This is a genomic window from Stenotrophomonas sp. B1-1 (assembly GCF_010894375.1).
Lineage (GTDB): Bacteria > Pseudomonadota > Gammaproteobacteria > Xanthomonadales > Xanthomonadaceae > Stenotrophomonas.
This window is the reverse complement of sequence record NZ_JAAIUZ010000031.1, coordinates 1-57,671: the sequence shown is the minus strand read 5'-3', so window position 1 is coordinate 57,671 and position 57,671 is coordinate 1. Positions and strand designations below refer to the sequence as shown.

Here is a 57,671-nt window from a genome sequence, read left to right as displayed (position 1 = left end):
GCCGCTGCACCTTCTTCGCGCACGATCTCCGCACCGCACACCGGGCAGTGCGTGGGCATCTGCCAGGGCGCGGTTTTGGGCGGGCGACGGTCCAGGATGACGCTGACCACTTCGGGAATGACATCGCCGGCACGGCGCACGATCACGCTGTCGCCAACGCGCACGTCCAGCCGCGCGATCTGGTCGGCGTTGTGCAGGGTGGCGTTGGACACGATTACCCCGGCCACCGCCACCGGCGCCAGGCGCGCAACTGGCGTGGCCGCACCGGTACGGCCGATCTGGATCTCGATCGCCTCCACCGTGGTGCTCTGTTCCTGCGCCGGGAATTTGTGTGCGATGGCCCAGCGCGGTGCGCGCGAAACGAAGCCCATCGTCTGCTGGCCGGCGCGATCGTCCAGCTTGTAGACCACGCCGTCGATATCGAACGGCAGGCCGTCACGGCGCTCGCCGATCATGCGGTAGTAGCCCAGCAGCCCGTCGCTGCCTTCCACCACCTGGCACAACTCGCTGACCGGGAAACCCCAGGCCCCGAGCTGCGCCAGCGTGCCCGAATGGGTGTCCGGCAGCTCGCCGCCCTGCACTTGGCCGGTGCCGTAGGCAAAGAAGCTGAGCCGACGCTGGGCACTGATTTTCGCGTCGAGCTGGCGCAATGATCCCGCCGCTGCGTTGCGCGGGTTGGCCAGCACCTTGCCGCCGTGCAGGCGCGCACGTTCGTTGTAGGCCTCGAAATCGGCGCGGGCCATGTACACCTCGCCGCGCACTTCCAGCACATCGGGCCAACCACTGCCCTGCAGGCGCTTGGGAATATCGGCGATCTGCCGCAGGTTGGCGGTCACGTCCTCGCCGGTGCTGCCATCGCCGCGGGTCGCGCCCAGCACGAACTGGCCGTCTTCGTAGCGCAGGCTGATCGCCAGGCCGTCCATTTTCGGCTCGGCGGAAAAGCGCAGCGCGCCACGGCGCAGGCGCTCGTCGATACGGCGCACGAAGTCCGCCACTTCCTCATCGCTGAACGCATTGGACAGCGACAGCATCGGGACCGCGTGGGCGACTTCGGCGAAGCGGCCGGACGGGCGCGCGCCCACCTGCTGCGTCGGACTGTCGGCGCGGGCCAGCTCGGGATGCTCGCGCTCCAGTGCCTCCAGCGCGCGGACCAGGCGGTCGTAGTCGGCATCGGGAATTTCCGGCGCATCCAGCTCGTGATAGGCACGGTTGGCCTGGGCGATCTGCCGGCGGAGATCCTCGGCGCGTTCGGCGGGGCTGGGGCTCATCGGAATCCGGTGGTTCTGGGATGGCCGGGAATTCTACCGCGCCCGACCGTCAGGCCCCGTATTGCCGTATTTGTAGAGTCGAGCTTGCTCGACTGCTTTTCCAGCCCAGTCGAGCAAGCTCGACTCTACCGAAGCAAGGCAGTCGAGCAAGCTCGACTCTACCGGGCGGTGGGCTTGCCGCCCTGCCCCACCAGCGCTAGCGTGCGGCAACCGCCCCTTGGAATCCTGCCCGTGACCCTGCCCACATCGCGCCGCCATTTCCTGCACCTGGCCGGCGTCGGCCTGGCTGTTGCCGGCACGGGTCTGCCCCGCGCTGCTGCAGCGCAACCGGCGCCCGTGGCAGCTGTCCCAGTGCTGTTGAACTTCAATGAGTGCCCCTACGGCCCTGCGCCCGCCGCCCAACAGGCCGCTCGCGACAGCATCGCCGGCAGCGGCCGCTATCAGTTTGCGCTGGCCGGGCAGGTGCGCGATGTCTTCGCCACCCAGAACGCCGTGCCGGCCGACCATGTGCGCCTGTACCCGGGTTCCAGCGAACCCCTGAACCGCGCCGCCACGCTTTGGACCGGGCCGCAGTCTGCGCTGGTGGTGGCCGACCCCACCTTCGAGGCGCTGGGTGACCTGGCTGCTGCGCGCGGCGCGCAGGTAACAAAGGTGCCACTGCGCGAGGACGGCGCGCACGACCTGCGCGCGATGGTGGCAGCGGCGCACGCACGGCCCAGCGGCCTGATCTACGTCTGCAACCCGAACAACCCGACCGGATCGATCAGCGCGCCGGCCGAACTGGCCTGGCTGCTGGCCAACAAGCCGGCGTCCACCCGTGTGCTGGTGGACGAGGCCTACCTGCAGTACAGCGACCAGCCCAGCCTGATCGGCCAGGTCGCCCAGCGCGATGACCTGATCGTGCTGCGCACGTTTTCCAAGCTGTATGGCATGGCCGGCCTGCGCCTGGGCGTGGCCGCCGCCCATCCCGAGCGCCTGCGCGAACTGTCCAGCCTGGGCGAGAACCCCCTGCCCGTACCTGCCCTGGCCGCAGCGCTGGCCAGCCTGGGCGACGCGCAGCTGGTGCCGCAGCGGCGCCAGCAGAACGCGCAGGTACGCCAGGCCACGATCGCCTGGCTGGGCAAGCGCGGTTTCAGCTGCGTGCCGTCGGAAGCGAACTGCTTCGTGGTGGATGTGCAGCGCGACGGCAGTGCCTTTGCCAAGGACATGGCCGACAACGGCGTGGTGATCGGCCGCAGCTGGCCGATCTGGCCGCAGCGCGTGCGCATCACCGTGGGGACCGAAGCGGAGATGGCAGCATTCCGCCGCGCGTTTGCAAAGGTGGCCGGCGTACCGGCATGACGCCGAGGGCGACCCATCTGTAGAGTCGAGCCATGCTCGACTGCGCGTGACAGGGCCGGTTTGTAGAGTCGAGCCATGCTCGACTGGGGCCTTTCCTACAAACCTGACCGCATTCAAGCGATACCCAAGCTACCTTGCCCAGCCAATGCTGAGGCATGCCCAGTCCACTTCTCCTGAAAGGCCGTTGGTCGCAGGTGCGGAATGTCTATGCGATCACGACGGTCACCCATCAACGCCGTCGCTACTTTGACGATCCAGAACGCGCCGCCGTCATCGTTGCGGGACTGCAATGGATCCAGCAGGAGGGCCGATGCATCAATCTTGCCTGAGCGGTCATGCCCGACCACGTGCACTGGTTGATGCAACTGCGCTCAGGAACTCTTGCTGCGTCGGTGCAGATGATGAAGTCGCGCTGCAGCCGTCTGGTTGGGACCGACGGCCCTCTCTGGCAGCGTGGCTACTATGACCACGCAGTACGGTGCGACGAATCCTTGAAAAGCCAGGCGCTGTACATCGCCGCCAATCCCGTACGCGCGGGCCTTTCGGCGCAGCTTGGCGATCATCCGTTTGCGTGGTGCCGTTGGTTTGATCGGTCGCCGTAGTATTTTGAGTCGAGCATGGCTCGACTCTACAAAGTTGCGCCGATATGTAGAGTCGAGCCATGCTCGACTGGCGCTGTTACCAGCGCGGGGTCTTGGTCAGCGGCGGGGCCTGGTGCTGGCGGTCGTAGGCGCGCAGTTCGTCACGGATATGGGCGATGCGCTGGCGGCCCAGGGCGTTGCGGCTGTCATCCAGCACCACGCCATCGAGCAGTTCGGCCATGCGCTGCACGGTGGGCAGCATCTTTTCCCAGGCATCGAGCGCGGTCAGCGGCGCCGGCAGGGTCAGGAAGAAGGCGATGGCCGGGGTTTCCATGGCGCGGATGTTGGCCATGTCGAAGCTGCCCGGCTTCATGATGCTGGCCATGGAGAAGATCGGGCCGCGCTCGGGGTGGCCTTCCACCAGCCGGTGGAACACGTTCATGTGGCCGAATACCAGGCCGGTCTTTTCCGCCGCCACCACGATGTCTTCGCCGCGCAGCTGTTCGCCCGCGCGGGCGGCCACGAACAGCGAAACGATCTTGTCAAAATCCTGGGTGGCGCGCTTGCCAAGGTCGTTGGCCGCGCCGTCTGCATCGGCCAGGCCCAGCTCGGCCTGCTGGCCCTCTTCGCCCAGGCCGGGTTCGCTGCGGGTCTCGGCCAGCGGTACGCCGTCCTCGCCCAGTACCGGTTCGCGGCGCTCGCCCGCAGCCGGCTCGGGGCCGTCCACGCGGCGCCCCTGCGGCTTCTTCTTGGGGCGACCAAACAGGAAGATCGCAGCCACCAGCAGCAGGCCGGCGGCCAGGATGCCGATGCGCAACAGTGCCGTGTCGGACATTCGATGGGTTCTCCGGCTAGTTCATTCAGGTAACTAGAATGGCACGTCAGGCCGCGCCCGCCAATCGCGCGGCTTCTTCCAGGTCCACGCTGACCAGGCGGCTGACGCCCGGTTCGCGCATGGTCACGCCGGAAAGCTGGTGCGCCGCTTCCATCGTCGCCTTGTTATGGCTGACGAACAGGAACTGCACCTTCTCGCTCATTTCCTTGACCATGTTGGCCAGGCGACCGACGTTGGCCTCGTCCAGTGGCGCGTCCACTTCGTCCAGCAGGCAGAACGGCGCGGGGTTGAGCTGGAAGATGGCAAACACCAGGGCCACCGCGGTCATCGCCTTTTCGCCGCCGGACAGCAGCGAAATGCTGGACACGCGCTTGCCCGGTGGGCGCGCCATGATGGTCACGCCGGTGTCGAGCAGGTCTTCGCCGGTCAGTTCCAGGTAGGCATGGCCGCCACCGAACAGGCGCGGATACAGCGCCTGCACGCCGGCGTTGACCCGGTCGAAGGTGTCCTTGAAGCGCCCGCGGGTTTCGCGGTCGATCTTGCGGATCGCATCTTCCAGGGTTTCCAGCGCGGTGGTCAGGTCGGTGTGCTGCGCATCCAGGTAGTCCGAGCGCTGCGAGGCCTCGCCGTACTCATGGATGGCGGCCAGGTTCACCGGCTCCAGCCGGCGCATGCGCGCGTCGATCTGGTGCACGGCCTGCTCCCACTCGCCCAGGCGCGCATCGTCCGGCAGCGCCTCCAGCACCTCGGCCATCACGAAACCGGCCTTTTCCACGGCGGCCTGCAGGGTCTCGGCGCTCAGCACCAGCGCCTGCTGGTCCAGCCGGCGCTGCGAAATACGCTCACGCTGCGCCAACGCCTGCTCGTCACGCTGGTGGCGGGTCTGTTCATAGGTGCGCAGGTCGGCATCGATGCCGTCCAGCAGGGTGCGCGCCTCGGTCAGCACGCGATCGGCGCGTACGCGTTCTTCCAGCGCACGCTGGTGCTCGGCCTGCAGCGATTCCACCGGTGAATCGCCATCGTCCAGCTGCGAGTGCAGTTCGCCCAGGCGCGAATCCAGCTGGCCACGCTGGGTGCTCATGCGCTCCAGCGCCTGCCCCAGCGACGCCAGCTGCGCACGCTGCGATTCCAGGGTCAGTGCCAGCGCATGCGAACGCTCGCGCACCGCACGTGCAGCATCACGGGCCAGATCGCGCGCTTCGGTCAGCTGGCGGCGCTCGCCTTCCAGGCCCTGCCGGGTCGATTCCAGGTCGCCCATGCTGCTGACCGCGTTTTCCAGCCGCGAACGCGCTTCGCGCGCCTGTTCGTTGTTGGCGTCCAGCGTCTCCAGCAACTGCTTCAGCTCACCTTCGATGCGGTCAATGCGGGCACGCGCGGCCTCCACCTTGCCCTGCTGGCCCTGCAGCTGGCCGGCCAGTTCGGATACGCCGCGATGGGCCTGGTACAACGTGCGCTGCGCGTCCTCGCGCTGCTGCTCGGCGGCCAGCAACTGCTCGCGCAGGCCGGCCAAGCGCTCTTCCAGCTCGGCCTCGCGATCCTGCAGCTGTTCGATCTGTTCGCGCAGCTCATTGATCTCACGTTCGCGCAGCAAGGCGCCCTGCTGCGCGGCGCCGGAGCGCGACACGCGCAGCCAGCCCTGGCCCAGGCGCTCGCCGTGCTGGGTGATGATGGAATCGCCTTCGGGCAGACCGGCCTGCAGCGTCTTGGCCTCGGCCAGGTCGCGGGCACCATGCAGGTGCGCCAGCAGGCGACGGATCGCCACCGGGCCACGCACGCGCGCGGCCAGCGAGGTCGGCGCCACATCCAGCGCGGCGTCATCGCTGGCGACCAGCGCAATGCGGCCTTCGCCCAGCTCGCCGAGCGCATCGACCAGACCGGACGGGTCATCGACCAGCACGCCTTCGATCAGTTCGCCCAGCGCACTTTCAACGGCATTTTCCCAGCCGGCATCGACGTCCAGACGCTCGCCGACACGCGCCGCCGAATCCAGGCCGTGCGACTGCAACCAGGCCACCGCAGCACCCTGCTCCTGGCCCAGTGCGGCCTGCTGCAGGGTTTCCAGCGAGGCCAGGCGCCCGCGCAGGCCATTGACCTGCTTGTGCAGCTCGGCCAGTTCGTTCTGGCCCGCGCGCTGCTGTTCCTGCACGGCGGCCACGCCTTCCTTGCGGTGCTCGACCGCTTCGGTCAGCTCGTCCAGCGCGGTCTTCTGCGTGTCGTGCTGCAGGTGCAGCTGTTCGAACGCCTCTTCCAGCGCCTGGACATCCAGGCCGGCACGCTCGGCCACCAGCGCCTCGCGGCGGCGGTCGGCATCCAGGATCTGCTTGTCCAGGTAGTCCACGCGGGTGCGCTCGACATCGCCGGCGCGCGAGGCCTCCGAGCTCTGCGAGGTGTGGTGTTCCCAGCGCTGCTGCCAGCTGGCCAGGCGGTCCTCGGCCTCGCGCAGGCTTTCCTGCTTGATCTCGTTCTCTTCCTGCAGCGCTTCCAGCTGCGGGGTCGCGTCTTCGACGGCCTCGCGCAGCACGCCCAGGCGCGCCTCGTCGCCGCTGATGTGCTGGCCCAGCTCGGCCAGCGCCTGCTGGGTTTCGTCGCGCGCCTTGTGCAGACGCTGCGACAGCTCGCGCTGGTGCTGGATCTGCTGTTCCACCCGGGCGAGCGTGCTGCCCACCTGGTAGACCGCCGCCTGTGCGGTGTTCAGAGCGTCGGCCGCCTCTTCGCGGCGCACGCGCGAGGTTTCGATATGGGCTTCGGCTTCACGCTGCTCGGCAATCAGTTGCTGCAGGCGGGTCTCTTCCTGCAACAAGCCTTCGCGCAGCTTGGAAAGACGGCCATCCAGGCCGCGGAATTCCAGCGCCTTCCACTGCCCGTCCTTCACCCGGCGCTCTTCCTGCAGCGCCTGGTACTGCTCGGCCTGCTTGGCCTGGCGCTTCAGGTGTTCGAGCTGCTTGCCGATCTCATCGCGCAGGTCGCCCAGCCGGTCCAGGTTCTCGCGGGTATGGCGGATGCGGGTTTCGGTTTCCTTGCGGCGTTCCTTGTACTTGGAAATGCCGGCGGCCTCTTCCAGGTACACGCGCAGGTCTTCCGGGCGCGCCTCGATGATCTGGCTGATCATGCCCTGCTCGATGATCGAGTAGCTGCGCGGGCCCAGGCCGGTACCGAGGAACAGATCGGTGATGTCGCGGCGACGGCACTTGGTGCCGTTCAGATAATAGTTGCTGGTGCCGTCGCGGCTGACGGTGCGCTTGACCGAGATTTCGTTGAACGAGGCGTACTCGCCGGAAATCGTGTGGTCCGAATTATCGAAGATCAGCTCGACGGTGGCCTGCGAGACCGGCTTGCGGGCATTGGAACCGGAGAAGATCACGTCGGTCAGCGAGTCGCCGCGCAGGCGGCTGGCCGAACTTTCGCCCATGACCCAGCGCACGGCGTCGATGATGTTCGACTTGCCGCAGCCGTTGGGCCCCACTACGCCGGTCATATTGGTCGGCAGGTGCAGGGTGGTCGGATCGACGAACGACTTGAAGCCGGACAGCTTGATCGTGGAAAGACGCATGGCGTGATTGGGTTCCGGGCAAGGGCCTTACGGCCGCCACCATAGTGGATGTCAGGTCAGCCAGCACCTCAAGCCCTTGATTTCAAAAGAATTCAACAAGGCCAAGGGTGACGCAATGGAATGAGTATAGCGGGGCGAATGTTCCACGGGCGGGATGACGGGCGCGGAGAGCCCGTGGAGTGGACCCCGATGTCGCTTTACGCCCGGCGCGCGGGACTACCCAGGCAACGAGCAAAGTGCAAGTTATTGATATTTATTGGTTACTGAACCGAGTCGCAGCCCTGCACAACAGAAGCTGTGCAGGATGGACGGATGTACCGACCGCTTTCATTTACCCCCACCTACGACGCGGCGACTGTTCCCGTGCTCGGAGGAACCGCTTGGCTGGATGCCCGCGCCCCTTGGCCAACCAGCATCCATAGACACCCGTTGCTTCACCTGGCTAGCTTTCCGACCACATTCATTCGAAACCACGTCCCCGGACTCGACCTAGCGCCCGGGCTGATCATTTCGGTCTTCACGCCATACCTCACCTCGGGCGAGCAGAGATTCGAAGAAGCCATGAACCACGGCGGCCGTGTAATTGCTCACTGGCCCGGGCGTGAACCGACGCCTTCTCCCTGCGCTCCGATTGGACCACTCCACATTTGCGCCGGGACGGCGGTGGCTGAGGGCGAAGCACCTCACGGAGGTTCGAAGATTGGTGGGCGGCCTTACTGGCTGCAGGATGACGAATCGGAGGGCCAAGTGTTCGCCCTTCAATTCGACGAATTCGATCTTGATAAGGCAGCTCCGACGCATCGAGGAATCCTGGTCGGGGGGATGGGCTATCTGTTGCTTGATCGCAACATTCCCTCACCTTCGAAAAACTGCGGTCGATTCGTCATCCAGACGACTTGAGGGACGGGCCAAGTCAGTTGCCCGACATCGGCCGGCCATGACTTATCAGACCGGACAAGAACAGGTCATCGCTGGCTCGGCCCTCAACGCCATCGGACTCATCCATGTACAGAGAACTTGTATTCGAAAATTATGGCCAAGCTCCGGGCTGCGCTTTCTTGGGAGGCGCCCCATACCTGTCTCCCGATACTCCTTGGCCTTGCGACGCCAAGGGAAAGCCAATGCTTCATCTTGCGAGCCTGCCTGCGCCGTTCGTTCAAGCGCACGCTCCGAAGATCGCTATCAAAGCGAATCTCTGCGTTTCGATTTTCACACCCTATGACGTTCGTGATGATGCCTATATCGAGACCGCTATACAGGCTGGCGGACGTGTCATCGCCTATGTACCTCACGCGCTCGGTGCACGCAGCGCAGCACTCCCATTTGACCCGTGTCTGATCAACACTGGCGCAGCTTCCATCCCAGATGACGCCCAAAATGGAATCGCCAAAATCGGCGGAATTCCTACCTGGCTCCAGGATGATTGCAGTGAAGGACGGGAATTCATCCTCCAGATCAACAGTTCCCGCTTGAACCGGGCAGCGCCAACGCATCGAGGAATTCTTGTCGGCGGAATGGGATACCTGCTGCTTGAACGCAACATTCCCGCACCTTCAATGGACTGCGGTCGATTCGTCATCCAGACCACCTGAACAACCAGTCGAGCATGGCTCGACTCTACATACCCGACTATCGCCCGAAACAAAACGGGCACCCTTGCGGGCGCCCGTTCTGGTGATACCCGGCCTTTTGGCCCGGAATCAGGCCTTTTCGGCTTCGACCACAACCTTGACGGTGGTTTCCACGTCGGCGTGCAGGTGCACCAGGACGTCGTATTCACCGATGTTGCGGAAGGCGCCTTCGCCCAGGATGACTTCGCTCTTGCTCAGCTCCAGGCCGGCAGCGGTGAAGGCATCGGCGATTTCGCGGGCGCCGACCGAGCCGTACAGCTTGCCTTCGGTCGAAGCGTTGGCGGCGATGGTCACGCTCGCGCCTTCCAGCTTGGCCTTGCGGGCTTCAGCTTCGGCGTGGATGGACTGTGCCTTGGCTTCGTATTCGGCGCGCTTGGCTTCGAACTCGGCCTTGTTGCTCTCGGTGGCCGGCACGGCCTTGCCCTGCGGCACGAGGAAGTTACGGCCGTAGCCCGGCTTGACGGTGACCAGGTCACCCAGGTTGCCGAGGTTGGTGACCTTCTGCAGGAGGATCAGCTGCATGGTAGTGCTCCAGATAAGTTATTCGTTAGCGAGGCAGCGCCCCGCAACTGTGGCTGTCCGAATAGCTGGCACAGCGGGGCGGCACGGGGCCGCCCCGCCGGGCATCAGACGTCGTGGTTGTCGGTGTACGGGATCAGGGCCAGGAAGCGAGCGCGCTTGACGGCGGTCGCCAGCTGACGCTGGTACTTCGACTTGGTACCGGTGACGCGGCTCGGCACGATCTTGCCGTTCTCGGTCAGGTACTGGCGCAGGGTGTTGAGATCCTTGTAGTCGATCTCCTTCACACCTTCAGCCGTGAACTTGCAGAACTTGCGGCGACGGAAGAACTTGGACATGGGAAGGCTCCTTAGGCGGCGGAAGCGGCGTCGTCGCCGGCTTCGTTGTCAGCGGTGGTGGTGGACTCGCCTTCTTCGTCGTCACGACGACGGCGCTCACCGCGCTCCGGCTTGTCACCCTTCTCGTCCTTGCTCTTCATGATCAGCGACTGCTCGGTGTCAGCCTCGTCACGCTTGATGACCAGGTTGCGCAGCACGGCGTCGTTGAAGCGGAAGCTTTCGGTCAGCTCGTTCAGCACGGCCTGGTCGGCTTCGATGTTCAGCAGCACGTAGTGCGCCTTCACCAGGTTCTGGATCGGGTACGCCAGCTGGCGGCGGCCCCAGTCTTCCAGACGGTGGATGGTGCCGTTGCCGTTCTCGACCAGCGACTTGTAGCGCTCGATCATGGCCGGGACCTGCTCGCTCTGGTCCGGGTGGACCATGAACACGATTTCGTAATGACGACTCATGTTTTTTCTACCTTTCGGATGTGGCCTTGCGGCCGGACAGCCCCCCGCCGTGGATACCGCGGTGGGGCAAGGGTTCCCGCCCAGAGGGCAGGAAGCCGCGCATTATGGCGCAGATGGGGGTGGCGGGCAACCCGGCCCGTCGTGCCGTCGTGCCGTCGTGCCGACCAAGGTCGGCACCCGCCGGGCCTGGATCTCGTGCCGACCAAGGTCGGCACCTACCAAGCCTGAACGGTGACGGTGTCAGCCCAGATCGACGTGAAGGCGGTGCTGGCCGCACTGCAGGCACTGGAACAGGCAACCGACCATCTCGCCATCACGGGTCAGGCACTCCAATACCCCGTCGGCGTAGCGCGGATTGACCGCCGCCACGTCCGGCCGGACCTGGTCCAGGATCGGCAGCAGGTCTTCGCCGCTGGCGAATCCGAGGAACGCACACGGCCGTTCACAATGGCTCAGCCACACCGACTGCTGCCAGGACGGGTAGCCCGGGGTGCGCTCGCAGATCTCCAGCAGCATCTCACGCGGGATGGTCGGCAGCGGGTCGGCCGGGTCCGGCGACACCCCCTCGATATCGGTCCAGCCGGTGAATTCGCCCTCGAAACGTGCCGACGCACTGCCATCGGCAATGCACCACGGGCACAGGTAGTCGGGCTTCCGGGTGGTGTAGAACGGCCCGCGATAGCGCAGCGCGCGCGACTGGCCGCAGCCGTCACAGACCCCATCGACCGTTTCGAAGGCGGTCGCGTAGGCGTTGGGGTGGTAGGTGAAAACCGGGCGTTCCATCCGTGGGTCCTTTCGTGCCGACCAAGGTCGGCACCTACCAGGCGGGTTGCGGTGGGCACCTGCCAGGCGGGTTGGCCGGGCCTTTCGCCGGCGGGGTTGCGGCGGGCCATAGCGGGCGGGGTAGCGCCGGGCCATGCCCGGCGGGCGCCGGGACCGCGCGTCAGGCCTTGTCGGCGTCGGTGGTGAAGCTTTCACCGCACCCGCACTCGGCGGTGGCGTTCGGGTTGCTGAACGTGAACGTTTCGCTCAGGCCGTGCTTGCCGAAGTCGATCACGGTGCCGTCCACCAGGGCCAGGCTCTTGGCATCGACGTAGATCTTCACCCCGTCTTGGTCGAACACGGTGTCACCCTCGCGCTCGTCTCGGGCCAGGTCGGTCACATGGCCCCAGCCGGAGCAACCGGTCTTGGTCACGCCGAAGCGCAGGCCCAGGGCGCCGGGGGTCTGGGCTACGAAGCGCTGCACGCGCTCGAAGGCGATGGGGGTCAGGCTGACGGCCATGAGGCTCACTCCAGGGGTACGGGGACATTATAAGGAGCCCAGCGGCGCGAAAAATGCCTCGCAAGCAGAACGCTGCAACCGGTAAACTCCCGTGTTCACAGATCGAGTCGATCAGCAGAGGATTCAAGTCATGACGGTGGTCAGCGTTGAACATGCGCTTGCCGGGAAGATCCCGGAAGGCGGCGAAGTCACGGTACGCGGTTGGGTGCGCACGGTGCGCGGTTCAGCGAATCTGGCTTTCGTGAATGTGAGCGACGGCTCCTGCTTCGCCCCGATCCAGGTCGTGGCCAACGACACCTTGGGCAACTTCGACGAGATCAAGCGCCTGACCAGCGGCTGCTCGGTCATCGCCACCGGCACCCTGGTGAAGTCGCAGGGCAAGGGCCAGTCGTTCGAGATCCAGGCCAGTGCGCTGGAAGTGGTCGGCTGGGTCGAAGACCCGCTGACCTACCCGATCCAGCCCAAGCCGATGTCGCCGGAGTTCCTGCGTGAAGTGGCGCACCTGCGCCCGCGCACCAACCTGTTCGGCGCGGTCACCCGCATCCGCAACTGCCTCGCCCAGGCCGTGCACCGTTTCTTCCACGAGAACGGCTTCAACTGGATCAGCACCCCGATCATCACCACCTCCGACGCCGAAGGCGCCGGCCAGATGTTCCGCGTGTCCACCCTGGACATGGTGAACCTGCCGCGCGACGAGAAGGGCGCGATCGACTTCAGCCGCGACTTCTTCGGCAAGGAAACCTTCCTGACCGTGTCCGGCCAGCTGAACGTCGAGGCCTACTGCCTGGCGCTGAGCAAGGTGTACACCTTCGGCCCGACCTTCCGCGCCGAAAACAGCCACACCACCCGCCACCTGGCCGAGTTCTGGATGATCGAGCCGGAAATCGCCTTCGCCGACCTCGCCGAAGACGCGCGCCTGGCCGAAGAGTTCCTGAAGTACCTGTTCCGCGCCGTGCTGAACGAGCGCGGTGACGACCTGGCCTTCATCGCCGAGCGCGTGGACAAGAACGCGATCACCAAGCTGGAAGACTTCATCAACGCGCCGTTCGAGCGCATCGACTACACCGATGCGGTCAGCCTGCTGCAGAAGTCCGGCAAGAAGTTCGACTTCCCGGTCGAATGGGGCCTGGACCTGCAGACCGAGCACGAGCGCTGGCTGACCGAAGAACACGTCGGCCGCCCGGTGGTGGTGACCAACTACCCCGAGCACATCAAGGCCTTCTACATGCGCCTGAACGACGACGGCAAGACCGTGGCCGCGATGGACGTGCTGGCCCCGGGCATCGGCGAGATCATCGGCGGCAGCCAGCGCGAAGAGCGCCTGGACGTGCTGGACGCGCGCATGGCGCAGTTCGGCCTGGATCGCGAGCATTACAGCTGGTACCGCGATTTCCGCCGCTACGGCTCGGTGCCGCACGCCGGCTTCGGCCTGGGCTTCGAGCGCCTGGTGGTCTACGTCTGCGGCCTGTCCAACATCCGCGATGCCATTCCCTACCCGCGCGCCCCGGGCAGCGCGGACTTCTAAGCCCCACACGAGCACGGAGGTACTGCCCCCATGACCCTGTTCTTCGCCCTCTGTTTCGTCGGCGTTGCAGTGGCCGGGTTCAGTGCCTTCGTGATCTTCTGGCCGCTGACCCTGGTACACGTGCGCGACCGCCATCCGGCGCTCGCCGCGCGCTTTGGCAGTGGCGCCTTCCTCAAGCCCGACGCCCTGGCTTGGTTGCTGCGCCGCGACTATCGCCAGCAGCCGGACCGCTCGCTGTCCGGGCTGGCGACGCCGGCCTGGGTATCGCTGCTGACCCTGCTGGCCGGACTGGGCATGGCTGCCCTGCTCTGGCTGGCCTCGCTCTGGTAATACGCACATGAACGACAACAACGACGCCCGCGACAGCTGGTGGCTGGCCAGCCTTGGCAACACCCTGATCTGGGCCCGCCTGCGCGTGCGCCCGGCCGGCACCGCCGAAGTGCTGGACAGCGATGGCAACACGCTGAGCTACGACAGCGAAGATACTGCCCGTTCGCAGCTGTTCGATGCCGAATTCGTCGAGTACGACGGTCTGGACGAAGAAGACGCGTTGGTCCGCGGCTTCAGCCTGCATGAAGTACAGCCGCCGCAGGCCGGCAGCGATGAAGGCCTGCGCGGCCGCATGGTGCAGTCGCTGGGCGGGCGCGCCTGAGCCCAGGCCGATGTTCACCCCGCGCGCCTTCGCCGAAACCGACCTGCGCTGGCTGGACCGCCTGCTGGCCCGCGATGCGTTTGTCACCGTGCTGACCACCGGTGAGGACGGCCTGCCTGAACTGACCCGGATGCCGGTGCTGTACCAGCGCCAGGGCACCCGGATCGAACTGCGCGGGCACTGGGCCCGGGCCAACCCGCAGTCGCGCCGCGACGGCCCGGCCAAGGTGCTGGTGGATGGCCCGCACGGGTACGTGTCGGCCAGCTGGTACCCCGACAAGGAACCCGCCGCACGCGTTCCCACCTGGAACTACGCGGCCGCCGAACTGCGCGGGCAGCTGCAGCGGTTCGACGACCCGACCGAACTGGCCGACCTGGTCGGCGCCATCAGCGACCATTACGAAGCCAGTGTCGGCCAGCAGTGGCAGTTCGAGGCCGACCGCCCCGAACACGGCCCGGAACTGCGCGCCATCGTCGGCTTCCGTTTCCAGGTTGAACACGTGCAGGTGAAGCTGAAGCTGAGCCAGAACCATCCCGAAGCCAACCAGCTGGCCGTGATCGCTGCGCTGGATGAGCTGCACACCCCCGCATCCACCGAGCTGGCGCAGTGGATGCGCTGGCACCGCGACGAGGCCGCCGCCGGCGGCTGAGCGCCCGTTTCCCCACCACGACGCGGCCGGCTGGGCCGCCTCGTGCGCCCACCTGACGTCAGGGACACACGAACATGAAAGACATCCACAAGCTGCTGCAGAACAACCGCGAATGGGCCGACCGCATCGAAAAGGAAGACCCTGAGTTCTTCCACCAGCTGGCCAAGCAGCAGCATCCGGAATACCTGTGGATCGGCTGTTCCGATTCGCGCGTGCCGGCCAACCAGATCATCGGCATGGCCCCGGGCGAGGTGTTCGTGCACCGCAACGTGGCCAACGTGGTGGCCCACAGCGACCTGAACTGCCTGAGCGTGGTGCAGTACGCGGTGGACCAGCTGAAGGTGAAGCACATCCTGATCGTGGGCCACTACGGCTGCGGCGGCGTGCACGCCTGCCTGCACAACACCCGCGTCGGCCTGGCCGACAACTGGCTGCGCCACGTGGGCGATGTGGCACAGAAGCACGCGGCCATCCTCGATGCGATCGACGATGACGAGCTCAAGCACGCACGCCTGTGCGAACTGAACGTGATCGAACAGGTCGCCAACCTGTGCCGCTCCACCATCGTGGAAGACGCCTGGGCGCGTGGCCAGAAGCTGATGGTGCACGGCTGGGTGTACAGCCTGAAGGACGGCCGGGTGAGCGAGATGGGTATCGACGTCGGCGCCCAGGACGAGCTGAAGCCGGCATACGAAAAGGCCCTGGCCTTCGTGCCCCGCCACGGCAAGCGCGACTGACCGACCGGAGACTGCCATGCTCGCCTCGCCGATCAACCTGCTGGCCTGGATCGAAGAACACCGGCACCTGCTGAAGCCGCCGGTGGGCAACAAGATGATCGAGAACGGCGATTTCATCGTGATGGTGGTGGGCGGGCCGAACTCGCGCACCGACTACCACTACGACGAAGGCCCGGAGTGGTTCTACCAGCTGGAAGGCGAGATGGTGCTGAAGGTGCAGGAAGACGGCGCCGTGCGCGATATCCCGATCCGCGCCGGCGAGATCTTCCTGTTGCCGGGCAAGGTGCCGCATTCGCCGCGGCGCCCGCCCGGCGGCGTCGGCTTGGTGGTCGAGCGCAAGCGCCTGGCGCACGAGCGCGATGGCGTGATCTGGCATTGCGAGCAGTGCAACCACAAGCTGTACGAAGAGTACTTCACCCTGCAGAACATCGAGACCGACCTGCCCAAGGTCTTCGCGCGCTACCAGGCGAGCCTGGAACTGCGCACCTGCAGTGAATGCGGGCACGTGGACCCGTTGCCGGCGCCCGCGGCGGGCTGAGGCCCGCACCGGTAGGCGCCCACCTTGGTGGGCGCATGGATCTACCGGCGCCAAACAAGGTTGGCCACTACCAGAAAACGCGGCGCCCACACCGGTAGGCGCCCACCTTGGTGGGCGCATGGATCTACGCGCGCCAACCAAGGTTGGCCACTACCAGAAAACGCGACGCCCGAAGCGTGGCCGCGACGCCCCGGGCAGGCGCCAGGCGCTACACTGGCAATCCCGTTGCAGCCTGTTGCCCGCCCATGTCCGATCTGCTCAGCCGCACCCACGCCATTGCCCTGGACGCTGCCGATCCGCTGCGCCCGCTGCGCAACGAATTCCTGATTCCGCGCCATGGCGGCGGTGAGCAGACCTACTTCGTCGGCAACTCGCTGGGCCTGCAGCCGCGCGGCGCACAGGCGGCGGTGCGGGAAGTGATGAAGCAGTGGGGCGAACTGGCCGTGGAAGGTCATTTCACCGGCCCCACCCAGTGGCTGTCCTACCACCGCCTGGTGAGCGCGCAGCTGGCCCGCGTGGTCGGCGCCCTGCCCAGCGAAGTGGTGGCGATGAACACGCTGAGCGTGAACCTGCACCTGATGATGGTCAGCTTCTACCGCCCCACCGCGCAGCGCCCGGTCATCCTGATGGAAGCCGGCGCCTTCCCCACCGACCGCCACGCGGTGGAAGCGCAGATCCGCTTCCACGGCTTCGACCCGGCCGACTGCCTTGCGGAAGTGCAGCCGGATGAAGCCAACGGCACGATTTCGCTGGCCGCGATCGAGCGCGCCATCGCCGAACACGGCCCGCGCCTGGCGCTGGTGCTGTGGCCCGGCGTGCAGTACCGCAGCGGCCAGGTGTTCGACCTGGACGCGATCACCCGCGCCGCGCGCCTGCAGGGCGCACGCATCGGTTTCGACCTGGCCCATTCGGTCGGCAACGTGCCGCTGCACCTGCACGATGTGGCGCCGGACTTTGCCGTGTGGTGCCACTACAAGTACCTCAACAGCGGCCCGGGGGCCGTGGCCGGTGCCTTCGTGCACGAGCGCCACCACCGCGACACCACCCTGCCGCGTTTTGCCGGCTGGTGGGGCCATGAAGAGGCCACGCGCTTCCAGATGTCGCCACAGTTCACCCCGGCCGTGGGCGCCGAAGGCTGGCAGTTGAGCAATCCGCCGATCCTGGGCCTGGCCCCGCTGCGCGCCTCGCTGGACCTGTTCGAGCGCGCCGGCATGGACGCGCTGCGCAGCAAATCGCTGGCGCTGACCGGCCTGCTCGATGCGCTGGTGCGCGCGCGCCTGCCGCAGGTGCTGGACGTGGTCACTCCGTCCGAACCGGAACGCCGCGGCTGCCAGCTGTCGCTGCGGGTGATCGGCGGCCGCGAACGTGGCCGCGCGCTGTTCGAATACCTGCGTGGCGTCGGCGTGCTCGGCGACTGGCGCGAACCAGACGTCATCCGCATTTCGCCCACCCCGCTCTACAACCGCTACCTGGACGTGCACCATTTCGTCGAGGAAGTGGAAGCCTGGGCCGGTCTGTAAGCCGCGCCCTCCCCTATTGCTGGACAGTTCGTTGATCGCACACGCCTCCCGCTCCCTGAGCATCATCGGCGCCGGCCTGGCCGGTTCCCTGCTGGCCATCCTGCTGTCGCGGCAGGGCTGGCGCATCACCCTGTACGAACGCCGCGGCGACCCGCGCGTGGCCGATTATGAAAGTGGCCGTTCGATCAACCTGGCCCTGGCCGAGCGCGGCCGCAATGCGCTGCGCCAGGCCGGCGTGGAAGAGGAAGTGATGGCCCGCGCGGTGATGATGCGCGGGCGCATGGTCCACCCACGCGACGGCCAGCCGCAGCTGCAGCGCTATGGCCGCGACGACAGCGAAGTGATCTGGTCGATCCATCGCAGTGAACTGAACACCACGCTGCTGCAGCTGGCCGAAGAAGCCGGTGCCACCGTGCATTTCCACCGCCGCCTGCATACCGTGGATTTCGACGCCGGCTACGCGCGCTTCATCGATGACCGCGACGACAGCCCGCATGACATCCGCTTCGACAGCCTGATCGGCGCCGACGGTGCCGGTTCGGCACTGCGTGCGGCAATGAACCGGCGCGCGCCGCTGGGTGAGGACATCGCCTTCCTCGACCATTCCTACAAGGAACTGGAAATCCCACCGGCCGCCGATGGCAGCTTCCGCATCGAGCGCAATGCGCTGCACATCTGGCCGCGCGGCCACTACATGTGCATCGCCCTGCCCAATCACGAAGGCACCTTCACCGTCACCCTGTTCCTGCCCAACCAGGGCAACCCGAGCTTCGCCACGGTCAACAGCGGTACGCAGGCCGAGGCGCTGTTCGCCGCCGAATTCGCCGATGCGCTGCCGCTGATCCCGGACCTGCGCGCGGACTGGGAACAGCACCCGCCGGGCCTGCTGGGCACGCTGACCCTGGAGCGCTGGCACCAGGACGGCCGCGCCGTGCTGATCGGCGATGCCGCGCACGCGATGGTGCCCTTCCACGGCCAGGGCATGAACTGCGCGTTCGAAGATTGCGTGGCGCTGGCCCGTCACCTGATGGACGCCGACGACCTGCAGGGCGCCTTCGCCGCCTTCGAAGCCGAGCGCAAGCCCAATGCACAGGCGATCCAGCAGATGGCACTGGAAAACTACCTGGAAATGCGCGACCGCGTGGCCGATCCGGCCTTCCTGCTGCAGCGCGAGCTGGAACAGGAACTGCAGCGGCGCTGGCCGACCCGCTTCGTGCCGCACTACACCATGGTCACCTTCCTGCACACGCCGTATGCCGAAGCGCTGCGCCGCACCGAACTGCAGCGCGACATGCTGGTGGCAGCCACTGCCGGCCACACCACGCTGGACAACATCGACTGGGCCGCACTGGAAGCGCAGATCCACGCGCAGCTGCCGGTGCTGGAGGGCGCGCACTGATGGCTGACAGCTTCCTGTTCTATGACCTGGAAACCTTCGGCCAGGATCCGCGCCGCACCCGCATCGCGCAGTTCGCGGCCATGCGCACCGACGCCGATCTGAACGTGATCGACACGCCGGTCAGCTTCTTCGTGCGCCCGGCCGATGATCTGCTGCCCTCGCCCATGGCCACCCTGGTGACCGGCATCACCCCGCAGCAGGCCATGGCCGAGGGCGTGAGCGAGGCCGAGGCGTTCGACCGCATCAACGAACAGATGTCACGGCCCGGCACCTGTGCGCTGGGCTACAACACCCTGCGTTTCGACGACGAATTCATCCGCTACGGCCTGTTCCGCAACTTCCACGATCCCTACGAGCGCGAGTGGCGCAACGGCAATTCGCGCTGGGACCTGCTGGACATGCTGCGGCTGATGCGCGCACTGCGCCCGGACGGCATCCAGTGGCCGCAGCGCGAAGACGGCGCGACCTCGTTCAAGCTGGAACACCTGGCCGAGGCCAATGGCGTGCGCGAAGGCGATGCGCATGAAGCGCTTTCCGATGTGCGCGCCACGCTGGGCATGGCCCGCCTGTTCAAGCAGTCGCAGCCGCGCCTGTGGGACTACGCCCTGAAGCTGCGCGACAAGCGCTTCGTTGGCAGCCTGCTGGACGTGGCGGCGATGCAGCCGGTACTGCACATCTCCATGCGCTACCCGGCCAGCCGCCTGTGCGCCGCACCGGTGCTGCCGCTGGCCATGCACCCGACCATCGGCAACCGCGCCATCGTGTTCGATCTGGACGGTGAAGTGGACGACCTGCTGGCACTGCCGGCCGAGGTGATCGCCCAGCGCCTGTACCTGCGCGCCAGCGAACTGCCCGAGGGCGTGGCCCGCGTGCCGCTGAAGGAAGTGCATCTGAACAAGGTGCCGGCGCTGGTGGCCTGGAACCACCTGCGTGCCGATGACCATGCGCGGCTGGGACTGGACGTGGCCGCGATCGAAGCCAAGGCCGCGCGCCTGCGCGAGGTGGCGCCGCAGCTGGCCGAAAAAGCCCGCCAGGTGTTCAACCAGCCGCGCCCCCCGATGCTGACCGATGTGGACGCCTCGTTGTACGACGGTTTCCTCGGCGCCGGCGACAAGCCGTTGCTGGCCCTGGCCCGCACCAGCGCGCCGCAGCAACTGGCCGCGCTGGAAGAGCGCTTCCGCGACCCGCGATTGCCCGAACTGCTGTTCCGCTACCGCGCCCGCAACCATCCCGGCACCCTGTCGCCGGCCGAACAGGAACGATGGCAGGCGTACCGCCGCCAACGCCTGCTGGGCGAACAGGGCCTGGGCGAACTGAACCTGCCCCAGTACCTGCAGCAGATCGACGCGCTGGCCGCCGAAGCGCCCGACGACGTGCGCCGCGCTGAGCTGCTGCAGTCGCTGCGCGACTGGGGCCACCACCTGCAGGAGCAGCTGTGAGTACGTATTTTTCCGAGGCCAGTTTCAAGTTCCTGCGCAGCCTGGCGCGGCATAACGAAAAGGCCTGGTTCAACGACCATCGCCGGCAGTACGAAGACCACGTGCGGCAGCCGTTCCTGCGCCTGCTGGGCGACCTGCAGCCCGCACTGGGCGAAGTGAGCGAGCACTTCCGTGCCGATACCCGTGGCGTGGGCGGCTCGCTGTTCCGCATCCACCGTGACGCGCGCTTCTCCAACGACAAGTCGCCGTACAAGACCTGGCAAGGTGCGCGCCTGTTCCACGAGCGCCGCCGTGAAGTGGCCGCGCCCTCGTTCTACATCCACCTGCAGCCCGGCGAGAGCTTCGTCGGCGCCGGCCTGTGGCACCCGGAACCGGAGACCCAGCGGCGCGTGCGCCACTTCATCCTGGACAACCCGGGCAGCTGGAAGGCGGCCGCGCACGGCGCGCCCCTGCGCAAGCGCTTCGACTTCGAGCAGAGCGAAAAGCTGGTGCGGCCGCCGCGCGGCTTCCCGGCCGACTTCGAATTCATCGACGATCTGAAGCACCGCAACTGGGTCATGTGGCGTTCGCTGGACGATGACACCATGACCGGCCCGCGCCTGCTGTCCACCCTGGGCAAGGACCTGGCCACCCTGGCGCCGTTCGTGGACTACCTGTGCGCGGCACTGGACCTGGAGTTCTGATGGGCAACGCCCTGCCCCTGCCCCAGCAGCGCCGCATGCTGGGCCGCACCGGGCTGGCCGTCTCACCGGTCGGGCTGGGCTGTTCGGGCTTCTGGGGCCATCCGCGCTTCGCCGAGGACGCCGCTGCGGCGGTGGTCGAACACGCGCTGGCACAGGGCGTGAACCTGCTCGACACCGGCCACAACTACTCCGGCTTCTACGCCGAACCGCGCCTGGGCCGCATCCTGCGCCCGCTGCTGGCACGCTTCCCGCGCGAATCGCTGGTGATTTCCAGCAAGGGCGGCACGCTGACCGGGCAGGCCGGGATCAGCGGTGCCGAGCAGCGTGATTTCTCGCCGGCGGCGATCACCGCCAGTTGCGAGGCGTCGCTGCGCAACCTGGGCCTGGACTACCTGGACGTGTACCAGTTGCACGGCGCCAGCCAACACGACATCAACGACGATCTGCTGCACGCGCTGGCCCGCCTGCGCGAACGTGGGCTGATCCGGCACACCGGCATCAACACCCATTCGGCCGCCACGCTGGAATGGATGATCGACCACCCGCAGGCCTTCGACGTGGTGCTGCTGGATTTCAACGCGTTGCAGCAGGACCGTGCGCCGCTGATCGATCGGCTGCACGCGGCCGGTATCGGCGTGCTGGCCGGCACGGTGCTGGCACAGGGGCACCTGCTGCCGCCGCGCCCGCGCCTGCCCCGGCTGGCCGATGCCTGGTACCTGGCCCGTGCGTGGCTGAAACCGAGCAGCCGCCAGTTGATGCGCAGTGCCGGTGCGATACGCCGCGCGGTAGCGAGCATCCACAGCCAGCGCCCGGCGCAGACCGCCTTCGCCTACGTGCTGCAACACCCCGGTGTGGCCAGCGGCATCCTCGGCACTACCCGCCTGCGCAGCCTGGATGAGGTGCTGGCTACCCGCGTGGACGCACTCAGCGCCGCCGAGCGGCAGCGGCTGGTGGCCGCCTTCGGTGATGGCCGCGGCTCACCCAGTCACTGAGTCTTCACCTGCGCGGCCGGCGTTTGCGGCAGTCTGGGCGGCATGAAGAAGCTCATCGGCGTCCTGATCCTGGCGGTTGCGGCCGTGTGTGCGTGGTGGTTCGGCGGCCCCTACCTGACCGTCCACGGCCTGTCCAAGGCCATCGAGCAGCGCGACACCGCGCGGCTGGAGCGCTACGTGGACTTCCCGCGCGTGCGCAGCAGCCTGCGCGCGCAGCTCAATGATTACCTGGTGCGCCAGGCCGGGCCGGAAGTGGCCAGCAGCCCGTTCGGCGCGCTGCTGTATGGCCTGGGCGACCAGTTGGGCGGCGCGGCGGTGGACACGATGATCACGCCCACCGGCATCGGTGCCTTGCTGCAGGGCCACGTGTTGTGGAAGCGTGGCCGCAACGAACTACAGGGCGGCGATGCCTTCGGCCCGACCGAACCGGCGCAGCCGCTGAAACACGCCGAACACCATTTCGAGGCACTGGACCGTTTCGTGGTGGATGTGGACCGCGGGCCGGGCCAGCCCCCCTTGAAGGTGGTGCTGGAACCGCAGGGCCTGCGCTGGAAGGTGGTGGACCTGCAGCTGGGGATGTCGGGCAGCCCGTAGCCCCACTTTGGTAGATGCCCACCTTGGTGGGCATTGACGCACAACCGTGCCAACCAAGGTTGGCACCTACCGGGGCGATGACGTGCCAACCAACGGTTGGCACCCACCCATCATGGCATCACCCCTCGTTGGCGACGCCGTGCGGCACGTGGCCGGCGGCCACGTGTTCGCGGGCGCTATCGATGTTGTGCTGGGAATCGTCGAAGAAGATGTCCGCGCCGAAGGCCTGCAGGAACGGCCCCTTGTGCCGGCCGCCCAGGAACAGGGCTTCATCCAGGCGCACGCCCCATTCGCGCAGGGTGCGGATCACCCGCTCGTGCGCCGGCGCCGAACGCGCGGTGACCAGCGCGGTGCGGATCGGCGCACTCTCACCGGCCGGGAAGACTTCCTGCAGCGTGTGCAGCGCCGACAGGAAGCCGCGGAACGGGCCTCCGCTGAGCGGCTCGCGCGCCCGCTCGCGTTCGTGGCGGCCAAACGCTTCCACGCCCTGCTCGCGCGAAATGCGCTCGCTTTCATCACCGAAGATCACCGCGTCGCCATCGAAGGCGATGCGCAGCTGGCCGGCGTTGCGCTCGCTGTGTACCACCTGGTCCTCGGCGGCCGCGGCGGTTTCGCCGGGCGGCTTGGGCAGGATGGTGGCCGCGGCGATGCCATGGCGCAGCGCACTGCGCACCGATTCGGGGTTGGCCGACAGGAACAGATCGGTGCCGAACGGCTTCACGTACGGCCAGGTCGGCTCGCCGGCGGTGAAGGTGGCGCGGATGATGCCCAGCCCGTAGTGCTGGATGGAATTGAAGATGCGCAGGCCGGTGTCGGCCGAGTTACGCGACAGCAGGATCACTTCCACCCGCGGGTTTTCCGGGCTGGCGCCCTGGTTCAGTGCCAACAGCTTGCGCACCACCGGGAACGCCACACCCGGCCCCAGGATGTCATCCTCGTGCTGGCGCTGGTATTCGGCATAGGCCGCCACGCCATCGCTCTCGAACAGCGCGTGGCTCTCTTCCAGATCGAACAGCGCGCGCGAGGTTACCGCGACGGTCAGCAAACGGGGGGTGTTGTCGCCCATGGCGGGGGTTCCTTGCAGCGGACGGCGGGGGCCGGCGGCGTATTGTCCCTTAAAAAACGAACTGTTCGCTCAGGATGCGGTCTTCCAGGTTGTGCTCCGGGTCGAACAGCAGGGTCACCCGGCGGTCCTTGGATTCGCGGATGGTCACTTCCACCACGTCACGCGTCTCGTGCGAATCGGCGGTCACGCTCACCGGGCGCTTGTACGGGTCCAGCACGCGGAAGCGCACTTCGGTGTCGGCCTTGAGGATGGCGCCGCGCCAGCGGCGTGGCCGGTACGGGGCCAGCGGCGTCAGGGCGATGGTGTGGGAGCCCAGCGGCAGTACCGGGCCGTGCGCGGAATAGTTGTAGGCAGTGCTGCCGGCCGGGGTGGCCACCAGCACGCCATCGCCGATCAGCTCGGCCACGCGCTCCTGGCCGTTCAGATCGATGCCGATATGCGCGGCCTGGCGGGTCTGCCGCAGCAGCGACACATCGTTGTACGCCAGCGAGCCGGTACTGGTGCCCGATTCGGTCAGCGCGATCATTTCCAGCGGGCGCAGGTTGGCCGGCTCGGCACGGGCGATGCGGGCCTGCACGTCATCGTCGCCGCGGTACTGGTTCATCAGAAAGCCGACCGTGCCCAGCTTCATGCCGAACACCGGTTTGCCCAGGTGGCCATGGCGGTGCAGGGTCTGCAGCATGAAACCGTCGCCGCCCAGCGGGCACAGCACATCGGCCTGGTCGGGCGCATGGTCGCCATAGCGCGACACCATGGCCGCGCGGGCCATCTGCGCAGGTTCGGTGGTGCTGGCCAGGAACGCGATGCGGGGGGTGTCGCTCATGGGTGGATCCGGGGGAAGGCTGTTCAAGAGCATAACCGAGCGCCGCTGCGCTCGCCGGGCATGGCCCGTGCGTCGGTAGCGCCGGGCCATGCCCGGCGAATGCACGCAGAAACAGAACGGCCCCGCTTTCGCGGGGCCGTTCCTCCAACTGCTGCAGATCAGGAGCCCCCCTGAGTCAGGGGGGCGCGCCAACGGCGCGGGGGTCTGGGAGCATGGTTGGCATGGGGCCCACGGTTTGCAGAGCAAACCGTGGGGCGTCAGCGCGAATGCGCTTACGCACCATGTGCTGCCAGCTGGCCCAGGCGCTGCACCGCGACCGAAACGGTCGGGTAGTCCAGGGTCTTCTGCTCGGCCAGTTCGGCCAGCATCGACAGGGTGAAGCGCAGGCTGTTGTCGTCGCGGCCGATCCACGCCGATACCTTGGCCTCGGCACTGCCGCCCTTGGTCGCCAGCACCTGGCCTGCCAGGTTGCGGTGGTGGTGGGCCAGCTCGTCGCGCAGCACGCCACGGGCCACGGCATGCCAGCGGCCATTGACCTCCAGCGCGTCGATCTGCTCGAACAGCCACGGCAGCTGCAGGGCATCGCCCAGGCGGAAGTGGATCTTGGACACGTCCACCGGCTTCAGCTTGCGGGTACGGGCCAGTTCGATGATGTCGAACGCCGGCTCCAGGAAGTGCAGTTCCGCCAGCTGCTGTGCCAGTGCCGACGGCAGGCCCTTCTCCTTCCACTCGGCCACCAGGGCTTCGTAGGTCGGACGCTGCGAATCAGGCAGCACGCCCGAAGCGACGCGGATGTCGTTGAACGGACCCTGGTAGCGGTTCACCGCCTCGGTGATGCCCGGCATCGGGCCCGGACGCGACAGCAGCCAACGCACGAACGAACGCTGTAGCTTCCAGATCACTTCCAGTGCGTCGATCTGCACCGATTCGGGCAGCTTGCCGTCCAGCGCGTCGATCTGCGCCCACAGCGCGCGGGCATCCAGCGTTTCGCGGCTGATGGTGTAGGCCTTGGCAACCTCGGCAATGGAACGGCCGGTGTCTTCCTGCATGCGCATCAGGAAGGTGGCGCCCATGCGGTTGATGGTCTGGTTGGTCACGGCCGTGGCGATGATTTCGCGCTTCAGGCGGTGACGCTCCATCGCGTCGGCGTACTTCTTCTGCAGCGGGGTCGGGAAGTAGCGCTGCAGTTCCTTGGACAGGTACGGGTCTTCGGGAATGTCCGAATCCAGCAGCTGGGCGAACGCCACCAGCTTGGAATAGGACAGCAGCACCGACAGTTCCGGACGGGTCAGGCCCTGGCCACGCGCCTTGCGCTGGGACAGCTCGGCATCGGACGGCAGGAACTCGATCTGGCGATCCAGCAGGCCCTGCTGTTCCAGCGTGCGGATGAAGTGCTGCTTGGAACCCAGGCGCTTGACGGCCATCCGCTCCATCAGGCTCAGCGCCTGGTTCTGGCGGTAGTTGTCGTTCAGCACCAGGTCGGCCACTTCGTCGGTCATCGACGCCAGCAGCTTGTTGCGCTGTTCAACGGTCAGCTTCTTGGCCCGCACCACATCGTTGAGCAGGATCTTGATGTTGACTTCGTGGTCGGAGGTATCCACACCGGCCGAGTTGTCGATGAAGTCGGTGTTGAGCAGCACGCCGGCCTGGGCGGCTTCGATGCGGCCCAGCTGGGTCATGCCCAGGTTGCCGCCCTCGCCCACCACCTTGCAGCGCAGCTCGCCACCGTTCACGCGCAGCGCGTTGTTGGCGCGGTCGCCGACATCGCTGTGCTGTTCGCTGGCAGCCTTCACGTAGGTACCGATGCCGCCGTTCCACAGCAGGTCCACCGGTGCCTTCAGGATCGCGCTCATCAGATCGTTCGGCGACAGCGCCTTGACGTTCTCGTCCAGGCCCAGTGCTTCACGCACCTGCGGGGTGATCTCGATCGACTTCAGGCTGCGCGGATAGATGCCGCCGCCCTTGCTGATCAGCTTGGCATCGTAGTCGGCCCAGCTGGAACGCGGCACGGTGAACATGCGCTCGCGCTCGACGAACGAGGTGGCCGCATCCGGGTTCGGGTCCAGGAAGATGTGGCGGTGGTCGAACGCGGCCAGCAGGCGGATGTGGCGCGACAGCAGCATGCCGTTGCCGAACACGTCGCCGGACATGTCGCCCACGCCGACGGTGGTGAAGTCCTGGGTCTGGCTGTCACGGCCCAGCGCACGGAAGTGGCGCTTGACCGATTCCCACGCACCGCGCGCGGTGATGCCCATGCCCTTGTGGTCGTAACCGACCGAACCACCGGAGGCGAACGCATCGCCCATCCAGAAGCCGTGGGCGATGGCCAGGCCGTTGGCGATGTCACTGAAGGTCGCCGTGCCCTTGTCGGCCGCCACCACCAAGTACGGGTCGTCCATGTCGTGGCGCACAACGTCCACCGGCGGCACGATCTTGTTGTTGACGATGTTGTCGGTGATGTCCAGCAGGCCCTGGATGAATAACTTGTAGCAGGCCACGCCGTTGGCGAAGATCGCATCGCGATCACCGTTCACCGGCGGCATCTTGGCGAAGAAGCCGCCCTTGGCGCCGACCGGCACGATCACGGTGTTCTTCACCATCTGCGCCTTCACCAGGCCCAGCACTTCGGTACGGAAGTCTTCGCGACGGTCCGACCAGCGCAGGCCGCCACGGGCCACGGCACCGAAGCGCAGGTGGGTACCTTCCACGCGCGGGCCGTACACGAAGATTTCGCGGTACGGGCGCGGCTTGGGCAGGTCCGGCACCAGCGCCGAATCGAACTTGAAGCTGATGACATGGCCGTGCTGGCCATTGGCATCGGTCTGGTAGTAGCTGGTACGCAGGGTCGCGTCGATCACGCCCATGAACGAGCGCAGGATGCGGTCCTCGTCCAGGCTGGACACGCGGTCCATCAGCTTCAGCAGCGCATCGCGCGCGGCCTGCATCTGCGCATCGCGGTCACCCTTGCGGGCGTCGACCACGGTCTTGAGCACCTTCAGGGTGGCCTCGTCACCGGCGGCCAGCACGTCGAAGTGGGCCTTCAGATGGGCCTGGCCAGCGGCGATGTCGTCCTTGCTTTCATGGCCGGTGGCCGGATCGAAGCGGGCTTCGAACAGCTCCACCAGCAGGCGTGCCAGCAGCGGGTAGCGGGCGAAGGTGCCTTCCACATAGGCTTGCGAGAACGGCACGCCGGTCTGAAGCAGGTACTTGCAGTAGCCACGCAGCATGGCGACCTGGCGCCAGTGCAGGCCGGCGGCCAGCACCAGGCGGTTGAAGCCATCGTTCTCGGCATCGCCGTGCCAGACGCGGGCGAAGGTCTCGCCGAAGGCTTCATCCACGCGCGCGGCATCGATGGCGCCGGCGGTCGATTCGACTTCGAAGTCCTGCACGTACACCGGCGCGTTGTCCACCGACAGGCGGTACGGGCGCTCGGCGATCACGCGCAGGCCCATGTTTTCCATCATCGGCAGCGCGTCCGACAGCGGAATGTCGTCCAGCTGGCGGTACAGCTTCAGGCGCAGGCCATCGCCACTTTCGCGCGGCACGGCCTGCAGACTCAGGCGCAGGTCGTCCGGGCCGGTCAGCGCGTCGAGCTGGCTGACATCGTTGGCGGCAACGGCCGTGCTGTTGTCTTCGATGTAGCCGGCCGGCAGTGCCTTGCCGATGCGCGCGGCAATGCGCAGGCCTTCGGTTTCGCCATGGCGCGACACCAGCGCTTCACGCAGGTCGTCCTGCCAGTTGCGCAGCACCTGGGCCAGCTTCTGTTCCAGTTCGGCGGTATCGACGTCCAGCATTTCGCCCGGCTTGGGGCGCACGATCAGGTGCACCTGGGCCAGCGGCGATTCGCCCAGCACCACCGAGCTGTCCACGTACTCACCGTGCAGCGCTTCCTTCAGCATGGCCTCGATGCGCAGGCGCACGTCGGTGTTGAAGCGCTCGCGCGGCAGGTAGACCAGTGCGGAAATGAAACGGCTGTACTTGTCGCGGCGCAGGAACAGGCGGCTGCGCACGCGTTCCTGCAGGCCCAGCACGCCCATGGCGGTGCGCAGCAGTTCGTCCTCGCTGGACTGGAACAGCTCTTCGCGCGGCAGGGTTTCCAGGATGTGGCGCAGGGCCTTGCCGCTGTGGCTGGCCGGGGCCAGGCCGGACTGCTTCATCACGTGTTCGTGGCGCTGGCGCACCAGCGGGATTTCCCACGGGCGGCGGTTGTAGGCGCTGGAGGTGAACAGGCCCAGGAAGCGCTGTTCGCCGATGATCTTGCCCTTGGCGTCGAATTCCAGCACGCCGATGTAGTCCATGTAGCCGGCGCGGTGCACGCGCGAACGGGCATTGGTCTTGGTCAGGATCAGCGCGTCCTTCAGCCCGGACGTGGTGTTCAGGCCCTGCGCAGCCAGCGTCTTGACCGGGCGCGCAGCGGACTTGTCCTTGCCGCGCATCAGGCCCAGGCCGGTGTCGTTCAGCGGTGCCAGCACGTCTTCCTTGCCCTGCTTCTCCACGCGGTATTCGCGGTAGCCGAAGAAGGTGAAGTGGTTGTCGGCGGCCCAGCGCAGGAATTCCTGTGCTTCGGCGCGCGAGGTGTCGTCCACCGGCAGCGTGCGGCTGCCCAGGTCGTCGGCCAGGGCCAGGGCCTTGTCCTTCATCGGCTGCCAGTCGCGCACGATGGCGCGCACTTCGTCCAGCGCCTTGTTGATGGCCTGTTCGATGGCGGCCATGGCATCGGCCGGCTGGCGGTCGATTTCCAGCAGCATCACCGATTCGGCTTCGCCCTCGCCCACCTTGGCCAGCTTGCCGGCCTTGTCGCGGGTGAAGCGCAGCACCGGGTGGCCCAGCACGTGCACGCCCACGCCCTGTTCGGCCAAGGTCATGGTGACGGTATCGACGAGGAACGGCATATCGTCATTGACGATCTGCAGCACCGTGTGCGGCGATTCCCAGCCGTTGGCCTTGGTGGTCGGGTTGAACACGCGCACGTTGGCCTTGCCGGCCTTGCGGGCACGGGCGAATTCCAGCGTGTCGGCGGCCAGCGCGGCCCACTCGTCAGCGCTGTGGTGCGGGAACTCGTCCGACTCCATGCGCTTGTAGAAATCCGCGGCGAATGCCACTGCCTCGGCCTGCGCGGCAGAGGGGTAACGCTTGCGCAAGGCCGTGTACACCGGCTCCAGGGAGAAACCAGCGGTCACTGCGACCTCCGACTCAGCTGGCTTGGTCTTGTTTTTCACGGTCTTGGCTGCGGTTTTTTGCGGTTTCATGGCAGAGCGATGCGCTTGCTCAGTTGGGAAAATGAAATTGTAGACCTATCCCGCGTAAAGGCCTTGCTGCAGGACGGAATAACCAGATTCGGGTTTGCTGCGGTTTAGACGCCTATTCAGTTCGCACCGGTATGGCGCGCACGGGCGTTGCGCCGCTGCCGACAGGATCGGCAAAGCGTGTTACGGAAAACCACGCGACAGGTGACAGGCAGGACTATCGGCACGATTCCACAATCCTGAACTGGACGGTATAGTCCACCGCGTGAACCCCACTACCCTCCCCGTTGCCGTGGACGCGCGCGATGAGCGCGTGTTCGATGCCGTGCGCGAACTGCTGGGCCGCCAGGGCATGCAGATGAGCATGGACGCGGTGGCCCAGCAGGCCGGCTGTTCCAAACAGACGCTCTATTCGCGCTACGGCAACAAGCAGGACCTGCTGCGCCGGGTCGTGCAGCGGCACGTGGGCGATGCCAGCGGCATCCTGCTGCGTGCACTCCGCAGTGACGACCTGCGTGCCAGCCTGTTGCAGTTCGCCACCGACTTCCTGGAGCACTTCAACCAGCCCCACGTGGGCCAGGCCTGCCGACTGATTGCCGCCGATGCATCCCAGTTCCCCGAAGAGGCGCGTACGCTGTACCGGGAAGGCGCCGGGGCGCTGACACTTCATCTTGCTGAATGGATTGAAACCGTTTGCAGGCGTGGCCTGCTCCGGCATGACGACCCGCACTACATGGCCGAACTGCTGCTGAGCATGATCGCCGGTCAGGATTTCGACAAACAACGCTTCCATACCCCCCATCGCGATGACGCGCGTGCGCGCAGGCGCTGGGCCGAGTTCTCCGTTGACGGTTTCCTGCGCGCGTTCGCGCCGGAACCGGCAGCGGTCCCGTCTACAAACCAACACCGGAGTTTCTCCTGATGACCGCCCCACTCCGCACCCTTGCCTTGACGTGCGCCGTCGCTGTCGCCCTGGCGGCCTGCAAGAAGCCGGAACAGCAGACGCCCCCGCCGCCGGAAGTGGGCGTGATCGATGCCAAGCCGCAGACTCTGCCGCTGCAGCGTGAACTGGTCGGCCGCCTGTCGCCCTACCGCAGTGCCGACGTGCGCGCCCGCGTGCCCGGCGTGCTGCTCAAGCGCGTCTACCAGGAAGGCAGCCAGGTCAAGCAGGGCCAGACCCTGTTCCTGATCGATCCGGCCCCGCTGCGCGCCGAACTGAATGCTTCCGAGGCCCAGCTGGCCTCGGCCCGCGCCACCTATGCCAACGCCAAGGTCGCCGCCGACCGCGCCCGTTCGCTGGCCCCGCAGCAGTACGTGTCCAAGTCCGACCTGGACGCGGCCCAGGCCACCGAACGCACCGCGCTGGCCGCGGTGAAGCAGGCCGAAGCGGCCGTGTCGTCCTCGCGCATCAGCCTGGGCTATGCCGAAGTGACCGCGCCGATCAGCGGCGTGGCCAACAAGCAGCAGGTGACCGAAGGCGCGCTGGTCGGCCAGGGCGATGTGACCCTGCTGACCACCGTGGACCAGCTGGACCCGCTGTACGTGAACTTCTCGCTGAGCGTGGACGAACTGAGCCTGCTGCGCGCGCAGCAGGCCAAGGGCGCGCTGGCGCTGTCCGGCGATGGCAAGGCCACCGTGGCGGTGAAGCTGTCCGACGGCACCACCTACAGCGAACAGGGCACCCTGGACTTCTCGTCCACCACCGTGGACCCGACCACCGGTGCGGTGTCCCTGCGTGCGGTGCTGCCGAACCCGCAGCAGATCCTGCTGCCGGGCGCCTTCGTCAGCTTCCAGGCCAACCTGGGTGACCGCAACAACGCCTACCTGGTTCCGCAGCAGGCCCTGCAGCGCGACACCATGGGCGGCTTCGTAATGGTGGTCGGCGCCGACGGCAAGGTGGTGCGCAAGAACGTGAAGACCGACGGTGCCCAGGGCGGCAACTGGCTGGTCAGCGACGGCCTGGCCGCCGGTGACAAGGTGATCGTGGCCGGCGTGCAGAAGGTCAAGGAAGGGGCACCGGCCACGGCCAAGCCCTGGACCCCGGGCCAGGACGCCAATGCCAGCGCCAAGCCGGCCGCCGCCGGTGCCGCACCGGCCGCCGACAAGGCCCCGGCCGAAGCGGCCGACAAGGCCGAACCGGCTGCCACCGAATCGAACAAGCAGTAACGGGACCCTTCCGTCATGCCTAAATTTTTCATCGAACATCCGGTCTTCGCCTGGGTGGTGGCGATCCTGATCTCGCTCAGCGGCGTGATCGCGATCCTCAACCTTGGCGTGGAGTCCTACCCCAACATCGCCCCACCGCAGGTGACCGTGTCGGCCACCTACCCGGGCGCCAGCGCGGACACGACGGAAAAATCGGTCACCCAGGTGATCGAGCAGCAGCTGACCGGCATCGATCACCTGCTGTATTTCAGCTCGTCGTCCTCGTCCAACGGCCGTGCGCAGATCACCCTGACCTTTGAAACCGGTACCGACCCGGACATCGCCCAGGTGCAGGTGCAGAACAAGGTGTCGCTGGCCACGCCGCGCCTGCCCACCGAAGTGACCCAGCAGGGCGTGGTGGTGGCCAAGGCCAACGCCGGCTTCCTGATGGTGGTGGGCCTGCGTTCGGAAACCCCGTCGATCACCCGTGATGCGCTGAATGACATCGTCGGCTCGCGCGTGCTCGACCAGGTCTCGCGTATTCCCGGCGTCGGCAGCACCCAGCAGTTCGGTTCCGAGTACGCCATGAACATCTGGCTGAACCCGGAAAAGATGCAGGGCTACGGCCTGTCGGCCAGCCAGGTGCTGGCGGCGGTGCGCGCCCAGAACGTGCAGTTCGCTGCCGGTTCGCTGGGTTCGGACCCCTCGCCCGATGGCCACTTCACCGCCACGGTCTCGGCCGAAGGCCGCTTCAGCTCGCCCGAAGAGTTCGAGAACATCATCCTGCGTGCCAACGCCGACGGCTCGCGCGTGCTGCTGAAGGACATCGCCCGCATCGGCTTCGGCGCCAACAACTACGGCTTCGACACCCAGTACAACGGTGCCCCCACCGGCGCCTTCGCCATCCAGCTGCTGCCGGGCGCAAACGCCCTGAACGTGGCCGATGCGGTGCGCGCCAAGATGGACGAACTGCAGCCCAGCTTCCCGGCGGGCGTGAGCTGGTTCTCGCCGTACGACAGCACCACCTTCGTCAAGATCTCCATCGAGGAAGTGGTCAAGACCCTGTTTGAAGCGGTCTTGCTGGTGTTCCTGGTGATGCTGATCTTCCTGCAGAACTTCCGCGCCACCATCATCCCCACCCTGGTCATTCCGGTGGCCCTGCTGGGTACCTTCCTGGGCATGTGGATGATCGGCTTCACGATCAACCAGCTGACCCTGTTCGCGATGGTGCTGGCGATCGGCATCGTGGTCGATGACGCGATCGTGGTGATCGAGAACGTCGAACGCATCATGACCGAGGAGGGCCTGGCGCCCAAGCCGGCCACGCAGAAGGCGATGACCCAGATCACCGGCGCGGTGGTAGCCATCACCGTCGTGCTGGCGGCAGTGTTCATTCCTTCGGCGCTGCAGGGCGGTGCGGCCGGTGAGATCTACAAGCAGTTCGCACTGACCATCGCCATTTCGATGGGCTTCTCGGCGTTCCTGGCGCTGGGCTTCACCCCGGCCCTGTGTGCCACCTTCCTGAAGCCGACCCACAACGACCACCCGAACATCGTCTACCGCACGTTCAACAAGTACTACGACAAGATCAGCCACACCTACGTGGGCCACATCACCTCGGCGGTGAAGCATGCGCCGCGCTGGATGATCCTGGCCGTGGTGCTGACCGCACTGTGCGGCTTCCTGTTCACCCGCATGCCGGGCAGCTTCCTGCCTGAAGAAGACCAGGGCTACGCACTGGCCATCGTGCAGCTGCCGCCGGGTTCGCCGAAGAGCCAGACCAACGAAGTCTTCGCCCAGATGCGCGGCATCCTGGAAAAGCAGGAAGGCTACGAAGGTCTGATGCAGATCGCCGGCTTCAGCTTCGTCGGTTCCGGCGAAAACGTGGGCATGGGCTTCATCCGCCTCAAGCCCTGGGACGAGCGCAAGGTGACCGTTCCGGAGTTCATCCAGAACATGAACGGCGCGTTCTACGGCATCAAGGAAGCGCAGATCTTCGTGGTCAACCTGCCCACCGTGCAGGGTCTGGGCCAGTTCGGCGGCTTCGACATGTGGCTGCAGGACCGTGGCGGCCAGGGCTACGAACAGCTGACCCAGGCGCGCAACATGCTGCTTGGCAAGGCCGCGCAGGAAACCGACAAGCTGGCCGGCGTGCGCCCCAACGGCCTGGAAAACGCCCCGCAGCTGCAGCTGCACGTGGACCGCGTGCAGGCGCAGTCGATGGGCATGTCGGTGTCGGACGTGTACAGCACGGTGCAGCTGATGCTGGCCCCGGTGTACGTGAACGACTTCTTCTACCAGGGCCGCATCAAGCGCGTGACCATGCAGGCCGACGCGCCGTACCGTACCGGCCAGGAATCGCTGAAGAGCTTCTACAGCCCGTCCAGCCTGACCACCAATGCCGATGGCACCAGCGCGATGATCCCGCTGAGCACCGTGGTCAGTTCCGAGTGGGTGTCGGCACCGCCGTCGCTGAGCCGCTACAACGGCTATTCGGCCATCAACATCGTCGGTTCGCAGGCACCGGGCAAGAGCTCGGGTGAAGCGATGACCGCGATGGAAGACATCGTCAACAACGACCTGCCGGCCGGCTATGGTTACGACTGGTCGGGCATGTCCTACCAGGAAATCCTGGCGGGCAACGCGGCTACCCTGCTGCTGGTGCTGTCGGTGGTGGTGGTGTTCCTCTGCCTGGCCGCGCTGTATGAAAGCTGGTCGATTCCGGTGGCGGTGCTGCTGGTGGTGCCGCTGGGCGTGCTGGGTGCCATCGGTCTGTCGATGATGCGTGGCCTGCCCAACGACATCTTCTTCAAGATCGGCATGATCACCGTGATTGGCCTGGCCGCGAAGAACGCGATCCTGATCGTGGAATTCGCGGTGGAGCAGCGTGCAGCGGGCAAGACCCTGCGCGATGCCACCATCGAAGCGGCCCGCCTGCGTTTCCGCCCGATCCTGATGACCTCGTTCGCCTTCATCATGGGCGTGATCCCGATGGCCATCTCCACCGGTGCCGGCGCCAACTCGCGCCACGCCATCGGTACCGGCGTGATCGGCGGCATGCTGTTTGCCACCCTGCTGGGTCTGCTGATGATCCCGGTGTTCTTCGTGGTGGTGCGCCGCATGCTGGGCGACAAGCTGGACGAACCGTCCAAGGAGTTCATGGAACGCCAGCGTGATGCCGAATCGGCACACCGTCCGGATCGTTGATCCGGCAGTGAAGTGAAATGAAAAGGCCCCGGAGCGATCCGGGGCCTTTTTGCTGGTGACTACCGGGATGCGTGCCAACCAAGGTTGGCACCTACCAGGTGCGTGCGGGTCGGGTGGGTGCGCGCGGGTCGGGTAGGTGCCAACCTTGGTTGGCACTCGCCGCGCTTCAGCGCAGCAACGCGATCGCGCCGCACACCACCACGATCAGCAGCGCCACCCACTGCATCGGCACGAAGAAGAAATGATGCGGCGCGGCCTCACCCTTCTGCCGCGGCGCGCGGTTCAACCACAGCCCCAGCAGCACGTTCAGCGCAGCACCCAGGCCCGCGCCCAGCAGCACCTGCTGCAGCGGAATATTGCCCTTCGGGCCTTCCTGCGGGAAGAAATACGCCAGCAGCAGGATCGCTGCAATCGGCGTCACCAGGGTCACAAACCCCCAACCGCGATAGATCATCTTTCCAAGCCTGGTAAAAACGGCCTGCATTGGAACAGATCAGGTATCGCCCGCCAAGAGCGGGCTCCTATGCGCCGCCATTGCAGCGGCGCAGCCCACCGGGGTCTTCTTGTTGGTGCCAGAGCGGCGGGAGCCCGGTAGTCGCCAACCTTGGTTGGCGCCCTGGATGCGTGCCAACCAAGGTTGGCACCTACCAGGGCGGGCCCCCATGCGACTCAGCGCAGCCCGGTCTCGTTGCGGGCAATCACCAGGCGCTGGATTTCCGAGGTGCCTTCGTAGATCTCGGTGATCTTGGCATCACGGAAGTAGCGCTCCAGCGGCATTTCCTTGGAATAGCCCATGCCGCCGTGGATCTGCACGGCCTGGTGGGTGATCCACATCGCCGCTTCCGAGGCGGTCAGCTTGGCGATGGCCGCCTCGTTGCTGAAGCGCTTGCCTTCGCCCTTCACCCACGCTGCGCGCAGGGTCAGCAGCAGCGCCGCGTCCAGCTTGCACTTCATGTCGGCAATTTTGGCCTGGGTCATCTGGAAGGTGCCGATGGCCGCGCCGAAGGCCTTGCGGTCCTTCACGTATTCGATCGTGGCTTCATAGGCGGCGCGGGCGATGCCGATCGCCTGCGAGGCGATGCCGATGCGGCCGGCGTCGAGCACGCCCATGGCGATCTTGAAGCCCTCGCCTTCCTGGCCCAGCACCTCTTCGGGCTGCGCCACGTAATCGTTGAACTCGATCTCGCAGGTGGCCGACGCACGGATGCCCAGCTTGGGCTCGGTCTTGCCGCGGCCGAAGCCGGCCTTGTCGGTGTCGACCAGGAAGGCGGTGATGCCACGCGCGCCCTTGTCCGGCTCGCTCATCGCGAACAGCACGATGTACCTGGCCACCGGGCCGGAGGTGATCCAGCTCTTCTTGCCGTTGATCACGTAGGTGCCGTCAGCCTGCTTCACCGCGCGGCAACGCATGGCGGTGGCATCGGAACCGGACTGCGGCTCGGTCAGCGCGAAGGCGCCGATGGCCTCGCCCTCGGCGATGGCGCGCACGTACTTCTGCTTCTGCGCCTCGCTGCCGTGGGTCAGGATGCCGTTGCAGAACAGCGAATTGTTCACCGACATGATGGTCGAATGCGCGGCATCGCCGGCGGCCACTTCCACCATCGCCAGCACGTAGGCGATCGGGTCCATGCCCGCGCCGCCGTACTCGGTCGGCACTTCGATGCCCATCAGGCCGTTTTCGCCCAGCAGGCGGATGTTCTCAAGGGGGAACTCGCCGGTGCGGTCATGGTGCTCCGCGCTGGGGGCGATCTTTTCCTGCGCGATGCGCCGCGCCACGTCCTGCAGCATCAACTGCTCTTCGGTAAAGCTGAAATCCACAACACCCTCCCAGGTACATGATGACGGGGGCCGCAACAAGCGCCCCCGGATGTGCCGATTGTAACTGCGGGCGGGCATCGGCGGCTGACTCGCGCCTCGCACCGGCTTGACCACGACAGCACCCGTCGGCGAATATATCTCTATATCGCGATAGGTAGATATTTATGGATCTGGAAGACTGGTCGACCCGCCTGAAGGTGTTCGCCGACGCCACCCGCGTGCGCCTGCTGGCGCTGCTGGAGCAGGAAGAGCTGACCGTGGCCGAGTTGTCGGCCATCACCCGGCTGGCACAGCCGCGGGTGTCCACCCATCTGGCGCGGCTGAAGGAAGCCGGCCTGGTGCGCGACCGCCGCTCGGGCGTGTCGGCCTACTACCGCTTCGACGAGGCCCAGCTGGACCCGGCGCAGCGTGCATTGTGGCATGCCCTGAGCAATGGAAGCGATGATCCGCTGCTGCGCCAGGATGCTGAACGCGTGGCCGCCGTGCTGGCCCACCGCGCCGCCGACCAGAACTGGGCCGACAGCGTGGCCGGCGACATGGAGCGCCACTACTCCCCGGGCCGTACCTGGGAAGCGCTGGCGCGCACCGCGCTGCCGCTGCTGGAAACCGGCGACGTGCTGGACATCGCCTCCGGCGATGGCGTGCTGGCCGAGCTGGTGGCCCCGCATGCCAAGCGCTACATCTGCATCGACACCAGCGCGCGCGTGGTGGCCGCGGCCAGCGAGCGCCTGCGCCGCCTGCCCAACGTGGAAGTGCGCGAAGGCGACATGCACGCCCTGCCCTTCAAGGACCGCAGCTTCGACCTGGTGGTGCTGATGCACGCGCTGACCTATGCCAGCAAGCCGGCACAGGCGGTGACCGAGGCGGCGCGCGTGCTGCGCCCGGGCGGACGCCTGCTGCTGTGCAGCCTGGCCCGCCACGAACACAAGGCGGCAGTGGAAGCCTATGGCCACGTGAATCTCGGTTTCAGCGACAAGGAACTGCGCAAGTTCGTGGACAAGGCCGGACTGCAGGTATCGAGCCTGGAAACAGTCACGCGCGAAAAGCGCCCGCCGCACTTTGAAGTCATCTCGCTGATCGCCAACAAGCCCTGAGGTCGCCGTGTCCAGCCTGCCGTGGTTGCATCCCGAACGTGCCAACGCCCTGCTCGACGCCCTGCGCGCGCGCATCCTGATCATCGATGGCGCGATGGGCACGATGATCCAGCGCCACGGCCTGCAGGAAGCGGACTACCGCGGCGAACGCTTCGCCGATGGCTACGACCACAGCCACGGCCCCGGCTGCGACCATGGCACACCCGAAGGGCATGACCTGAAGGGCAACAACGATCTGCTGCTGCTGACCCGGCCGCAGGTCATCGCCGACATCCACACCGCCTATCTGCAGGCCGGCGCGGATCTGGTGGAAACCAATACGTTCAACGCCACCTCGGTCAGCCAGGCCGATTACCACCTGGAACACCTGGTCTACGAACTGAACAAGGCCGGTGCCGCCGTGGCGCGCGCCTGCTGCGATGCGGTGCAGGCCACCACCCCGGACAAGCCGCGCTTCGTGATCGGCGTACTGGGCCCGACCAGCCGCACCGCCTCGATCAGCCCGGACGTGAACGATCCCGGCTTCCGCAACACCAGCTTCGACGCCCTGCGCGATACCTATCGCGAGGCCATTGACGGCCTGATCGATGGCGGCGCGGACATCCTGATGGTCGAAACCATCTTCGACACGCTGAACGCCAAGGCCGCCCTGTACGCCATCGAAGAGGCGTTCGATGCACGCGGTGCGCGCCTGCCGATCATGATCTCCGGCACGATTACCGATGCCTCCGGGCGCACCCTGTCCGGGCAGACCGCCGAAGCCTTCTACGCCTCGCTGGCGCATGCACGGCCGCTGTCGATCGGCCTGAACTGCGCGCTGGGCGCCGACGCGATGCGTCCGCATGTGGAAACCCTGGCCCAGGTCGCCCCCTGCTACGTCAGCGCGCACCCCAACGCCGGCCTGCCCAATGCCTTCGGCGAATACGATGAAACGCCCGAGGAAATGGCCGCCACGCTGCGCAGCTTTGCCGAAGATGGGCTGCTGAACCTGGTCGGGGGTTGCTGCGGCTCCACCCCGGACCATATCCGTGCCATTGCCCAGGCCGTGGCCGGGCTGCCACCGCGCGCGGTGCCCGGCGCACAGGAGCAGCAGGCCGCATGAGCACCACGCCCTACACCCGCCTGTCCGGCCTGGAGCCGCTGGTCATCACCCCGGACCTGCTGTTCGTCAACGTGGGCGAGCGCACCAACGTCACCGGCAGCGCGCAGTTCCGCAAACTCATCAAGGAAGGCCGCTACGAAGAGGCGGTGGACGTGGCCCGGCAGCAGGTGGCCAGCGGCGCGCAGATCCTCGATGTGAACATGGACGAAGGCCTGATCGATTCGGAAGCGGCAATGACCCGCTATCTGAACCTGATCATGTCCGAGCCGGACATCGCACGCATTCCGGTGATGGTCGATTCGTCGAAGTGGAGCGTGATCGAAGCCGGCCTGAAGTGCCTGCAGGGCAAGAGCGTGGTCAACTCGATCTCGCTGAAGGAAGGCGAGGCTCTGTTCCGCGAGCACGCGCGCAAGGTGCTGCGCTACGGTGCCGCCGCGGTGGTGATGGCCTTCGACGAAACCGGCCAGGCCGACACCTGCGCACGCAAGGTGGAGATCTGCACCCGCGCCTACCGCATCCTGGTCGATGAGATCGGCTTCCCGCCGCAGGACATCATCTTCGACCCGAACATTTTCGCCGTGGCCACCGGCATCGAAGAACACGACAACTATGCGGTGGACTTCATCGAAGCCACCCGCATCATCAAGCAGACCCTGCCACACTGCCATGTCTCCGGCGGCGTCTCCAACGTGTCGTTCTCGTTCCGTGGCAACGAGACGGTGCGCCAGGCCATCCATTCGGTCTTCCTGTACCACGCCATTGCCGCCGGCATGGACATGGGCATCGTCAACGCCGGCGCCATGCCGATCTACGACGATCTGGAACCGGACCTGCGCGAGCGCGTGGAGGATGTGATCCTCAACCGCCGCAGCGATGCCACCGAGCGCCTGCTGGAGATCGCCGAGCGCTACAAGGGCAAGAAGGGCGCGGCCAAGACCGAGGACCTGTCCTGGCGCGAAAAACCGGTGGCGCAGCGTCTGGCGCATGCGCTGGTACATGGCCTGGACGCCTGGGTGGAGGAAGACACCGAACTGGCGCGGCAGGGCTCCAGCCGCCCGCTGGACGTGATCGAGGGCCCGCTGATGGATGGCATGAACATCGTCGGCGACCTGTTCGGGGCCGGCAAGATGTTCCTGCCGCAGGTGGTCAAATCCGCGCGCGTGATGAAGAAAGCGGTGGCCTATCTGCTGCCGTACATCGAGGCCGAAAAGGCACGCAGCGGCGATACCGCCAAGAGCAACGGCCGCATCATCATGGCAACGGTGAAGGGCGATGTGCATGACATCGGCAAGAACATCGTCGGCGTGGTCCTGGCCTGCAACAACTTCGAAGTGATCGACCTGGGCGTGATGGTGCCGGCGCAGAAGATCCTCGACGCCGCGCGCGAACACAACGCCGATCTGGTCGGCCTGTCCGGCCTGATCACCCCGTCGCTGGAGGAGATGAGCCACGTCGCCCGCGAAATGCAGCGGCAGGGCTTCGACCTGCCCTTGCTGATCGGCGGCGCCACCACCTCGCGCGCGCATACCGCGCTGAAGATCGACCCGCATTACCAGGCCCCCACCGTGTGGGTGAAAGATGCCTCGCGCGCGGTTGGCGTGGCGCAGTCACTGATCTCGCGCGACCTGCGCGATGCCTTCGTGGCCGCCAACGAAGCGGACTATGCCGAGATCCGCGCCCGTCATCGCAACCGCGGTGACGCCAAACGACTGGTCACGCTGGAACATGCACGCGGGCAGAAGTTCCGGGGCGACTGGGACAACTACGCACCCCCTGCGCCGAAGCAGCCCGGCCTGCATGTGTTCGATGACTACCCGTTGGCCGAGCTGGTCGACTACATCGACTGGACGCCGTTCTTCCAGGCCTGGGAACTGGCCGGCAAATTCCCGGCGATCCTGACCGACGAGATCGTCGGCCCCCAGGCCAGCGATCTGTACCGCGATGCGCGGGCGATGCTGGCGCGCATCGTGGACGAGCAGTGGCTGACCGCCAAGGCGGTGTTCGGCCTGTGGCCGGCCAACAGCGTGGGCGACGATGTCCGCGTGCAGCACCCGTCTGCTGAGACCACCCTGCACTTCCTGCGCCAGCAGGTGGACAAGCCGGCCGAGCGCCCCGATTTCTGCCTGGCCGATTTCATCGCCCCGGCCGACAGCGGCAGGCAGGACTGGATCGGCGCATTCGCGGTCACCGCCGGCATCGGCATCGATGCACACGTGGCCCGCTTCGAGGCCGACCACGATGACTACAACGCGATCCTGCTGAAGGCGCTGGCCGACCGCTTCGCCGAAGCGCTGGCCGAACGCCTGCACCAGCGCGTGCGCACCGAGTTCTGGGGCTACGACCATGCCGAGACCCTCGACAACGAAGCGCTGATCGATGAGCAGTACCGCGGTATCCGCCCCGCTCCGGGCTACCCGGCCTGCCCCGAGCACAGCGAGAAGCGCCGGCTGTTCGATCTGCTGCAGGCCGAAACCCACGCCAGCATGGAACTGACCGAAAGCTTCGCCATGCTGCCCACCGCTGCCGTGTCGGGCTATTACTTCAGCCACCCGCAGAGCCAGTACTTCGTGGTCGGCCGCCTGAGCCGTGAACAGGTAGGCGACTACGCGCGGCGCAAGGGCGTGGAGCGTGCACAGGCCGAGCGCTGGCTGGCGTCGAACCTGGATTACGATCCCGAATAAACCCCGCGCACACGCCTGCGGGCGGCCCATCGGTTACCCTCGGGCTTCCCCCTGACCGGAGTTGCCGATGCGACCGACCCGCCTGTGGGCGCTGCTGCTTGCCGCCACCGCCGCCGTTCCTGCCGCCGCGCAGCCGATCCTGCTGGAAAATGCCCGGGTGTTCGACGGCCGCCGCGACCTGGGCATCACCCCGGTCCTGATCGACGGCGAGCGCATCGTGCATGTCGGCACGCCGCTGCCGGCCGCCGCCTCCGCAGCCCGACGCATCGACTACCAGGGCAAGACCCTGCTGCCCGGCCTGGTCAGCAACCACGCGCACGTGGGCAACACCGAAGGGCTGCAGCACGGCGATCGCTACTACACCCGCGACAACGTGGTGCGCGACCTGCGCCAGTTCCAGCGCTACGGCATCACCACCGTCACCGCGCTGGGCATGAACGGCCCGGCCTTCTTCGATATCCGCAAGGAAGTGAACGCCTCGCCCACGCTGGGCGCGCAACTGTACGGCGCTGGTGCCGGCATCGGTGCGTATGCCGGTGCACCGCCGGCGGCCGCCATGGGCCTGGCCCACGACCCGGTGGCGCGGCCACGCAATGCCGAGGAAGCCCGCGCCGCCGTCGCCACGCAGCAGGCCGACGGCGTGGACGTGATCAAGCTCTGGGTGGATTCGCTGGGCGGCAAGTTCCCGATGATGGCACCGGAGATCTACCGCGCCGCCATTGCCGAAGCCCACGCGCGTGGCCTGAAGGTGGCCGCGCACATCCACGACCTGGACCAGGCGCGCGACCTGGTGGATGCACGCGTGGACATCATCGCCCACGGTATCCGCGATCGCGCGGTGGACCCGATGCTGGCGCGGAAGATGCACGACCAGGGCACCTGGTACATCGCCACGGTGAACATCGACGAAGCCAACTACTGGTATGCGGAAAACCCGCAGGCACTGCAGCAGCCGTTCCTGCGCGATGCCCTGCCCGCTGCGGTGCGCGCGCGCTGGCAGCAGCCGCAGTGGCAGCGCGAGCAGCTGGCCGGGGCCAACATTCCCGGTGCGCGTGCAGCGGTGGCGATGAACCTGGAAAACCTGCGCCGGCTGAGCGCGGCCAAGGTGAAGTTCGGTTTCGGTACCGATGCCGGGGCGATGCCACAGCGGGTGATTGGGTTTGCCGAACACCGCGAACTGAAGCTGCTGACCGAGGCCGGCTTCAGCCCGGCCCAGGCCCTGCAGACCGCCACCGCCGACGCCGCCGCGCTGCTGGGCATGGACGATCGCGGCCGCATTGCCGCCGGCAAGCGTGCCGACCTGCTGGTGCTCGATGCCGATCCCCTGGCCGACATCGGCAATACCCAGCACATCCACGCCGTGTGGCAGGCCGGGCACGCGATCGAGCGCTGATGGCCGATGGCCCCGTGTGCCGGGCGCCGCCCGGCGCTACGGCTGCAGCACCCGCTGCAGGGACGGCAGCAGCACGCGGTTGCCATGACCGCTCAGATGGTCGCCGTCGAAGAACAACGGTCGGCCATCACGCTGCGCCGCGCACGTCGTGGCCGTGCAGAGATCGGGCAAGGGATCCCACAGCACTGCGCCTGGCAGGCCATCGACCACCTGCTGCAGGCTGCCCAGCATCGGCGCGCGCAGCGCTTCCATGTCCGCCCGCGCAATATCCAGGCCGTTGCGGCAGACGGCATTGCCTGCATTGAAGCGGTCGGAACACCGGTATGGCGGCGCCGGCAGCACCGGCTTGGGCGCTTCGATCACGATACGCACGCCGCGCTGGGCCAGCGGCAGCCACTGCGCGATGGCCTCGGCCACCTCTGCAGTACGGCCGGCCGCAGCCTGCGCGCTGCGTTCGCCGGCCAGCTGCGCCTGCGCGTCGAACAGCACGTACTGGTCGGACAGGCGCGGTACCCGCAGTGACACCAGCACCACCACATCACCCGGCTGCGCACGCGCGGCGATGTCCGCGCGCACGGCCGCATCATGCTCGGCACAGCCCGCACCGGCCCCCCGCCACTGCTGCAGGCTGATCTGCGGGCAGCCACCGCGGCCGTACAGCGACACCGTCGAGCCGGTTTCCAGCACCAGCCGCTGCAGCAGCTCGCGGTAGCCCATGGCATGTGAATCTCCGGCCAGGAACACCTGCGCCGGCCCCTGCACGGCCCCTGCGCGCGGGCAATCGCCGCGGGCGAAGGTGCGTGCGCTGCCACCGGCGTAGCGATGCTTACCCACCTGCAGCGCGCACCCAGGGTAATCAGCCGCCACGCTCTTGCCGTCGGGGTACCAGTCCGCCGGATGGCGGCTGACCGTGCTCAGTGACAGCAGGGGCGACTGCCAGTACAGCAACGCCTGCAGGCCACCGGCCAGCAGCAGGGTCAGCACGCCGGCGGCCACCCAGCGCCTGGGTGCCAGGTGCTGCCACCTGGGGCCACGGAAGGGCTGCTCGATCCAGCGCCACGAGATCCATGCCAGCAGCGCCACCAGCGCACTGGCCAGGGACATCTGCAGGGCCGTTTCCAGGCCCACCGTCCAGCGCATCAGCACGAACACCGGCCAATGCCACAGGTACAGCGAATAGGACAGCAGGCCGATCCGCCGCATTGGCGCACTGGCCAACAGCCGCGCGATCCACGCCTGCGGGTGCTGATGCAGGGCCAGCAGCAGGCCGGCCGTGGCCAGCGCCGGCAGCACGCCGTCCGGCCAGGGCGAGCGCCCGGCACGCGCTGTCCACAGCGCCCAGCCCAGTGCGCCCAGCGACAGCAGGGCCAACGCTGACCACGCCCAGCGCCAACGGCCCACCCGTGCAGCACTGCCAGGCTCACCACGATCGGCCACATGCAGCAGCTGGAACAGCAGAACGCCCACGCCCAGCTGCCACAAGCGGGTGCTGGTGGCGTAGAACGCCCAGGCCGGCGGCGCATCACGCAACCCCAGCAGGGCCGCATGCAGCAACGAGCCCACGCTTACCGCGGCGAACAGCGCAAGGCTCAGCCAGCGGCCGCGCGGGCCGCGGGCCCAGGCCAGGAACAGCAGCGGGAACAGCAGGTAGAACTGCTCTTCCACCCCCAGCGACCAGGTGTGCGTATAAGGATTGAACTCGGCCTTGGGCGCGAAGTAGTCGTTGCCAACGGCCGCCAGCACCCAGTTGCTCAGCCCGAAGAAGGCCATCAACCCGGTTTTGTCGGATGCTTCGCTCAGCCACGAATCGGGAATGAACAACACGCTGGCCACGGCCGTCGCCAGCAGGCAGGCCACCAGCGCAGGCGCGATGCGGCGTACCCGGCGCGCATAGAAGCGCAGCATCGAGGCGCGCCAGGACAGGGCCGGCAGGCGATGCACCGACGCACTGACCACGAAGCCGGAGATGACGAAGAACACGTCCACCCCGGTGAAGCCACCCGGCAGCCAGGCCGGGTCGAGGTGGAACACGATGACGGCCAGCACGGCAATCGCGCGCAGGCCGTCAATGTGCGGCACGTAGCCGCGGCTTGGATCAGTGGACATCCGTCTCCCCCTGCCGCTGCTGCCGCAGGGGGCGCCACGGCGGTCGTGCGTTACCAGACCAGGTCGTCGGGCACCTGGTACTGCGGATCGGCGTACGGGTCTTCCTCGGCCGGCGCGTTCGGGTCGACCTTCAGCGCCACCGACGCGGCGAACACGGCCTCGGACTGCGCCAGCACTTCGGCGGTCACCAGCAGGTAGCGGCCATTGAGCTGGACCACGCCCAGTTCACCGGCATTGAGCGCGGTCAGCTGTTCGGGGGTGACGTAGATGCGCTTGATCTTGCCGCCATACGGGAAGTGGCGGGCGATATCGGCCGCCTCGGCATTCAGGCTCTTGTCCTTCAGCAGTTCTTCCAGCTTGGCCTTGGCCTCGCGGCGCACGCGCGCCTCTTCCTGCTTCAGGCGTTCGCTTTCAATGCGTTCCTGCTTTTCTTTCTGCGCGCGGATGGCATAGGCCTTGGCCAGGTCCATTTCCTCGGCAGAACGCGGCTTGCGTGGGCCCTGCCCGCCCGGCCCACGGGACTGCCCGGGCTTGCCTGCGCCAGCGTGGCCGTGGCCACCACGGCGCTCACCGGGCTTGTGCTCGCCCTTGCCTGCGCCCTGCGGCTTTCCATTGCCATTGCCGCCCTTGCCCTGCGGGCGGCCATCACGGCGGGGGGCATCGTTCTTGCGCTCGGGCTTGGGCGCCGGCTTGAAGCCCAGGCCCATCAGCTGGTCGCGGAGGGTATCGCTCATAGGAATGCAGATCAGTAGTGCGGCGGCGGCGGTTCGCTCGCCGGATCAGAAGAATTCAGTGCGTTGCGCACCTTGCCCAGGTCTTCCAGCAGCACGCGCAGCACATCGGCGTTGCGCGTGCCCTGCATGCGGGCGTCGGCCAATGCATCGCTCAGTTCGGCCAGCGCGTGTTCCTGGAACGACACGCGCATTTCCAGTTCGACCAGGCGCGCTTCCAGCGCCTGTTCGCGTTCGGTGGGCAGCTCAGACATGCAGCGAACGCCCCCGGCCGATACCGTAGTACGCCACGCCGGCGGCTTCCACTTCGGCCGGGTCGTACAGGTTGCGCCCGTCGAACACCACCGCATCCTTCAGCCGCTCGCGCAGCATCTGGAAATCGGGGCTGCGGAACTGCTTCCACTCGGTCACCACCACCAGTGCATCGGCGCCTTCCAGCGCTTCGCTGGCATTGGCGCAGAACACCAGGTCATCGCGCTCACCGAAGATGCGCTGCGATTCGTGCATCGCTTCCGGGTCGTAGGCACGCACCGTGGCACCGCCTTCCCACAGCTGCGCCAGCAGGCGGCGGCTGGAGGCTTCGCGCATGTCGTCGGTGTTGGGCTTGAAGGCCAGGCCCCACACGGCAAAGGTCTTGCCGCGCACGCCCTCGTCCTCGCCCTTGTCGTAGTGGCGCTGGATGAGCGCGAACAGGTGCCCCTTCTGGGCATCGTTCACTGCTTCGACCGCGTTCAACAGCTTCGGCTCCAGGCCGTACTGCTGGGCGGTGCGCGCCAGCGCCTGCACGTCCTTGGGGAAGCACGAGCCGCCGTAGCCGGCACCGGGATAGATGAAGTGCCAGCCGATGCGCGGGTCCGAACCGATGCCCTGGCGGACCTGTTCGACGTCGGCACCCACGCGTTCGGCGATGTTGGCGATCTCGTTCATGAACGAAATCTTGGTCGCCAGCATGGCGTTGGCCGCGTACTTGGTCAGCTCGGCCGAACGCACGTCCATTTCCACCACGCGATCGTGGTTGCGGTTGAACGGTGCGTACAGGCGGCGCATCACCGCCACCGAGTCGGCGCTGCTGGCACCGATGATGATGCGGTCCGGGCGCATGCAGTCTGCCACCGCATCGCCTTCCTTCAGGAATTCGGGATTGGACACCACATCGAAGGCGATGTCCGCACCGCGGGCCGCCAGCTCTTCGGCAATGGCCGCGCGCACCTTGTCGGCGGTGCCCACCGGCACCGTCGACTTGTTCACCACCACCGTCGGCACCGCCATGTGGCGACCGATGGTGCGGGCCACGGCCAGCACGTACTGCAGATCGGCACTGCCGTCTTCGTCGGGGGGCGTACCCACCGCGATGAAGACCACCTGGCCCTGGCCGATGGCGCTGGCACCATCGGTGGTGAAGGACAGCCGCAGCGCGGCATGGTTGGCCTTCACCATCGGCTCAAGGCCGGGTTCGTAGATCGGGATGATGCCCTGGTTGAGCCCATCCACCTTGGCCTGGTCGATGTCGACGCAGACCACCTGGTGGCCTACGTCGGCCAGGCAGGTGCCGGTCACCAGACCGACGTACCCGGTACCGAAAATCGCAACGCGCATATCCGTGCTGGCTCCGTGGTCGCTTACGGCAGGACGCCCAGCAGCTCGACGTCGAAGGTCAGGGTGGCGTTCGGGCCGATCGGGCCGCCCGGGGTACCGTTCTCACCGTAGGCCAGTTCGCCCGGGATCCAGAAGCGGTACTTCGAGCCCACCGGCATCAGCGCCACGCCTTCGGTCCAGCCCTTGATGACCTGGTCCAGACCGAATTCGGCCGGGCCACGGCCCGCGGAGCTGTCGAAGACGGTGCCGTCCAGCAGCTTGCCTTCGTAGTTCACGCGCACCTTGCTGCTCGGCAGCGGACGCTCGCCGCTACCCGGGCGGATCACCTGGTACTGCAGGCCCGACGGGGTGGTCACCACGCCCGGCTGGGTCTTGTTCTTGGCCAGGAAGGCGTTGCCTTCGCTGCGGTTGGTCTGCGCGGCCTGCGCGGCCTTGGCCTGCATCTCGGCCTGCTTGGCACCCATGAACGACTGGATGGTGGCGGTTGCGTCGGCTTCGGTCATCTTCGCCTGACCCTTGGTCAGGCCGGTGCTGATCGCGTCAAACAGCGAGGCGGTATCGATATCGTCCTTCAGCTGCGCCAGCGACGGACCGATGGAGTACGAACCGATCATCTGCGCGACCTTCACGCGGTCCACCTTCGGCGGCTGCGAGCCCGGCGCAACGCCCGGCACCTGCTGGCCGTTGCGGGCCATCACCACCTGGCGCAGGGCGGCATCGGTGGCCTTGGCCTGGTCCTGGGTGATCTGCGGCTGCAGGCCTTCGAACGAACGCTCCACGGCGGTGCGCAGGGCGGCCACGTCGATTTCATCGGCGATCGGCGCGAACGACTTGGCCACATCCAGACCGATGGCGTAGCCGAGCTTCTGCTTGGGGGAATTCAAGGTTGCGGTCTCCTTGGCGGCCGCCGGTGCGGCCGGTTGTTGCGACAGGGCGACACCAGAGGTACCCATCGCCAGAATCAGAACCGACGCCGCGGCGCCGCGCATTCCCATCTTCATTCGCTGCATTCCTGGAAGTGTCTGGGCGCCGACGTCGGCGCGAAAAGAACCATTGTCGCACGCATGCCGGAGATGTCGAGGCATGCGTGCCGGTGATCAACGCGGTGCCGGTGCGGCCAGCGCCTTGCTGATGGCCGCGCCCAGCTGCGGATCATCCGGGGTGACCTTGCTGGCGAACTGGGCGATGACCTTGCCGTCGCGGCCGATCAGGTATTTGTGGAAGTTCCAGCCCGGGGCCACGCCGGTGGCGGCGGTCAGGCGCTGATACAGCGGCGTGGCCTGTTCGCCCACCACGTGCACCTTCTCGAACATGGGGAACTTCACCCCATAGGTGAGCGTGCAGAAATCCTGGATCTGCTTCTCGTCGCCCGGTTCCTGCCCCTTGAAGTCATTGGACGGGAAACCCAGCACGGCGAAACCGCGGCTGGCGTACTGCTTCTGCAGCGCTTCCAACCCTTCGTACTGGGGGGTGTAGCCGCACTTGCTGGCCGTATTGACCACCAGCAGCACCTGGCCCTGGTAGCGTTTGAGCAGGTTCACCTGCTGCTTGCCGGCCAGCGGCCGGTAATTCACGTCCAGCAGGTCGGCCGCCACGGCGCTGGCGGAACCCGCCAGGCCCAGCGCCAGAACAGCCAGCAGGGACAGGCCGCGCAGGCGGCGCGGAGCAGTGAGAAACACAGGCATGCGGGACATTCCACGGTAGCTGCAACAGGGGCCCGGCCCTTGCAGACCGGGGATCGGCCGAACTATAGCACCGGCCTGCCAGCGCACTGTCGCGGGCGCCGCGCATGCACTTTGCCCGCCGTGGCGGCACGTAGCCGGGGCCGATTGGCGCGCGCTTGCTGGACACGCGGTACACATGTATGAATGCAGGGCCCTGGTCAAGAACCGCGCCCGCCGAATGAAATCAACCACTTGGATCCGCAACCGCGGCCATTCATGGCCCCTGCCATCAGTTGGGGTGTGTCGGGGGTTGCACATAGGCGTGCCGGTGTTATAGTTGCATACAACACCAGTCACCTGAGACAGGGGGAACCATGAACATCCGGATGCGTCGCAGCCATACCGCTCCCGCGGTCACCGCTGTTTCAACCCTGTTCGTGCTGACGTGGCTGCTGTTGCCGGCACCGCCGGCAGAATCCTCCCCCTCCCCAGATTCCACGCAGGACGCGATCTCCACCCCGGCAGGGACCGCCGAACCCTCCCCCCCGCGTCGGCTGCACAGCTCCCTGTCCATGCCGTATTTCTCGTTCGCACAGCCGCTGACCCCACGGAGCTGACCATGAGCGACATCCAGTGGAGCGACGGCGCTCCCATCTACCGCCAGCTGAAGGAGCGCGTGATTGCCATGATGCTCGACGGCATCCTGAAGCCGGGCGATGCCCTGCCCTCGGTCCGCCAGGTGGCGGCCGACTATCAACTGAACCCCATCACCGTTTCGCGCGCTTACCAGGAACTGGCCGATGAAGGCCTGGTGGAAAAGCGCCGCGGCCTGGGCATGTTCATGACCGAGCAGGCGGCCACGCAGCTGCGCAGCAGCGAGCGCGACCGCTTCCTCAACGACGAATGGCCGGCGGTCCTGGAGCGCATCCAGCGCCTGGGCCTGAGCCTGAACGAATTGCTGCCCCAGGGGAAATCCTCATGAATGCCAGTGTCGTGAACGTTGAATCCAGCCCAGCGGTGATTACCGCCAAGGGTCTGCGCAAGGCCTACAAGAACACCCTCGCCCTCGACAACACCACCTTCGACATCCCCGCCGGGCGCATCGTCGGCCTGATCGGCCCCAATGGCGCCGGCAAGACCACCGCCCTGAAGGCCATCCTCGGCCTGACCTCGGTGGAGGGCGAGCTGAGCGTGCTCGGCCGTGACCCGCGCCTGCACCGCGACGAGCTGATGAAGGAAATCTGCTTCATCGCCGACGTGGCGGTGCTGCCGCGCTGGCTGCGCGTACGCGAGGCCATCGACTTCGTCGCCGGCGTACACCCGCGCTTCGACCGCGCCCGCTGCGAACGCTTCCTGGCCAGCACCAAACTGCAGCCCAAACAGCGCGTGCGCGAGCTGTCCAAAGGCATGATCGTGCAGCTGCACCTGGCCCTGGTGATGGCCATCGACGCCCGCATCCTGGTGCTGGACGAGCCGACCCTGGGCCTGGACATCCTGTACCGCAAGGAGTTCTACCAGCGCCTGCTGGAAGACTACTTCGACGAGCAGAAGACCATCATCGTCACCACCCACCAGGTGGAAGAGATCGAGCACATCCTCAGCGATGTGATGTTCATCCGTGACGGCCGCATCGTGCTCAGCGCCGAAATGGACGAGGTGGGCGAACGCTATACCGAAGTGCTGGTCGGCGCCGAACAGCTGGAAACCGCGCGCGCCCTCAAGCCGATCGACGAGCGCAGCCAGGCCTTCGGCAAGACCGTGCTGCTGTATGACGGCGTGCCGCGCAGCCAGCTTTCCACCCTGGGCGAAACCCGCACTGCGGGCCTGGCCGATCTGTTCGTTGCTGTCATGAAGGGGACCTACGCATGAATGCCGTCAATCATCCGGTCAGCCCCGCAGGCACGCTGCGCTGGCTGCTCAAGCGCGAATACTGGGAAAACCGCGGTGGCTTCCTGTACGCCCCGGTCATCGCCGGCATTGTTTCGTTGCTAATGAGCGGCGTCGGCATCGGCTTTGGCCTGTTCGCCCTGCATCGTGCCGCGCGCGATGGCGGCCTGCACATCGACGGCGAGGACGTGAACATCAACGGCCTGGATCTGGGCCTGTTGACCCGCCAGATCAGCGCCAAGGATATGGCGGACCTGGGCAACGGCCTGGACCTGACCCTCATCCTCAGCTCGACCTGGCCCTTCCTGGTGCTGGCCTTCGTGGTGTTCTTCTACTGCCTGGGTGCGCTGTACGACGATCGCCGCGACCGCAGCATCCTGTTCTGGAAGTCGCTGCCGCTGTCCGATACCCAGACCGTACTCTCCAAGGTGCTCAGCGCACTGATCGTGGCCCCGCTGGTCGCCACCCTGGCTGGCATCGCCACCATGTTCGGCTTCCTGCTGATCATCAGCCTGGTCGCGTTGACCCATGGCGGCAGCCCGACCACCCTGATCTGGGGCCCGGCCAGCCCGCTCACCCTGTCCGCCGGCCTGCTCGCCGCCATCCCCGTCTATGCGTTGTGGGCGCTGCCCACTGCCGGCTGGCTGCTGCTCTGCTCGGCCTGGGCCAAGAGCAAGCCGTTCCTGTGGGCGGTGATGCTGCCCCTGTTCGCCGGCATCATCGTCAGCACCACCAAGGTGATGCACCTGTTCGACATGAGCACCGGCTGGTTCTGGCAGCACATCGTCGGCCGCCTGCTGCTGGGCACCGTTCCCGGCGTGGATCTGCTGTACCGCCTTGGCGCCAGCGACGAGCACAAGAGCCTGGATACGATCGTCTCGCTGATGAACCCTGCCCAGCAGCTGAAGTCGCTGGCGATGCCCGATCTGTGGATCGGCGCGGCGTTCGGCGTGGCCTTCATCTTCATCGCCATCCGCCTGCGCCGGCGCGCTGGCGAAATCTGACGCTCCCCTCTACCACTACTGGAGGCACCCTCATGCGTACCCTGCTTGCCTGCTCTGCGTTGTTGCTGTTGCCGCTGTCGGCGCTGGCTGCCGATGCCCCGAACTGCAAGCATTCGGCGCCGCGCGCGCTGAAGCTGGAAACGGCCGGGGTGAAAGCGGTGGTGTTCGAAGTGAACCAGCATGACCTGAAGGTGGTCGCCCGCAGTGGCGGCGGCCAGCTGGAAGGACGCGCCTGCGCCTCCACTGCCGACTGGCTGGACCAGCTGGTGCTGGACCAGCAGCGGGTGGGCGACAAGCTGGTGGTCAGCCTGCGCCGCGACGGCCGCTCGGCGCTGTCGCTGGGCAACAGCTACGCCTGGCTGGACATCGGCGGCAGCGTACCGGACAACCTGCCGCTGCAGTTCAAGATCGGCTCCGGCGATGGCAGCGTTGAGAACGCGCAGTCGCTGAGCATGGACGTGGGCTCCGGCGATGGCCGTGCCCGCGGCACCCGCGGCAGCGTGCATGCCGCCGTCGGTTCGGGCGACCTGGACATCGACGGCGCCGGCTCGCTGGAGCTGCTGTCGCTGGGCTCGGGCGAAGTGAAGGCACGCAACATCCGCGGCGATGCCCGCACCGGCACCGTCGGCTCGGGCGATCTGGACCTGTTCGACGTGGGCGGCAGCGTGCGTCTGGAAACCGTGGGCTCGGGCGATATCGATTTCCAGCGGGTCAAGGGCGATGTCGAGGTGGGCGTGGTCGGCTCCGGCGACGTGGAGATCAGCGAGGTGGGCGGCAACGTCCGCGTACGCAGCCACGGCTCGGGCGACATCACCGTCAATGGCGCCCGCGGCAGCCTGACCGTGCAGCACAGCGGCAGTGGCGATGTGCGCCACCGCGATATCGGCGGCAGCGTCACCCTGCCGCGCGGCAAGTAATTTCACCTCATTCAACGGAAGGGAACTGTCATGAACCTGCTGCGCCTGCTGCCCGCTACCCTGCTGTGCCTGCCGCTGATGGCCTGCGGCGGGACGTCCCCATCGTCCACCACCGACAGCGCCGGCAAGACCGTGGCCGAGGCCAGCAGCACGGTGGGCAAGGAGATCAAGGACGCCACCGACAAGGCGCGCCGCGAGATCGCCCAGGGCAACATCAAGATTTCCGGCAAGGGCCAGGCCCGTGCCGAGATCACCCCGGACGGCCGCCTGCTGATCGGCGGCACCGAGTCACCGACCAATGAAGCGCAGCGGCGCCAGCTGCAGGAATACCGCGGCCACATCGCCGGCATCGCCAGCGATGGCATGGACATCGGCGTGGCCGGTGCGCGGCTGGGCGTCAATGCCGCCGGCGAAGCCCTGAAGGGCGTCTTCAGCGGTGACAGCGAGGGCATCGAAAAGCGCATCAACGACGAAGCGGCCAAGATCGAAGCGCAGGCCAAGCAGCTGTGCAACCGCCTGCCGGCGATGCTGGCCAGCCAGCAGGCGCTGGCACGCGACCTGCCGGCTTTCCAGCCCTACGCCACGATGGACCAGAGCGACGTGGACGACTGCGGCAAGGACGACGTAGTCGTGCGCGCGCCCTGAGACATTTCGTCGCACCCGGCCGGCAGCGCCCCCGCGTTGCCGGCCGCCGCGGCCGGGCGGGATTACACTAAGCACCCCGTTTTGCCCCGATCGACCGCCATGAAGAAGCTGTTTCTGCTGCTGACCGCCCTGCTCTGCCTGGGCCTGGCCGGCTGCGACCAGGAGTACCGCAACCACCGCGCCGAACGCGGCAAGCCGAAGATTTCGGTCAGCCAGACCATGGTGACCGTGCGCCGCCAGCCCGCGCCGAACATCATCATCCTGGCCGACGGCACGATGAAGATGGACGAGATCCAGATTCCGCTGGACGACACCCAGCGGCAGATGCTGCAGACCATGTTCGGCAAGCTGCAGGTGCTGCGCCAGAACACCCTGGTGGCCGCCCCGGCCGACCCCGACATGCAGCCGGTGAAGATCCAGCCGCCGGAAGGGCTGGAGGTCATCCCCGCCAACCTGGTGCAGACCATCCCCGAATTCAAGGATTACACCGACACCTTCGGCAACATCGTCGCCGACCGTCGCTGAAACGAAAAACGCCGCCCCAGGGCGGCGTTTCCCGTTTGCGTACGCAACCGACCGGTCAACCGCCGGCGCCACCACCACCGGCCTGGATGCCACCGGCGGTCAGCGCGGTCGGATCCAGCAGGCGGCGCAGCTCGGCCTCGGCCAGCCCGCTGTCTTCCAGCGCCACCTCCAGCACCGGGCGCTGTTCCTTGTAGGCGCGCTTGGCAATCGCCGCGGCCTTCTCATAACCGATGATCGGGTTCAGCGCCGTCACCAGGATCGGGTTGCGGGCCAGCGCTTCGGCCACGCGGTCCTGGCGCACCTTCAGGCCGTCGATGGCACTGTCGGCCAGCAGGGTGGACACATTGGCCAGCAGGCCGATGCCATCGAGCAGGTTCACTGCGATCAGCGGCAGGGTCACATTGAGCTGGAAGTTGCCGGTCTGCCCGGCCACGGTGATCGCGGTGTGGTGGCCGATCACCTGCGCGCAGGCCATCACGGTCGCTTCGGGAATGACCGGATTCACCTTGCCCGGCATGATCGAGCTGCCCGGCTGCAGCGCCGGCAGTTCGATCTCGCCCAGCCCGGCCAACGGGCCGGCGTTCATCCAGCGCAGATCGTTGGCGATCTTGATCAGGGCCACCGCCAGCGCATTGAGCTGACCGGACAGTTCCACCGCATCGTCCTGCGCGGCCAGCCCTTCGAACTTGTTGTCGGCGCTGTCGAACTTCGCCCCGGTCTGCTGCTTCAACGCCTTGGCCACCTGCGCGCCGAAGCGCGGATCGGCATTGATGCCGGTGCCGATGGCGGTGCCGCCCAGCGGCAGGCGGCGCAGGCGCTTGAGGCTGTCGTCGATGCGCGCCTGGGCCGAGGCCAGCTGCGCCGACCACGCGCCGAACTCCTGCTCGAAGGTCAGCGGCATGGCATCCATCAGATGGGTGCGGCCGGTCTTGACCACCTTGCGCAGGCTGCGGCCCTTGCGATCGATCACCTTGCGCAGGTGCGCCAGCGCCGGCAGTAGGTGCTCCTGCGCGGCCAGCACGGCCGAAACCCGCAGCGCGGTGGGAATCACATCGTTGGAGCTCTGCCCCTGGTTGACGTGGTCATTGGGGTGCACGTTGGCCTTGCCGGCCTTGCCGCCGCGATTGGCCAGGGTGGCGATGACCTCGTTGGCGTTCATGTTCGAGGACGTGCCCGAACCGGTCTGGTAGACGTCGATCGGGAAATGCGCGTCCCAGTCACCACGGGCCACCTCGGCCGCGGCCGACTGGATGGCCTTGGCCACGCCCTTGGGCAGATGGCCCAGGTCGGCATTGACGCCGGCGGCGGCGCCCTTCACCAGGCCCAGGGCACGGATGAAGCCGCGCGGCATGCGCTGGCCCGACACCGGGAAGTTCTGCACCGCGCGCTGGGTCTGCGCGCCCCACAGGGCGTCGGCAGGTACCTGCAGTTCACCCATGCTGTCATGTTCAACACGGAACCCGGCGGTTCCACCCTTGCTTGCAGCTTTGCTCATTGCATCGACTCCGCACTACTTCTGTTGGGGAAAGGGAAGCGGCGGCTGGCAGGGTGTCGCTTCCCGGGCTGGCGGCTGCGGTAACGATACTCTCTTGTCCGAAGCATGGGATGACGAGGACGGGCCAGATCGTTCCGTCCGCAAGGCCGTTTACACGGGTAGCGCCGGGCCGTGCCCGGCGAGCGCGCAGCGCGGCCGCCATCGGCCGGGCTTGGCCCGGCGCGACCGAGCATGCAAAGGCCCCGCGTCGTAGAATATGGCCCCCGCCGCCTGCCCCAGCCCTGCCGACATGTCCGATTCCGCCCTGCTCGCCCTGTCCCCGCTCGATGGCCGTTATGCCGGCAAGGTCGACGCCCTGCGTCCGATCTTCTCCGAATATGGCCTGATTAAGGCCCGTATCGTGGTCGAGGTGGAATGGCTGCTGGCGCTGGCCGCCGAGCCGGGCATCGTCGAGCTGGCGCCGTTCTCCGAGGGCGCCATCGCCCGCCTGCGCGCCCTGGCCGCCGGCTTCAGCCCGGCCCAGGCCGCGCGCGTGAAGGAGATCGAGCGCACCACCAACCACGACGTCAAGGCCGTCGAGTACTTCATCAAGGAACAGCTGAAGGACGACGCCGAGCTGGCCCCGGCGCTGGAATTCGTGCATTTCGCCTGCACCAGCGAAGACATCAACAACCTCAGCTACGGCCTGATGCTGGAACAGGCCCGCCGCGAAGTGCTGCTGCCGACCCTGGACGGCATCGCCACCACGCTGCGCACCCTGGCCCACGCCCAGGCCGGCCAGCCGATGCTGTCGCGCACCCATGGCCAGACCGCTTCGCCCACCACCCTGGGCAAGGAACTGGCCAACGTGGTCGCCCGCCTGGAGCGCCAGCGCCGGCAGATCGCCGCGGTGGAACTGACCGGCAAGATCAACGGCGCGGTGGGCAACTACAACGCGCACGTGGCCAGCTACCCGGACGTGGACTGGCCGGCGTTCGCCGAGCGCTTCGTCACCGGCCTGGGCCTGGTGTTCAACCCGTACACCACCCAGATCGAGCCGCACGACAACGTGGCCGAGATCGGCGATGCGGCGCGTCGCGCCAACATCATCCTGATCGACCTGGCCCGCGACATCTGGGGCTACATCTCGCTGGGTTACTTCAAGCAGCGCCTGAAGGAAGGCGAAGTGGGCTCGTCGACGATGCCGCACAAGGTGAACCCGATCGATTTCGAGAATGCCGAGGGCAACTTCGGCATTGCCAACGCGCTGTTCGAACACTTCAGCGCCAAGCTGCCGATCAGCCGCTGGCAGCGTGACCTGACCGATTCCACCGTGCTGCGTGCGCTGGGCACTGCGTTCGGCCACAGCCAGGTGGCACTGGATTCGCTGGCCAAGGGCCTGGGCAAGCTGGAAGTGAACCCGCAGCGCCTGGATGCCGATCTGGATGCGGCGTGGGAAGTACTGGCCGAGGCCGTGCAGACGGTGATGCGCCGCCATGGCCTGCCCAATCCGTATGAGCAGCTGAAGGCGCTGACCCGTGGCCAGGGCATTACCGCCGAGTCGATGCGTACGTTCGTGCAGGGTCTGGAGCTGCCGGCCGATGCCAAGCAGCGCCTGCTGGAGATGACCCCGGGCAGCTACACCGGCCTGGCCGAGTCGCTGGCGAAGAAGATCTAAGGGGTTTTCTTTGCGGCGGCGGCCGCGGCGCTGCCTACGGCAGGCTTTACTGCCAGGGCAACGGCAACGGCAACGTCAAAGGCGGCTCTGGGTTATGCCGTGCTTGGCGGGGCGGGTTGGGTTCGCGGGGGACGCCGTGAATCCATCCGTGGAGCAACTGTGTTGTGGGATGGTTTTTTGGCTATCTGGCAGGCGGGCACGGCAAAGCAGGCCGCCGGCCAGCAGCCGCTGCGGTGCGCCTGAGGCTTGCTTCAAGCGGGGATCGGTCCGCTTTCTGCGTCGCGCACGCGGGCGTTGAGGATGACCAGCATCTTGCGCATCACGGCCACGATGGCCACTTTCCCTTC

Annotated in this window: 50 protein-coding genes and 1 pseudogene (1 of these 51 running past the window's edge); 30 read left to right on the top strand and 21 right to left on the bottom strand. The window is 66.9% G+C overall.

The annotated features are described in order from the left end of the window. Positions 1-1,274: the 5' portion of an NAD-dependent DNA ligase LigA gene (gene ligA / locus G4G00_RS20215; protein WP_205515585.1), read on the bottom strand. The gene continues 1,198 nt to the left of window position 1, outside the view; 1,274 of the gene's 2,472 nt are visible here — the first part of the coding sequence; its start codon is at positions 1,272-1,274; the stop codon falls past the left edge of the window. Positions 1,275-1,499: 225 nt separating this feature from the next. Between ligA and G4G00_RS20210 the strand changes: the two genes are divergently transcribed. Both G4G00_RS20210 and G4G00_RS22155 read left to right on the top strand, forming a co-directional pair. Continuing rightward, the gene (locus G4G00_RS20210; RefSeq protein ID WP_108753526.1) at positions 1,500-2,609 is read left to right on the top strand and encodes a pyridoxal phosphate-dependent aminotransferase; all 1,110 of its coding nucleotides are present in this window, start codon (positions 1,500-1,502) and stop codon (positions 2,607-2,609) included. Between the two features lie 335 nt (positions 2,610-2,944). Continuing rightward, positions 2,945-3,211, top strand: coding sequence for a hypothetical protein (locus G4G00_RS22155; protein WP_343161378.1), 267 nt, complete (start codon positions 2,945-2,947; stop codon positions 3,209-3,211). A 76-nt stretch (positions 3,212-3,287) separates the two neighbouring features. On the opposite strand, the gene zipA is transcribed toward G4G00_RS22155, so the two are convergent. Further along, positions 3,288-4,025, bottom strand: coding sequence for a cell division protein ZipA (gene zipA / locus G4G00_RS20200; protein ID WP_108753528.1), 738 nt, complete (start codon positions 4,023-4,025; stop codon positions 3,288-3,290). Positions 4,026-4,071: 46 nt separating this feature from the next. Beyond that, positions 4,072-7,575 carry a chromosome segregation protein SMC gene (gene smc / locus G4G00_RS20195; protein WP_164276075.1) on the bottom strand — a complete coding sequence of 1,168 codons (3,504 nt, stop codon included), beginning with the start codon at positions 7,573-7,575 and terminating at the stop codon, positions 4,072-4,074. A gap of 312 nt (positions 7,576-7,887) precedes the next feature. Here smc and G4G00_RS20190 point away from each other — a divergent pair, with 312 nt between their 5' ends. Next, complete coding sequence (locus G4G00_RS20190; protein WP_159093999.1) at positions 7,888-8,475, top strand: DUF1963 domain-containing protein; 588 nt, start codon at positions 7,888-7,890, stop codon at positions 8,473-8,475. Positions 8,476-8,696: 221 nt separating this feature from the next. Beyond that, a complete protein-coding gene (locus G4G00_RS20185; RefSeq protein ID WP_325051502.1) occupies positions 8,697-9,167 on the top strand; it encodes a DUF1963 domain-containing protein in 471 nt (156 codons plus the stop codon). 108 nt (positions 9,168-9,275) lie between these two features. On the opposite strand, the gene rplI is transcribed toward G4G00_RS20185, so the two are convergent. The 5 genes from rplI to G4G00_RS20160 all read right to left on the bottom strand — a co-directional run bounded on the left by rplI (position 9,276) and on the right by G4G00_RS20160 (position 11,794). After that, on the bottom strand, positions 9,276-9,728 hold the full coding sequence (gene rplI / locus G4G00_RS20180; RefSeq protein ID WP_164276072.1) for a 50S ribosomal protein L9: 453 nt from the start codon (positions 9,726-9,728) through the stop codon (positions 9,276-9,278). Positions 9,729-9,832: 104 nt separating this feature from the next. Beyond that, complete coding sequence (gene rpsR / locus G4G00_RS20175; protein WP_002804494.1) at positions 9,833-10,063, bottom strand: 30S ribosomal protein S18; 231 nt, start codon at positions 10,061-10,063, stop codon at positions 9,833-9,835. 11 nt (positions 10,064-10,074) lie between these two features. Then, positions 10,075-10,512 (bottom strand): 30S ribosomal protein S6, encoded by a 438-nt coding sequence (gene rpsF / locus G4G00_RS20170; RefSeq protein WP_049445625.1) that lies wholly within the window; start codon positions 10,510-10,512, stop codon positions 10,075-10,077. Between the two features lie 240 nt (positions 10,513-10,752). Next, positions 10,753-11,295 carry a CbrC family protein gene (locus G4G00_RS20165; RefSeq protein WP_164276069.1) on the bottom strand — a complete coding sequence of 181 codons (543 nt, stop codon included), beginning with the start codon at positions 11,293-11,295 and terminating at the stop codon, positions 10,753-10,755. A gap of 160 nt (positions 11,296-11,455) precedes the next feature. Then, a complete protein-coding gene (locus G4G00_RS20160) occupies positions 11,456-11,794 on the bottom strand; it encodes an iron-sulfur cluster assembly accessory protein (protein WP_006452998.1) in 339 nt (112 codons plus the stop codon). A gap of 130 nt (positions 11,795-11,924) precedes the next feature. On the opposite strand from G4G00_RS20160, the gene asnS reads away from it, so the two are divergent. The 12 genes from asnS (at position 11,925) to G4G00_RS20100 (ending at position 22,522) form a co-directional block, all read left to right on the top strand. Beyond that, complete coding sequence (asnS, locus tag G4G00_RS20155) at positions 11,925-13,319, top strand: asparagine--tRNA ligase (protein WP_108750010.1); 1,395 nt, start codon at positions 11,925-11,927, stop codon at positions 13,317-13,319. A gap of 30 nt (positions 13,320-13,349) precedes the next feature. Continuing rightward, on the top strand, positions 13,350-13,649 hold the full coding sequence (locus tag G4G00_RS20150; RefSeq protein ID WP_005410232.1) for a hypothetical protein: 300 nt from the start codon (positions 13,350-13,352) through the stop codon (positions 13,647-13,649). A 7-nt stretch (positions 13,650-13,656) separates the two neighbouring features. Continuing rightward, positions 13,657-13,971 (top strand): hypothetical protein, encoded by a 315-nt coding sequence (locus tag G4G00_RS20145; RefSeq protein WP_108750011.1) that lies wholly within the window; start codon positions 13,657-13,659, stop codon positions 13,969-13,971. A 10-nt stretch (positions 13,972-13,981) separates the two neighbouring features. Further along, a complete protein-coding gene (locus G4G00_RS20140) occupies positions 13,982-14,620 on the top strand; it encodes an FMN-binding negative transcriptional regulator (protein WP_164276066.1) in 639 nt (212 codons plus the stop codon). A 74-nt stretch (positions 14,621-14,694) separates the two neighbouring features. Continuing rightward, positions 14,695-15,357, top strand: a complete 663-nt coding sequence (gene can / locus G4G00_RS20135) for a carbonate dehydratase (RefSeq protein WP_108750013.1) — start codon at positions 14,695-14,697, stop codon at positions 15,355-15,357. Between the two features lie 16 nt (positions 15,358-15,373). Beyond that, positions 15,374-15,895, top strand: coding sequence for a 3-hydroxyanthranilate 3,4-dioxygenase (locus G4G00_RS20130; RefSeq protein WP_108753534.1), 522 nt, complete (start codon positions 15,374-15,376; stop codon positions 15,893-15,895). Between the two features lie 245 nt (positions 15,896-16,140). Further along, entirely contained in the window at positions 16,141-17,415 is a 1,275-nt protein-coding gene (gene kynU, locus G4G00_RS20125) for a kynureninase (RefSeq protein WP_164276063.1), read from the top strand. A gap of 31 nt (positions 17,416-17,446) precedes the next feature. Further along, positions 17,447-18,814, top strand: a complete 1,368-nt coding sequence (locus G4G00_RS20120) for an NAD(P)/FAD-dependent oxidoreductase (RefSeq protein WP_164276060.1) — start codon at positions 17,447-17,449, stop codon at positions 18,812-18,814. Continuing rightward, the gene (gene sbcB, locus G4G00_RS20115) at positions 18,814-20,253 is read left to right on the top strand and encodes an exodeoxyribonuclease I (RefSeq protein WP_164276057.1); all 1,440 of its coding nucleotides are present in this window, start codon (positions 18,814-18,816) and stop codon (positions 20,251-20,253) included. The genes G4G00_RS20120 and sbcB overlap by 1 nt, the downstream gene beginning before the upstream one ends. Beyond that, positions 20,250-20,936, top strand: coding sequence for a DUF2461 domain-containing protein (locus G4G00_RS20110; RefSeq protein WP_164276054.1), 687 nt, complete (start codon positions 20,250-20,252; stop codon positions 20,934-20,936). The genes sbcB and G4G00_RS20110 overlap by 4 nt, the downstream gene beginning before the upstream one ends. Then, on the top strand, positions 20,936-21,928 hold the full coding sequence (locus G4G00_RS20105; protein WP_164276051.1) for an aldo/keto reductase: 993 nt from the start codon (positions 20,936-20,938) through the stop codon (positions 21,926-21,928). Before G4G00_RS20110 ends, G4G00_RS20105 begins: the two co-directional genes overlap by 1 nt. A gap of 42 nt (positions 21,929-21,970) precedes the next feature. Beyond that, positions 21,971-22,522, top strand: a complete 552-nt coding sequence (locus G4G00_RS20100) for a DUF2939 domain-containing protein (protein ID WP_108756592.1) — start codon at positions 21,971-21,973, stop codon at positions 22,520-22,522. Positions 22,523-22,640: 118 nt separating this feature from the next. On the opposite strand, the gene G4G00_RS20095 is transcribed toward G4G00_RS20100, so the two are convergent. The 3 genes from G4G00_RS20095 to G4G00_RS20085 all read right to left on the bottom strand — a co-directional run bounded on the left by G4G00_RS20095 (position 22,641) and on the right by G4G00_RS20085 (position 29,660). Beyond that, positions 22,641-23,588, bottom strand: coding sequence for a 5'-nucleotidase (locus G4G00_RS20095; RefSeq protein ID WP_108750020.1), 948 nt, complete (start codon positions 23,586-23,588; stop codon positions 22,641-22,643). Between the two features lie 49 nt (positions 23,589-23,637). Next, positions 23,638-24,411 carry an NAD kinase gene (locus G4G00_RS20090; RefSeq protein ID WP_108750021.1) on the bottom strand — a complete coding sequence of 258 codons (774 nt, stop codon included), beginning with the start codon at positions 24,409-24,411 and terminating at the stop codon, positions 23,638-23,640. A gap of 272 nt (positions 24,412-24,683) precedes the next feature. Next, positions 24,684-29,660, bottom strand: coding sequence for an NAD-glutamate dehydrogenase domain-containing protein (locus G4G00_RS20085; RefSeq protein ID WP_108753540.1), 4,977 nt, complete (start codon positions 29,658-29,660; stop codon positions 24,684-24,686). A 262-nt stretch (positions 29,661-29,922) separates the two neighbouring features. Between G4G00_RS20085 and G4G00_RS20080 the strand changes: the two genes are divergently transcribed. From G4G00_RS20080 to G4G00_RS20070, 3 genes are read left to right on the top strand one after another with little or no spacing between them, the layout of a single operon-like run. Next, the gene (locus G4G00_RS20080; protein ID WP_108750023.1) at positions 29,923-30,579 is read left to right on the top strand and encodes a TetR/AcrR family transcriptional regulator; all 657 of its coding nucleotides are present in this window, start codon (positions 29,923-29,925) and stop codon (positions 30,577-30,579) included. Continuing rightward, complete coding sequence (locus tag G4G00_RS20075; protein WP_108753542.1) at positions 30,579-31,823, top strand: efflux RND transporter periplasmic adaptor subunit; 1,245 nt, start codon at positions 30,579-30,581, stop codon at positions 31,821-31,823. The genes G4G00_RS20080 and G4G00_RS20075 overlap by 1 nt, the downstream gene beginning before the upstream one ends. 15 nt (positions 31,824-31,838) lie before the next feature. Then, positions 31,839-35,009, top strand: coding sequence for a multidrug efflux RND transporter permease subunit (locus G4G00_RS20070; protein ID WP_108750025.1), 3,171 nt, complete (start codon positions 31,839-31,841; stop codon positions 35,007-35,009). Positions 35,010-35,175: 166 nt separating this feature from the next. Here G4G00_RS20070 and G4G00_RS20065 read toward each other — a convergent pair whose 3' ends face one another. Further along, positions 35,176-35,463 (bottom strand): hypothetical protein, encoded by a 288-nt coding sequence (locus G4G00_RS20065; protein WP_108753544.1) that lies wholly within the window; start codon positions 35,461-35,463, stop codon positions 35,176-35,178. A 215-nt stretch (positions 35,464-35,678) separates the two neighbouring features. Then, the gene (locus tag G4G00_RS20060; RefSeq protein WP_108753545.1) at positions 35,679-36,827 is read right to left on the bottom strand and encodes an acyl-CoA dehydrogenase family protein; all 1,149 of its coding nucleotides are present in this window, start codon (positions 36,825-36,827) and stop codon (positions 35,679-35,681) included. 164 nt (positions 36,828-36,991) lie between these two features. Here G4G00_RS20060 and G4G00_RS20055 point away from each other — a divergent pair, with 164 nt between their 5' ends. The 4 genes from G4G00_RS20055 (at position 36,992) to G4G00_RS20040 (ending at position 43,097) form a co-directional block, all read left to right on the top strand. Then, a complete protein-coding gene (locus G4G00_RS20055; protein WP_108750029.1) occupies positions 36,992-37,921 on the top strand; it encodes a metalloregulator ArsR/SmtB family transcription factor in 930 nt (309 codons plus the stop codon). A 7-nt stretch (positions 37,922-37,928) separates the two neighbouring features. Continuing rightward, positions 37,929-39,023: a homocysteine S-methyltransferase family protein gene (locus G4G00_RS20050; protein ID WP_164276049.1), complete on the top strand. Its 1,095-nt coding sequence runs from the start codon at positions 37,929-37,931 to the stop codon at positions 39,021-39,023. Then, positions 39,020-41,704, top strand: coding sequence for a methionine synthase (metH, locus tag G4G00_RS20045; protein ID WP_164276046.1), 2,685 nt, complete (start codon positions 39,020-39,022; stop codon positions 41,702-41,704). The genes G4G00_RS20050 and metH overlap by 4 nt, the downstream gene beginning before the upstream one ends. Positions 41,705-41,771: 67 nt before the next feature. Next, a complete protein-coding gene (locus G4G00_RS20040) occupies positions 41,772-43,097 on the top strand; it encodes an amidohydrolase family protein (RefSeq protein ID WP_164276042.1) in 1,326 nt (441 codons plus the stop codon). Between the two features lie 36 nt (positions 43,098-43,133). Here G4G00_RS20040 and G4G00_RS20035 read toward each other — a convergent pair whose 3' ends face one another. The 6 genes from G4G00_RS20035 to G4G00_RS20010 form a co-directional block, all read right to left on the bottom strand. Further along, the gene (locus tag G4G00_RS20035; protein ID WP_164276039.1) at positions 43,134-45,203 is read right to left on the bottom strand and encodes an acyltransferase family protein; all 2,070 of its coding nucleotides are present in this window, start codon (positions 45,201-45,203) and stop codon (positions 43,134-43,136) included. A 50-nt stretch (positions 45,204-45,253) separates the two neighbouring features. Continuing rightward, a complete protein-coding gene (locus tag G4G00_RS20030) occupies positions 45,254-45,937 on the bottom strand; it encodes a DUF2058 family protein (protein ID WP_108750034.1) in 684 nt (227 codons plus the stop codon). A gap of 11 nt (positions 45,938-45,948) precedes the next feature. Then, complete coding sequence (locus G4G00_RS20025; RefSeq protein WP_053515402.1) at positions 45,949-46,188, bottom strand: SlyX family protein; 240 nt, start codon at positions 46,186-46,188, stop codon at positions 45,949-45,951. Then, on the bottom strand, positions 46,181-47,530 hold the full coding sequence (locus tag G4G00_RS20020) for a UDP-glucose/GDP-mannose dehydrogenase family protein (protein ID WP_164276036.1): 1,350 nt from the start codon (positions 47,528-47,530) through the stop codon (positions 46,181-46,183). The genes G4G00_RS20025 and G4G00_RS20020 overlap by 8 nt, the downstream gene beginning before the upstream one ends. 23 nt (positions 47,531-47,553) lie before the next feature. Continuing rightward, the gene (locus G4G00_RS20015; RefSeq protein WP_108753551.1) at positions 47,554-48,531 is read right to left on the bottom strand and encodes an FKBP-type peptidyl-prolyl cis-trans isomerase; all 978 of its coding nucleotides are present in this window, start codon (positions 48,529-48,531) and stop codon (positions 47,554-47,556) included. Positions 48,532-48,627: 96 nt separating this feature from the next. Next, positions 48,628-49,215, bottom strand: a complete 588-nt coding sequence (locus tag G4G00_RS20010) for a glutathione peroxidase (protein WP_108757754.1) — start codon at positions 49,213-49,215, stop codon at positions 48,628-48,630. Positions 49,216-49,813: 598 nt separating this feature from the next. On the opposite strand from G4G00_RS20010, the gene G4G00_RS20005 reads away from it, so the two are divergent. The 6 genes from G4G00_RS20005 to G4G00_RS19980 all read left to right on the top strand — a co-directional run bounded on the left by G4G00_RS20005 (position 49,814) and on the right by G4G00_RS19980 (position 54,172). Continuing rightward, on the top strand, positions 49,814-50,176 hold the full coding sequence (locus tag G4G00_RS20005) for a GntR family transcriptional regulator (protein WP_108750039.1): 363 nt from the start codon (positions 49,814-49,816) through the stop codon (positions 50,174-50,176). Further along, positions 50,173-51,063: an ABC transporter ATP-binding protein gene (locus tag G4G00_RS20000; protein WP_108753553.1), complete on the top strand. Its 891-nt coding sequence runs from the start codon at positions 50,173-50,175 to the stop codon at positions 51,061-51,063. Before G4G00_RS20005 ends, G4G00_RS20000 begins: the two co-directional genes overlap by 4 nt. Then, complete coding sequence (locus G4G00_RS19995; RefSeq protein ID WP_108753554.1) at positions 51,060-52,085, top strand: hypothetical protein; 1,026 nt, start codon at positions 51,060-51,062, stop codon at positions 52,083-52,085. Before G4G00_RS20000 ends, G4G00_RS19995 begins: the two co-directional genes overlap by 4 nt. Before the next feature lie 32 nt (positions 52,086-52,117). After that, complete coding sequence (locus G4G00_RS19990; protein WP_108750042.1) at positions 52,118-53,002, top strand: DUF2807 domain-containing protein; 885 nt, start codon at positions 52,118-52,120, stop codon at positions 53,000-53,002. A gap of 30 nt (positions 53,003-53,032) precedes the next feature. Further along, positions 53,033-53,647, top strand: coding sequence for a hypothetical protein (locus G4G00_RS19985; protein WP_108750043.1), 615 nt, complete (start codon positions 53,033-53,035; stop codon positions 53,645-53,647). A 99-nt stretch (positions 53,648-53,746) separates the two neighbouring features. Beyond that, positions 53,747-54,172, top strand: coding sequence for a hypothetical protein (locus G4G00_RS19980; protein WP_108753556.1), 426 nt, complete (start codon positions 53,747-53,749; stop codon positions 54,170-54,172). Between the two features lie 55 nt (positions 54,173-54,227). Here G4G00_RS19980 and G4G00_RS19975 read toward each other — a convergent pair whose 3' ends face one another. After that, on the bottom strand, positions 54,228-55,667 hold the full coding sequence (locus G4G00_RS19975; protein WP_164276033.1) for a class II fumarate hydratase: 1,440 nt from the start codon (positions 55,665-55,667) through the stop codon (positions 54,228-54,230). A gap of 289 nt (positions 55,668-55,956) precedes the next feature. On the opposite strand from G4G00_RS19975, the gene purB reads away from it, so the two are divergent. Then, on the top strand, positions 55,957-57,324 hold the full coding sequence (gene purB / locus G4G00_RS19970; protein WP_108756610.1) for an adenylosuccinate lyase: 1,368 nt from the start codon (positions 55,957-55,959) through the stop codon (positions 57,322-57,324). Positions 57,325-57,575: 251 nt separating this feature from the next. Here the strand turns inward: purB and G4G00_RS19965 are convergent. Beyond that, positions 57,576-57,671 (bottom strand): annotated as a pseudogene (locus G4G00_RS19965) (IS110 family transposase); the annotation flags it as partial.

Coding starts and splice junctions, on each gene's coding strand:
- G4G00_RS22155 (WP_343161378.1), top strand. CDS start 2,945: ATGCCCGACCACGTGCACTGGTTGATGCAACTGCGCTCAGGAACTCTT.
- zipA (WP_108753528.1), bottom strand. CDS start 4,025: ATGTCCGACACGGCACTGTTGCGCATCGGCATCCTGGCCGCCGGCCTG.
- smc (WP_164276075.1), bottom strand. CDS start 7,575: ATGCGTCTTTCCACGATCAAGCTGTCCGGCTTCAAGTCGTTCGTCGAT.
- G4G00_RS20190 (WP_159093999.1), top strand. CDS start 7,888: ATGTACCGACCGCTTTCATTTACCCCCACCTACGACGCGGCGACTGTT.
- G4G00_RS20185 (WP_325051502.1), top strand. CDS start 8,697: ATGCTTCATCTTGCGAGCCTGCCTGCGCCGTTCGTTCAAGCGCACGCT.
- rplI (WP_164276072.1), bottom strand. CDS start 9,728: ATGCAGCTGATCCTCCTGCAGAAGGTCACCAACCTCGGCAACCTGGGT.
- rpsR (WP_002804494.1), bottom strand. CDS start 10,063: ATGTCCAAGTTCTTCCGTCGCCGCAAGTTCTGCAAGTTCACGGCTGAA.
- rpsF (WP_049445625.1), bottom strand. CDS start 10,512: ATGAGTCGTCATTACGAAATCGTGTTCATGGTCCACCCGGACCAGAGC.
- G4G00_RS20165 (WP_164276069.1), bottom strand. CDS start 11,295: ATGGAACGCCCGGTTTTCACCTACCACCCCAACGCCTACGCGACCGCC.
- G4G00_RS20160 (WP_006452998.1), bottom strand. CDS start 11,794: ATGGCCGTCAGCCTGACCCCCATCGCCTTCGAGCGCGTGCAGCGCTTC.
- asnS (WP_108750010.1), top strand. CDS start 11,925: ATGACGGTGGTCAGCGTTGAACATGCGCTTGCCGGGAAGATCCCGGAA.
- G4G00_RS20150 (WP_005410232.1), top strand. CDS start 13,350: ATGACCCTGTTCTTCGCCCTCTGTTTCGTCGGCGTTGCAGTGGCCGGG.
- G4G00_RS20145 (WP_108750011.1), top strand. CDS start 13,657: ATGAACGACAACAACGACGCCCGCGACAGCTGGTGGCTGGCCAGCCTT.
- G4G00_RS20140 (WP_164276066.1), top strand. CDS start 13,982: ATGTTCACCCCGCGCGCCTTCGCCGAAACCGACCTGCGCTGGCTGGAC.
- can (WP_108750013.1), top strand. CDS start 14,695: ATGAAAGACATCCACAAGCTGCTGCAGAACAACCGCGAATGGGCCGAC.
- G4G00_RS20130 (WP_108753534.1), top strand. CDS start 15,374: ATGCTCGCCTCGCCGATCAACCTGCTGGCCTGGATCGAAGAACACCGG.
- kynU (WP_164276063.1), top strand. CDS start 16,141: ATGTCCGATCTGCTCAGCCGCACCCACGCCATTGCCCTGGACGCTGCC.
- sbcB (WP_164276057.1), top strand. CDS start 18,814: ATGGCTGACAGCTTCCTGTTCTATGACCTGGAAACCTTCGGCCAGGAT.
- G4G00_RS20105 (WP_164276051.1), top strand. CDS start 20,936: ATGGGCAACGCCCTGCCCCTGCCCCAGCAGCGCCGCATGCTGGGCCGC.
- G4G00_RS20100 (WP_108756592.1), top strand. CDS start 21,971: ATGAAGAAGCTCATCGGCGTCCTGATCCTGGCGGTTGCGGCCGTGTGT.
- G4G00_RS20095 (WP_108750020.1), bottom strand. CDS start 23,588: ATGGGCGACAACACCCCCCGTTTGCTGACCGTCGCGGTAACCTCGCGC.
- G4G00_RS20090 (WP_108750021.1), bottom strand. CDS start 24,411: ATGAGCGACACCCCCCGCATCGCGTTCCTGGCCAGCACCACCGAACCT.
- G4G00_RS20085 (WP_108753540.1), bottom strand. CDS start 29,660: ATGAAACCGCAAAAAACCGCAGCCAAGACCGTGAAAAACAAGACCAAG.
- G4G00_RS20075 (WP_108753542.1), top strand. CDS start 30,579: ATGACCGCCCCACTCCGCACCCTTGCCTTGACGTGCGCCGTCGCTGTC.
- G4G00_RS20070 (WP_108750025.1), top strand. CDS start 31,839: ATGCCTAAATTTTTCATCGAACATCCGGTCTTCGCCTGGGTGGTGGCG.
- G4G00_RS20065 (WP_108753544.1), bottom strand. CDS start 35,463: ATGATCTATCGCGGTTGGGGGTTTGTGACCCTGGTGACGCCGATTGCA.
- G4G00_RS20055 (WP_108750029.1), top strand. CDS start 36,992: ATGGATCTGGAAGACTGGTCGACCCGCCTGAAGGTGTTCGCCGACGCC.
- metH (WP_164276046.1), top strand. CDS start 39,020: ATGAGCACCACGCCCTACACCCGCCTGTCCGGCCTGGAGCCGCTGGTC.
- G4G00_RS20040 (WP_164276042.1), top strand. CDS start 41,772: ATGCGACCGACCCGCCTGTGGGCGCTGCTGCTTGCCGCCACCGCCGCC.
- G4G00_RS20035 (WP_164276039.1), bottom strand. CDS start 45,203: ATGTCCACTGATCCAAGCCGCGGCTACGTGCCGCACATTGACGGCCTG.
- G4G00_RS20030 (WP_108750034.1), bottom strand. CDS start 45,937: ATGAGCGATACCCTCCGCGACCAGCTGATGGGCCTGGGCTTCAAGCCG.
- G4G00_RS20025 (WP_053515402.1), bottom strand. CDS start 46,188: ATGTCTGAGCTGCCCACCGAACGCGAACAGGCGCTGGAAGCGCGCCTG.
- G4G00_RS20020 (WP_164276036.1), bottom strand. CDS start 47,530: ATGCGCGTTGCGATTTTCGGTACCGGGTACGTCGGTCTGGTGACCGGC.
- G4G00_RS20015 (WP_108753551.1), bottom strand. CDS start 48,531: ATGAAGATGGGAATGCGCGGCGCCGCGGCGTCGGTTCTGATTCTGGCG.
- G4G00_RS20010 (WP_108757754.1), bottom strand. CDS start 49,215: ATGCCTGTGTTTCTCACTGCTCCGCGCCGCCTGCGCGGCCTGTCCCTG.
- G4G00_RS20005 (WP_108750039.1), top strand. CDS start 49,814: ATGAGCGACATCCAGTGGAGCGACGGCGCTCCCATCTACCGCCAGCTG.
- G4G00_RS20000 (WP_108753553.1), top strand. CDS start 50,173: ATGAATGCCAGTGTCGTGAACGTTGAATCCAGCCCAGCGGTGATTACC.
- G4G00_RS19995 (WP_108753554.1), top strand. CDS start 51,060: ATGAATGCCGTCAATCATCCGGTCAGCCCCGCAGGCACGCTGCGCTGG.
- G4G00_RS19990 (WP_108750042.1), top strand. CDS start 52,118: ATGCGTACCCTGCTTGCCTGCTCTGCGTTGTTGCTGTTGCCGCTGTCG.
- G4G00_RS19985 (WP_108750043.1), top strand. CDS start 53,033: ATGAACCTGCTGCGCCTGCTGCCCGCTACCCTGCTGTGCCTGCCGCTG.
- G4G00_RS19980 (WP_108753556.1), top strand. CDS start 53,747: ATGAAGAAGCTGTTTCTGCTGCTGACCGCCCTGCTCTGCCTGGGCCTG.
- G4G00_RS19975 (WP_164276033.1), bottom strand. CDS start 55,667: ATGAGCAAAGCTGCAAGCAAGGGTGGAACCGCCGGGTTCCGTGTTGAA.
- purB (WP_108756610.1), top strand. CDS start 55,957: ATGTCCGATTCCGCCCTGCTCGCCCTGTCCCCGCTCGATGGCCGTTAT.